48 protein-coding genes and 1 tRNA gene (2 of these 49 cut by a window edge) are annotated in these 57,671 nt (G+C 44.3%); 33 read left to right on the top strand and 16 right to left on the bottom strand.

The annotated features are described in order from the left end of the window. The 4 genes from HDC91_RS07340 to HDC91_RS07325 all read left to right on the top strand — a co-directional run. Window positions 1-201, top strand: partial view of a RagB/SusD family nutrient uptake outer membrane protein gene (locus HDC91_RS07340; RefSeq protein WP_183549960.1) — the end only. It extends 1,635 nt beyond the left edge of the window; only the last 201 of its 1,836 coding nucleotides appear in the window; its start codon lies off the left edge, out of view; the stop codon is at window positions 199-201. A gap of 81 nt (window positions 202-282) precedes the next feature. Further along, on the top strand, window positions 283-3,858 hold the full coding sequence (locus HDC91_RS07335) for a VCBS repeat-containing protein (protein ID WP_183549957.1): 3,576 nt from the start codon (window positions 283-285) through the stop codon (window positions 3,856-3,858). 18 nt (window positions 3,859-3,876) lie between these two features. Continuing rightward, window positions 3,877-5,196, top strand: a complete 1,320-nt coding sequence (locus HDC91_RS07330; RefSeq protein WP_183549954.1) for a vanadium-dependent haloperoxidase — start codon at window positions 3,877-3,879, stop codon at window positions 5,194-5,196. Between the two features lie 12 nt (window positions 5,197-5,208). After that, a complete protein-coding gene (locus HDC91_RS07325) occupies window positions 5,209-6,759 on the top strand; it encodes a VCBS repeat-containing protein (protein WP_183549951.1) in 1,551 nt (516 codons plus the stop codon). A gap of 51 nt (window positions 6,760-6,810) precedes the next feature. On the opposite strand, the gene HDC91_RS07320 is transcribed toward HDC91_RS07325, so the two are convergent. After that, window positions 6,811-8,025 carry a hypothetical protein gene (locus tag HDC91_RS07320; protein WP_183549948.1) on the bottom strand — a complete coding sequence of 405 codons (1,215 nt, stop codon included), beginning with the start codon at window positions 8,023-8,025 and terminating at the stop codon, window positions 6,811-6,813. A gap of 310 nt (window positions 8,026-8,335) precedes the next feature. Between HDC91_RS07320 and HDC91_RS07315 the strand changes: the two genes are divergently transcribed. Together HDC91_RS07315 and HDC91_RS07310 are read left to right on the top strand one after the other, a co-directional pair. After that, window positions 8,336-10,747 (top strand): ABC transporter permease, encoded by a 2,412-nt coding sequence (locus tag HDC91_RS07315; protein WP_183549945.1) that lies wholly within the window; start codon window positions 8,336-8,338, stop codon window positions 10,745-10,747. Window positions 10,748-10,863: 116 nt separating this feature from the next. Further along, window positions 10,864-11,238, top strand: coding sequence for a hypothetical protein (locus HDC91_RS07310; RefSeq protein ID WP_183549941.1), 375 nt, complete (start codon window positions 10,864-10,866; stop codon window positions 11,236-11,238). Here the strand turns inward: HDC91_RS07310 and bla are convergent, their stop codons facing one another. Further along, a complete protein-coding gene (bla, locus tag HDC91_RS07305) occupies window positions 11,239-11,964 on the bottom strand; it encodes a subclass B1 metallo-beta-lactamase (protein ID WP_183549938.1) in 726 nt (241 codons plus the stop codon). A gap of 118 nt (window positions 11,965-12,082) precedes the next feature. On the opposite strand from bla, the gene HDC91_RS07300 reads away from it, so the two are divergent. After that, on the top strand, window positions 12,083-12,451 hold the full coding sequence (locus HDC91_RS07300; protein WP_183549935.1) for a hypothetical protein: 369 nt from the start codon (window positions 12,083-12,085) through the stop codon (window positions 12,449-12,451). A gap of 125 nt (window positions 12,452-12,576) precedes the next feature. After that, a complete protein-coding gene (locus HDC91_RS07295) occupies window positions 12,577-13,107 on the top strand; it encodes a ferritin (protein WP_162431501.1) in 531 nt (176 codons plus the stop codon). On the opposite strand, the gene HDC91_RS07290 is transcribed toward HDC91_RS07295, so the two are convergent. Further along, on the bottom strand, window positions 13,104-13,358 hold the full coding sequence (locus tag HDC91_RS07290) for a (2Fe-2S) ferredoxin domain-containing protein (protein ID WP_162431502.1): 255 nt from the start codon (window positions 13,356-13,358) through the stop codon (window positions 13,104-13,106). The genes HDC91_RS07295 and HDC91_RS07290 overlap by 4 nt on opposite strands. A gap of 94 nt (window positions 13,359-13,452) precedes the next feature. On the opposite strand from HDC91_RS07290, the gene HDC91_RS07285 reads away from it, so the two are divergent. Genes HDC91_RS07285 through HDC91_RS07270 form a run of 4 tightly spaced genes read left to right on the top strand, consistent with a single transcriptional unit; the run spans window position 13,453 to window position 17,261 of the window. Next, the gene (locus HDC91_RS07285) at window positions 13,453-13,809 is read left to right on the top strand and encodes a VOC family protein (protein ID WP_183549932.1); all 357 of its coding nucleotides are present in this window, start codon (window positions 13,453-13,455) and stop codon (window positions 13,807-13,809) included. Between the two features lie 58 nt (window positions 13,810-13,867). After that, complete coding sequence (locus HDC91_RS07280) at window positions 13,868-14,431, top strand: thermonuclease family protein (RefSeq protein ID WP_183549928.1); 564 nt, start codon at window positions 13,868-13,870, stop codon at window positions 14,429-14,431. Window positions 14,432-14,477: 46 nt separating this feature from the next. Further along, a complete protein-coding gene (locus HDC91_RS07275; protein ID WP_183549926.1) occupies window positions 14,478-16,913 on the top strand; it encodes a penicillin acylase family protein in 2,436 nt (811 codons plus the stop codon). Between the two features lie 3 nt (window positions 16,914-16,916). Continuing rightward, window positions 16,917-17,261 carry a hypothetical protein gene (locus HDC91_RS07270; protein ID WP_183549924.1) on the top strand — a complete coding sequence of 115 codons (345 nt, stop codon included), beginning with the start codon at window positions 16,917-16,919 and terminating at the stop codon, window positions 17,259-17,261. Window positions 17,262-17,625: 364 nt separating this feature from the next. Here the strand turns inward: HDC91_RS07270 and HDC91_RS07265 are convergent, their stop codons facing one another. Then, window positions 17,626-18,300 carry a lipid-binding SYLF domain-containing protein gene (locus HDC91_RS07265; RefSeq protein WP_183549921.1) on the bottom strand — a complete coding sequence of 225 codons (675 nt, stop codon included), beginning with the start codon at window positions 18,298-18,300 and terminating at the stop codon, window positions 17,626-17,628. A 145-nt stretch (window positions 18,301-18,445) separates the two neighbouring features. Between HDC91_RS07265 and HDC91_RS07260 the strand changes: the two genes are divergently transcribed. Next, complete coding sequence (locus tag HDC91_RS07260; protein WP_183550983.1) at window positions 18,446-19,432, top strand: acyl transferase; 987 nt, start codon at window positions 18,446-18,448, stop codon at window positions 19,430-19,432. Window positions 19,433-19,488: 56 nt separating this feature from the next. Continuing rightward, window positions 19,489-20,142 carry a PH domain-containing protein gene (locus HDC91_RS07255; RefSeq protein ID WP_183549917.1) on the top strand — a complete coding sequence of 218 codons (654 nt, stop codon included), beginning with the start codon at window positions 19,489-19,491 and terminating at the stop codon, window positions 20,140-20,142. Window positions 20,143-20,169: 27 nt separating this feature from the next. On the opposite strand, the gene HDC91_RS07250 is transcribed toward HDC91_RS07255, so the two are convergent. Together HDC91_RS07250 and tyrS are read right to left on the bottom strand one after the other, a co-directional pair. Next, on the bottom strand, window positions 20,170-21,045 hold the full coding sequence (locus tag HDC91_RS07250; protein ID WP_183549914.1) for a GLPGLI family protein: 876 nt from the start codon (window positions 21,043-21,045) through the stop codon (window positions 20,170-20,172). Between the two features lie 87 nt (window positions 21,046-21,132). After that, the gene (gene tyrS, locus HDC91_RS07245; RefSeq protein WP_183549911.1) at window positions 21,133-22,416 is read right to left on the bottom strand and encodes a tyrosine--tRNA ligase; all 1,284 of its coding nucleotides are present in this window, start codon (window positions 22,414-22,416) and stop codon (window positions 21,133-21,135) included. Between the two features lie 171 nt (window positions 22,417-22,587). On the opposite strand from tyrS, the gene HDC91_RS07240 reads away from it, so the two are divergent. From HDC91_RS07240 to HDC91_RS07230, 3 genes are all read left to right on the top strand, one after another. Next, window positions 22,588-23,268 (top strand): hypothetical protein, encoded by a 681-nt coding sequence (locus tag HDC91_RS07240; protein ID WP_183549908.1) that lies wholly within the window; start codon window positions 22,588-22,590, stop codon window positions 23,266-23,268. 190 nt (window positions 23,269-23,458) lie between these two features. Continuing rightward, complete coding sequence (gene rpsA, locus HDC91_RS07235) at window positions 23,459-25,459, top strand: 30S ribosomal protein S1 (protein ID WP_162431515.1); 2,001 nt, start codon at window positions 23,459-23,461, stop codon at window positions 25,457-25,459. A 96-nt stretch (window positions 25,460-25,555) separates the two neighbouring features. Further along, entirely contained in the window at window positions 25,556-26,461 is a 906-nt protein-coding gene (locus HDC91_RS07230) for a glycosyltransferase family 8 protein (protein ID WP_183549905.1), read from the top strand. A gap of 19 nt (window positions 26,462-26,480) precedes the next feature. On the opposite strand, the gene HDC91_RS07225 is transcribed toward HDC91_RS07230, so the two are convergent. Beyond that, window positions 26,481-29,264: a hypothetical protein gene (locus HDC91_RS07225; protein ID WP_183549902.1), complete on the bottom strand. Its 2,784-nt coding sequence runs from the start codon at window positions 29,262-29,264 to the stop codon at window positions 26,481-26,483. 12 nt (window positions 29,265-29,276) lie between these two features. Then, window positions 29,277-32,087, bottom strand: a complete 2,811-nt coding sequence (locus HDC91_RS07220) for a hypothetical protein (protein ID WP_183549899.1) — start codon at window positions 32,085-32,087, stop codon at window positions 29,277-29,279. Between the two features lie 125 nt (window positions 32,088-32,212). Here HDC91_RS07220 and pyrR point away from each other — a divergent pair, with 125 nt between their 5' ends. The 4 genes from pyrR to HDC91_RS07200 all read left to right on the top strand — a co-directional run bounded on the left by pyrR (window position 32,213) and on the right by HDC91_RS07200 (window position 34,983). Next, window positions 32,213-32,758, top strand: a complete 546-nt coding sequence (pyrR, locus tag HDC91_RS07215) for a bifunctional pyr operon transcriptional regulator/uracil phosphoribosyltransferase PyrR (RefSeq protein WP_183549896.1) — start codon at window positions 32,213-32,215, stop codon at window positions 32,756-32,758. A 163-nt stretch (window positions 32,759-32,921) separates the two neighbouring features. Continuing rightward, on the top strand, window positions 32,922-33,845 hold the full coding sequence (locus HDC91_RS07210; protein WP_162431521.1) for an aspartate carbamoyltransferase catalytic subunit: 924 nt from the start codon (window positions 32,922-32,924) through the stop codon (window positions 33,843-33,845). After that, window positions 33,842-34,504: a DUF3885 domain-containing protein gene (locus HDC91_RS20165; protein WP_183549894.1), complete on the top strand. Its 663-nt coding sequence runs from the start codon at window positions 33,842-33,844 to the stop codon at window positions 34,502-34,504. The genes HDC91_RS07210 and HDC91_RS20165 overlap by 4 nt, the downstream gene beginning before the upstream one ends. A gap of 23 nt (window positions 34,505-34,527) precedes the next feature. Beyond that, window positions 34,528-34,983, top strand: coding sequence for a hypothetical protein (locus HDC91_RS07200; protein WP_183549892.1), 456 nt, complete (start codon window positions 34,528-34,530; stop codon window positions 34,981-34,983). A 270-nt stretch (window positions 34,984-35,253) separates the two neighbouring features. On the opposite strand, the gene HDC91_RS07195 is transcribed toward HDC91_RS07200, so the two are convergent. After that, complete coding sequence (locus HDC91_RS07195) at window positions 35,254-36,558, bottom strand: NAD(P)/FAD-dependent oxidoreductase (protein WP_183549890.1); 1,305 nt, start codon at window positions 36,556-36,558, stop codon at window positions 35,254-35,256. A gap of 155 nt (window positions 36,559-36,713) precedes the next feature. On the opposite strand from HDC91_RS07195, the gene HDC91_RS07190 reads away from it, so the two are divergent. From HDC91_RS07190 to HDC91_RS07165, 6 genes are all read left to right on the top strand, one after another. Then, window positions 36,714-38,423 (top strand): alpha-amylase family glycosyl hydrolase, encoded by a 1,710-nt coding sequence (locus HDC91_RS07190; protein ID WP_183549888.1) that lies wholly within the window; start codon window positions 36,714-36,716, stop codon window positions 38,421-38,423. A gap of 201 nt (window positions 38,424-38,624) precedes the next feature. After that, window positions 38,625-41,039, top strand: coding sequence for a glycoside hydrolase family 31 protein (locus HDC91_RS07185; protein WP_255476693.1), 2,415 nt, complete (start codon window positions 38,625-38,627; stop codon window positions 41,037-41,039). 224 nt (window positions 41,040-41,263) lie between these two features. Then, a complete protein-coding gene (gene glgB / locus HDC91_RS07180; RefSeq protein ID WP_183549886.1) occupies window positions 41,264-43,444 on the top strand; it encodes a 1,4-alpha-glucan branching protein GlgB in 2,181 nt (726 codons plus the stop codon). Between the two features lies 1 nt (window position 43,445). Then, window positions 43,446-43,637, top strand: a complete 192-nt coding sequence (locus HDC91_RS07175; RefSeq protein ID WP_162431527.1) for a hypothetical protein — start codon at window positions 43,446-43,448, stop codon at window positions 43,635-43,637. Window positions 43,638-43,744: 107 nt separating this feature from the next. Further along, window positions 43,745-44,644, top strand: coding sequence for a helix-turn-helix domain-containing protein (locus tag HDC91_RS07170; RefSeq protein ID WP_183549885.1), 900 nt, complete (start codon window positions 43,745-43,747; stop codon window positions 44,642-44,644). 51 nt (window positions 44,645-44,695) lie between these two features. After that, window positions 44,696-45,418 carry an SDR family oxidoreductase gene (locus tag HDC91_RS07165; protein WP_183549882.1) on the top strand — a complete coding sequence of 241 codons (723 nt, stop codon included), beginning with the start codon at window positions 44,696-44,698 and terminating at the stop codon, window positions 45,416-45,418. Between the two features lie 105 nt (window positions 45,419-45,523). Here the strand turns inward: HDC91_RS07165 and gap are convergent, their stop codons facing one another. From gap to pfkA, 3 genes are read right to left on the bottom strand one after another with little or no spacing between them, the layout of a single operon-like run. Then, window positions 45,524-46,519 carry a type I glyceraldehyde-3-phosphate dehydrogenase gene (gene gap / locus HDC91_RS07160; RefSeq protein WP_162431530.1) on the bottom strand — a complete coding sequence of 332 codons (996 nt, stop codon included), beginning with the start codon at window positions 46,517-46,519 and terminating at the stop codon, window positions 45,524-45,526. 7 nt (window positions 46,520-46,526) lie between these two features. Further along, entirely contained in the window at window positions 46,527-47,375 is an 849-nt protein-coding gene (locus HDC91_RS07155) for a hypothetical protein (RefSeq protein WP_183549879.1), read from the bottom strand. Further along, complete coding sequence (pfkA, locus tag HDC91_RS07150) at window positions 47,375-48,361, bottom strand: 6-phosphofructokinase (RefSeq protein WP_162431532.1); 987 nt, start codon at window positions 48,359-48,361, stop codon at window positions 47,375-47,377. Before pfkA ends, HDC91_RS07155 begins: the two co-directional genes overlap by 1 nt. A gap of 128 nt (window positions 48,362-48,489) precedes the next feature. Here pfkA and HDC91_RS07145 point away from each other — a divergent pair, with 128 nt between their 5' ends. Continuing rightward, window positions 48,490-49,185, top strand: coding sequence for an NUDIX domain-containing protein (locus HDC91_RS07145; protein WP_162431533.1), 696 nt, complete (start codon window positions 48,490-48,492; stop codon window positions 49,183-49,185). Between the two features lie 135 nt (window positions 49,186-49,320). Here HDC91_RS07145 and HDC91_RS07140 read toward each other — a convergent pair whose 3' ends face one another. Further along, window positions 49,321-50,181 (bottom strand): N-acetylglucosamine kinase, encoded by an 861-nt coding sequence (locus HDC91_RS07140; protein ID WP_162431534.1) that lies wholly within the window; start codon window positions 50,179-50,181, stop codon window positions 49,321-49,323. 380 nt (window positions 50,182-50,561) lie between these two features. Between HDC91_RS07140 and HDC91_RS07135 the strand changes: the two genes are divergently transcribed. Beyond that, window positions 50,562-50,635, top strand: a tRNA-Arg gene (locus HDC91_RS07135). A gap of 34 nt (window positions 50,636-50,669) precedes the next feature. On the opposite strand, the gene HDC91_RS07130 is transcribed toward HDC91_RS07135, so the two are convergent. Then, window positions 50,670-51,650: a GlxA family transcriptional regulator gene (locus HDC91_RS07130; RefSeq protein ID WP_183549876.1), complete on the bottom strand. Its 981-nt coding sequence runs from the start codon at window positions 51,648-51,650 to the stop codon at window positions 50,670-50,672. A gap of 125 nt (window positions 51,651-51,775) precedes the next feature. Between HDC91_RS07130 and HDC91_RS07125 the strand changes: the two genes are divergently transcribed. Continuing rightward, window positions 51,776-52,219, top strand: coding sequence for an SRPBCC domain-containing protein (locus tag HDC91_RS07125; RefSeq protein WP_183549873.1), 444 nt, complete (start codon window positions 51,776-51,778; stop codon window positions 52,217-52,219). Window positions 52,220-52,371: 152 nt separating this feature from the next. On the opposite strand, the gene HDC91_RS07120 is transcribed toward HDC91_RS07125, so the two are convergent. Then, window positions 52,372-52,533 carry a hypothetical protein gene (locus tag HDC91_RS07120; protein ID WP_183549870.1) on the bottom strand — a complete coding sequence of 54 codons (162 nt, stop codon included), beginning with the start codon at window positions 52,531-52,533 and terminating at the stop codon, window positions 52,372-52,374. A gap of 80 nt (window positions 52,534-52,613) precedes the next feature. On the opposite strand from HDC91_RS07120, the gene HDC91_RS07115 reads away from it, so the two are divergent. Continuing rightward, window positions 52,614-53,456, top strand: coding sequence for a glycoside hydrolase family 25 protein (locus HDC91_RS07115; RefSeq protein WP_370576796.1), 843 nt, complete (start codon window positions 52,614-52,616; stop codon window positions 53,454-53,456). Window positions 53,457-53,514: 58 nt separating this feature from the next. Further along, window positions 53,515-53,811, top strand: coding sequence for a hypothetical protein (locus HDC91_RS07110; RefSeq protein WP_183549864.1), 297 nt, complete (start codon window positions 53,515-53,517; stop codon window positions 53,809-53,811). Window positions 53,812-53,849: 38 nt separating this feature from the next. On the opposite strand, the gene HDC91_RS07105 is transcribed toward HDC91_RS07110, so the two are convergent. Further along, on the bottom strand, window positions 53,850-55,967 hold the full coding sequence (locus HDC91_RS07105) for a tetratricopeptide repeat protein (RefSeq protein ID WP_183549861.1): 2,118 nt from the start codon (window positions 55,965-55,967) through the stop codon (window positions 53,850-53,852). Window positions 55,968-56,360: 393 nt separating this feature from the next. On the opposite strand from HDC91_RS07105, the gene HDC91_RS07100 reads away from it, so the two are divergent. Next, window positions 56,361-57,671, top strand: partial view of a polyketide synthase gene (locus HDC91_RS07100; RefSeq protein WP_183549858.1) — the beginning only. 5,322 nt of this gene lie beyond the right edge of the window; the window shows 1,311 of its 6,633 coding nt (coding positions 1-1,311); its start codon is at window positions 56,361-56,363; the stop codon falls past the right edge of the window.

The following is a 57,671-nucleotide window of genomic DNA, read 5'->3' as shown; positions in this document are numbered from 1 at the left end:
GTAAATGGCGGCCCTGCAGGTTCGATCATGTCAACAGAGATCGAAAAATTCCTGAAAAATACCCGTGATTTTGGTGATAAATTTGCCTCAGCGGTAATGAAAGTTGCTAAATTCACGTCTAACAAGAATGAGCTTTACCCGATCCCTCAATTCCAAATTGATATTTCTAAAGGCACATTGAAACAAAATCCTGGCTATTAATAAGTTAATAGCTTTTAGAAGAGGGGAAGGTAATCTTATCTTCCCCTCTTTTTTTATTGATAAATTTCTTAATATCGTTGAATGAAACCCCTTAAATACCTGCTGTTGATCGTTCTGCCGCTTTTTATATTCTCGTGTAAAAAGGCCACCATGTTCGAGAAAATTTCCTCTTCGCACTCCCGCATAAAATTCAATAACGAAATAGTAGAAAACGATACCATTAACCCGCTTGATAAGCTTAATATTTATAATGGTGGCGGGGTTGGTATAGGCGATTTTAACAACGATGGATTGCAGGATATTTATTTTGTTGGTAATGCCGTATCAAACCGGCTTTATATAAATAAAGGCGATTTTAAATTTGATGATGTAACCGAAAAAGCCGGTGTTGGCGGCAAGGGCGGATGGGGCCGTGGGGTAGCTGTAGTTGATATTAATAATGACGGATTAAAGGATATTTACGTTTGTAACACTTTGCTTAACGATTCGGTTAAGCGGTTAAACCTGCTTTACATAAACCAGGGTGTTGATAAAAATGGCGTACCGGTTTTTAAAGAATCGTCAAAAGAATACGGCCTCGATATAAACATACACTCTACCATGGCATCGTTTTTTGATTATGATAACGATGGCGACCTGGATATGTATCTTACCGTTAACGAGGCACAATCAACCGATAATACAAGTTCGTTCAGGCCGATTCTGAAGGATGGATCAAGCCGCAGTACAGGCAGGCTTTACCGCAACGATTACGACCCCAAATTAAAGCATGGTGTTTACACTAATGTATCAAAACAGGCCGGCATACTCATAGAGGGTTACGGCCACGCCGCCAGTATTGTAGATATAAATCGTGACGGCTGGAAAGATATTTACGTCACCAACGATTTTTTACCAAGCAATATCCTGTATATCAATAATCACGACGGTACGTTTACCGATCGTACCCAGGAGTATTTTAAACATACCGCAACCAGCGCAATGGGTCAGGATATACAGGATATTAATAACGATGGCCTGGCGGACGTTTTCGAACTGGATATGGACCCGGAAGATAACTACCGCAAAAAGATGTTCATGCCCGGTACCGCATATCAGTTATATCAAAATTTCGACACTTACGGATATCAATACCAATATAATCATAATACCTTGCAGCTAAACCAGGGCCCGCGTTTGGGTCAGAACGATTCTATTGGCGCGCCGGCATTTAGCGAAGTTGCCTTTTTAAGCGGGGTAGCCCAAACCGACTGGAGCTGGGGGCCTATGATAACCGATTTTGATAACGATGGCTTCAGGGATATTGTAGTAACAAACGGTTACCCGCGCGATGTTACAGACCATGATTTTATTGTTTTCAGGAACGAATCTTATATTGTAGCAAGCAAAAAACAGATACTGCAGCAAATACCTATCGTTAAAATATCAAACTATGCCTTCAGAAATAACGGCAGGCTGCAATTTGAAGATGTCACTAAAAACTGGGGGATTGATATCCCTTCATTTTCTAATGGTGCCGCCTATGCGGATCTGGACAACGATGGCGCCATGGATATGATCATTAATAATATCGATGATGAAGCTTTTATTTATAAAAACACCTCACGCGAAAAGGATAAAAACAGTAATCATTATCTGCAGATACAGTTTAAGGGCAATCCTCAAAACAAGGATGGGATAGGCGCCTGGGCCGATATTTATTACGACCACGGTAAACACCAGGTGTATGAAAATACCCCCTTCCGCGGTTATTTGTCAACTATTCAGGATATCGCGCATTTCGGGTTGGGGAAGGTCGCTAATATCGATTCTGTTGTCATAAAATGGACAAACGGTAAACAGCAGACCCTGACAAACGTAAAAGCTGACCAGTTGCTTAAAGTTGACATCAGCAATGCTAAAACGCCGTATAATTTCAACTTTTTACCCGTTAACAGCCGGTCGCTGTTTGCCGAGGTAACCAAGTCCGTAGGTATAAACTATAAACACAACGATGTCGATTTTTCGGACTTTAATGTACAAAAGCTATTGCCACATAAATTATCGGAGTATGCGCCGGCAGTAGCAGTAGGCGATGTAGACGGCAACGGGTTTGATGATATGGTTGTGGGCGGTACTTCAAAGTACCCGGCCCAGCTTTTTTTACAGCAGGCAAGTGGTAAATTTATTCAGCGCAACCTGGTAACAACCACACAGCAGCCCGCAGATAAGTATAAGGATGAAGGATTGTTATTATTTGATGCAGACGGCGACGGCGACCTCGACCTGTATGTGGCGAGCGGCGGATACGAAGCCGAACCAAACTCAAAGCAATATCAGGACAGGGTGTATGCAAACGATGGTAAGGGCAACTTTACATTGCAGGCCGATGCCTTACCCGCCAATTTTACAAGTAAACTATGCGTAAAAGCAGTAGATTATAATAAAGACGGAACGCTTGACCTGTTTGTATCGGGCAGGGTTGACCCATGGAACTATCCTAAGCCAGTGTCCAGTTTTATCTTACGTAACGACAGCAAAAAAGGGCATATTAAATTTTCAGATGTAACCTCAACGGTTGCAAAAGGGTTAAAAAACTTAGGCCTGGTATGCGATGCATCCTTCACAGATTATGATAACGATGGCTGGCCCGACCTGGTTATAACAGGCGAATGGATGCCGGTTACCTTTATGAAAAACGACCACGGCATATTTAAAAATGTAACCCCTAATACTGGTGTTGCAAATAAACTTGGCTGGTGGAATACGATAGCCGGCGGCGATTTTGACCATGACGGGGATATCGATTATATAGTTGGTAACACCGGTTTAAATACATTTTACAAGGGGACCGATGAATACCCCGCATACATTACCGCCAAAGATTTTGATAACAACGATAGCTATGACGCCATACCCTCGCTGTTTCTGAAAGACAAGCAAGGGGTGATGAAAGAATTTCCGGCGCATACCCGCGATGATATCGTGAAGCAGATCATTGGCATGAGGGTGAAATTTCAAAATTATAAATCGTACGCTGTAGCTACGATGGATAGCGTAATTACCCCCGACATGCGTAAAGGCGCTGTAAGGTTAAAGGCAAACGAACTGCGGTCGTGCTATATGCGTAATGACGGGCATGGTAAATTTACCATGATACCATTGCCGATAGAAGCGCAAATGTCGCAGCTTGCAGGGATAATTGTTGATGATTTTGATGGCGACGGCAACCTTGATGTAGCCCTTAACGGTAACGATTATGGTACCGAGGTTAGCACCGGCCGGTATGATGCCTTTAACGGTTTATTATTAAAAGGTGATGGTAAAGGTGGGTTTAAGCCTTTAAGCATTATGCAAAGCGGTATTTACATACCCGGCGATGGTAAAGCGCTTGTAAAATTACGAAGCGCGAAGGGTAATTACTTACTGGCTGCCACACAGTATAAGGATGCTTTAAAAGTTTTTGAATTAAAAAAGCCGGTAACTACAGTTAGTTTGCAGCCATTGGATATGTTTGCTATTATTAAATACAAGAACGGCAAAACTGCTAAGCAGGAATTCTATAACGGCGGATCGTTTCTGTCGCAATCCGGCCGTTTTTTTAACATAGATTCATCAATGGCGTCTGTTAGCATAACAGATAACGCCGGCCATACCCGAAATATACCTTTAAAATAATATATATAGCCGATGACCATGAGATACTTTAAGGTTTTTATTGCAGCCATATTTTGCCTGTTGGCAGTAAGCTGCAGGCAAAAACCAAAGATAGCCCGCATAAGTGATGCCGAGGTTTTGCACCAAAACGTTGACGAGTTAACACAGGTCATAATCTACGATGTGTTTAGTCCGCCGGTGGCCAGCCGTATATATGGTTATACTACGCTTGCCGCGTACGAGGCAATGCGTTTTGAAGATCCAAAATATGCTTCCATTGCCGCCCAGCTCAAAGGTTTTAAAAATTTACCGCAGCCACAAAAAGGCGTAAAGTATAATTATGCGCTGGCCGCAACAAAAGCGTTTTTTACCGTTGCGCATAAGGTTACCTTTTCGGTAGATACCCTAAAGCGGTATGAGAATAAAGTTTTTGCCATGTACCAGGATAACCTGGACGATTCGGTTTATGCCCGTTCTGTTGCCTTTGGCGAAAAGGTTGGCGACGCTATATTGGCACGATCTAAATTTGACAATTATGCCAAAACAAGGGGCAAACCCAGGTTTTTGGGCAGCAGCGATAATGGTAAGTGGCGCCCAACCGCCCCCGATTACCTGGATGGGGTGGAATTTTGCTGGGGCACCATGGAAACCTTTGTTGTAAAATCATCAACAGATTTTGCCTTACCGCCGCCGCCACCATTTAGCGAAGACAAAAACAGCGAATACTACAAGCAAAACGTTGTGGTTTATGAGCAAAGCAAAAAGCTTACGCCCGAACAGATTGCCATAGCCAGGTTTTGGGATGATAACCCATTTGTGATACAGCATAACGGGCACATGATGTTTGTGAACAAGAAAATTACGCCGGGCGGCCATTGGATAGGTATTACGGCTATCGCCTGTAAAAAAACAAAAGCTAATGCCGTTAAAACCGCGCAGGCCTACGCTTTAACCTCAATTGCCTTATATGATGCCTTTATATGCGGCTGGCAGGTTAAATACACTACAGAGTACATAAGGCCGGTTACCGTTATAAACGATAAAATGGACCCTAAATGGCTGCCGCTTCTGCAAACGCCGCCGTTCCCCGAGTACCCAAGCGGTCATAGCGATATAAGCGGAGCAGCCGCCGTAGTGCTAACGCATTTATTTGGAGATAACTTTGAGTATGACGATACCAGCGACCTGCGCTACATTGGCATGCAGCGTCATTTCAAATCTTTTTTAAAAGCATCAGACGAGACCTCTATCAGCAGGTTTTACGGCGGCATACACTATAAGAACAGCGTTGACCAGGGCGCTATACAGGGCCGTAAAATAGGCGAATTTATTTGGAATACCTTAAAGCTGCATAACTAAGCAATACTAATTATGAAATTAAAGCATACCTTTTTATTTACTTCTGTTATATTTTCGGGGGTTGCGTTATTATCATTAAGTACCGTGCTGGACGGTTGTAAAAGCAAAACCAATGCACCTTACAAGCTTACCGGTGATACCATTGCCGATGGTAAGTACCTTGTAGAAAAGCATTGCACAAAATGCCACGCGCTGGTTCCTGCTAATACCCTTACAAAGGATGTTTGGCGGATGCACGTACTCCCCGGGATGGCCAAATACTTAGGTATATCTACCTATGGCCCCGATTTTTTTAAGGATCCCAAGGATACCGGCGGGATATCAATAGTAAACTGGCAGGCCATTGTTGATTATTATAAAAAACTGGCCCCTGATACCCTGTTACCGGCTAAACGGCCTGTTGCCTTAGTTAACGATTGGGCCGGCTTTACCCTGAAAAAGCCTGCACGGGTTAATGATATATGCTTTACCACTATGGTAGCCGCCAGCCCGGCAACCGGTAAAATTTACACCAGCGACGTTATGTCAGCGCAGTTAACAGAGTGGGATGAACAGTTTACATCCACAAAAGTTGCTGATATGCCATCGCCGGCCGTTGATGCCAGTTTTATTAAAGATGAACATGGTATTGATAAAGCCATAATTGCGTGCATCGGGCGCATGGACCTTGTAGATTTCCCTAACGGGAGAGTGTTTAGTGTAAACTTATCAGGTGGAAAACAAACGCCCGAACAAATTGCGTTAGACCTGCCGCGCCCTGTACAAACCGTTAGCGCCGATTTTGACAAGGACGGTAAAATGGAAACAGTGATATGCGGCCAGGGAAATTTTAAAGGAGGTGTTTTTCTGCTTAAACAGGGGGCGGATAAAGCTTACAAACAATTCACCATATCTGAGCGGCCAGGCGCGGTGCAGGCAGTGGCTCAGGACTTCAATAACGACGGTTACCCGGATATCATGGTGCTGTTTGGCAGCGGCGACGAAGGTTTGACCTTGTTTTTAAACGATAAAAAGGGCGGCTTTACCGACAGAGAACTGCTGCGTTTCCCGCCGGTGTACGGTTCAACCAGCTTTCAGCTGGCGGATATCGACCACGATGGCAACCTTGATCTGTTATATACCTGCGGTTATAATTTCCGCGATTCCAGGATCCTGAAACCGTACCATGGCCTCTATATTTACAAGAACACCGGCGATTTTAATTTTAAACAAACCTGGTTTTACCCTATCAATGGCGCGACAAAAGTTATAGCTGCTGATTTTGATAAAGACGGCGATCTGGATATTGCCACCATCGCTTTCTTTGCCGATATGAAGAATAACCCTGCTGAAGAATTTATATATTTTGAGCAGGAAAAACCAATGCAGTTTAAACCGCATGCTGTGCCGGTGAGCAAGTACGGCCGCTGGATGACAATGGATGTAAGCGACCTTAACAAAGACGGCAAGCCGGATATTATATTGGGCAACTACGCCAGCGGGTTTTTATTCCAGCCGAATTTCTCGCCATCGTGGGACGAGCGCCAGCCGTTTATTGTATTGGAGAATCATATAAAAGAGTAGGTACAACGTTTTTATGCCGTATTGCTGAATTGGGTGGCAAACCTAACGCTATTATTTCTTCTTCAAATAATTGGTAACCCTGGTTATTTCGTCAGGATAAACCGCAATGTGGTGAGTATGTATCAGTACCGATTCGTTTTCGTTTATAATGGCTTTGGTGCCGAGGGCGGGCATGTGGCAGGCGATACATTTTGCCTGTAGTATGGTCGCGTCTATTTTCCCGGTCATTTTACAAACGTTATGGCTTTCGGCCTTATGGCAGGTTTGGCATCGCTGTGCAAAAAGCAGTGCGTTCCCGCGCTCGTTTTTATGCGTATTGTGGCAGGTATTGCAGTCCATTTTACTGCTGATGTAGCACTTGCTGGTTTTTAACATATCCAGCTGGTCGCCATGCACATCAAGGTGGGCAAGGTCTGTTGGCCCGGCAGAGGGGGCGTGTTTCTTAAAATCGGTAAGTTTATCGCCCGGCTTAAAGTCAAATATCGATCTGAAGTTCTCGGTTTTGGTACCCGAGTGACAGGTGCCGCAAAGGTCAACCTTTTGCTCGCGTGTGAGGTCGCTTATTTTAGTGATGTACTTTGCCGTTTTAACGCCGGGGTTTGCTGTCTGGAAATCTACATGCTGCCTTGCCCCGCCGTGGCATCGTTCGCAATCGATGCTTAAGATCACGGAGTTTTTTTGAAAGCCAATGGTTTCGCCCCCAAAGCTTGGTACACGTCCCGGTTCGGTTTTGGCGTACGAAGCATGGCACTCCATGCAACGAATATTTATCATCCTGTCGAAACTCGCCATAACGGTATCATAGCCAGGGCTCATTATCCAGTGATTTTTGGTATTATCAAATGAAACAGGAAGCTGAAATAATTCGTTATCGTTCCAATACAAATAACTTTCGCCCTTAACGCCGCCCATGGCAATATCCATGCGTGCAGCTTCAGTTTTTTTTCCGTTTACATAGTAGCTTTGATAAAGCCCGCTATCCGTTTTAGTCATTAACACCTCAGAGTGACCGTTGTAAGGAAAAACATTCTCACCGTCTGCAAAGCTACCGCTTACGGTTTTGGCAGATGCCGGCGAAGATGCGATGTAATGTGCCATGTGCAGGTAGCTTTTGCTGATATCCGCGTGGCAGCTTATACAGGTTTCGGGCCCGGCATAGGCTTGGCCGCGAGGATCGTGCGCTTCACTTTTGCTGAAACACTGCGATAAAATAACTGCCATCGGGAACAGGAAAACAGGTAGCAACAGGAATTTCCTTTTTAGCATTAGCGGTAGATGTGCATTGTTGCGCTAATGTTAACCAATAATCATGAAAATTACCGTTGCTTTTAGATAACCTTTTTGTTACAAAGGAAATATTTATTTAATAGTTGAATAGTCCGGGTGAACTGGTAAACCTGTCCCTGAGCGATCAGATGGTTAATAATTAATGTACGAAACCGTACGTAGAACTGTCCGTTATCGTACACCTCTCGGCCAAAAAGTGCCCGGAAATGAATAGGGAGGCGCTTTTTCGACTGGCATCTGCTTTGTCCGATCGCGATAGAACATTCATAAACTATTAAAACTCATCGGTATGTTTAAAAATCTATTTAAAACAGCATGGCGCAATGTGTTGCGTAACAAATCGTACACGTTTATAAATATCGTTGGTCTTGGCTCGGGCATATCTGTTTGCCTGGTCATTTTTGTACTGATACAGTTCCATTTAAGCTTTGATAATTTTCATACCAAAAAGGATAGGATATACCGGATGCTGACGGAGTATCACCATGCCGATTCGAAAGACATTTTTTACGGAGCAGGAATAGCGCGCGGCATACCGCAAACCCTGAAAACAGATATACCCGAGCTTGAAGCTTACGCTCCTATATTTCACGGTTATAACGAGCAGATACAGGTATTAAATGCTGCCGGGCAAATTGAAAAGAAGTTTAAAGAGGACGGAGTATTTGCAACTACGCCGTCTTTCTTTAAGATTTTCGATTTTCCGCTGCTGTTGGGCGATGCCAATACAGCACTGAGCAACCCAAATTCGGTATTATTAACAAAAGAAACCGCCGAAAGATACTTTGGTGACTGGCGGCAGGCCATGGGTAAAACCATACGCTGGGCTAATAAGGACGTTTTAAAAGTAACCGGTATTATGGCGCCTATTCCCCGGAATACCGATTTTCAGTTTAAGGTGCTGTTTTCGTTAGGCACGGGCCGCACCGCCAGCATGCTTACATCAAACGATTATGACAGTACCGGCGGATTTTATGGCTGCTATGTATTGGCGCCCGCCGGCATGACAGGAGCCCAGCTAACCGGCAAGCTGCAAGCGCTGATGAAAAAATACCGCTCGCCCGAAAATAAAGACAGCGAAGTGGCCCAGCCATTAAGTGAAGTGCATTTTGATAGTAAGGTTGATAATTACTCCAATATTGCTATCACACGGCAAATGATAAATATGCTTTGGATGATAGGGGCGTTCATACTGATAATTGCCTGCGTAAACTTTGTTAACCTGGCTACCGCCCAGGCAGTAAACCGGGCTAAAGAGGTTGGGATCCGAAAAGTGCTTGGTGGTAACCGCAGCCAGCTGCAAATCCAGTTTTTAACCGAAACGTTTGTTATCGTGCTTATATCGCTTGTACTAAGCGCGGGTATAAGCACGCTTGCTATCCCTATGGTTGGTAAAATAATGGAACTGCCATTACAGGCAGATATGTTATTACAGGTAAAAGTGGCGGCGTTTACCCTGGTACTTATAGTAATGGTAACCTTAATAGCCGGTTTTTATCCATCTATGGTATTATCGGGCTTTAACCCCATAAATGCTTTAAAAAGCAAGCTGGCATTTAAAACGCCTAAAGGCATATCCTTAAGGCACGCGCTTGTTGTCTTCCAGTTTGTAATAGCGCAGGGGCTTATCATTTGCACCATCATCATTGTAAAGCAAATGAACTTTTTTACACACGAAAGCATGGGTTTTGAAAAGGATGCGATTGTAAACGTTCATTTTCCGTCAGATAGCGCATCCATCACCAAACTCGATTATCTTAAAAATAAACTTAGGGGCATCAACGGTATACAGCAGGTGAGCCTGAGCTCGGACCTGCCTGCGGGTGAGGATGATAACTGGACGATGTTTACTTATGACAACGCCATTAAACAGGTCGATTTTTATTCTATTATTCAAATGGCCGACGAGCAATACGTGCCAACATATAAGTTAAAGCTTGTGGCAGGGCGAAACGTTGCGGCTTCGGATACCGTAAGGGAGTTTTTAGTGAACGAGGCGGTTATTCAAAAGCTGGGCCTTAAAAAACCCGAAGACGCCTTAAACAAGCAAATAGCTTTAGGCACCTTTGCAAAAGGGAAGATAGTAGGGGTTTTGAAGAACTTTCATAACCGGTCGTTTAAGGACGAGTACGCGCCTATGCTGATCAGCACCTTAAAAAATCAATACGGGGTCAGCAATATCAAGCTATCATCGGCCAACATGAGCGCTTCTATAAAGGGCATTGAAAAGTTGTGGAATGAAGTTTACCCCGATTATGCCTTTGAATATAAATTTATGGACGAACGCATAGCGGCATATTACAAACAGGAGAGCCAGCTATCAAAAATATATCAAAGCTTTGCCGCCATTGCTATTTTGCTAAGCTGCCTTGGGCTATACGGGCTGGCATCATTTATGGCTGTTCAGCGTATAAAGGAGGTGGGTATACGAAAGGTTTTAGGATCATCAATATCGGCTATAGTGTACCTGTTCTCTAAAGAGTTTGTTGTGTTAATTGGGATAGGCTTTGCCGTAGCCGCGCCAATAACATGGTATTTGATGAATAGATGGCTGCAGGATTACACTTACCGGATTCAAATACATTGGGGGATATTTGTATTGGCAGGGATAATAGCTGTAGGTATAGCTTTAGCTACCGTAAGCTATCAATTGATAAAAGCCGCGCTGGTTAACCCGGTTAAAAGTTTGAGGAGCGAATAATATAAAAAATTATTTTACTGACTATCAGTATTTTATAAATTTAAATAGTACTATGTATTGCATAATACCATGTAATGTTTATTTTTGATTCATTAATTCAAACAAACAGGAGAACGATGAACAAAAAAATACAGATTATTGCACTGGTATTGGTAATGCTTAGTGCTATTACAGCCTGCCTGCCCGGCAAATCAACAACCATAGTTAACAAAACTGATAACCTTACACAAAAGATAAAATACTCGGGTAAGATCGTTTTTACATTAGACAAGACCGCCATTGAGCATATCTCGGATGGGGGATACCTGGAATTTGAGGAAAACGGTGAGGGCTTTACAGCCAGCAGCGATAGTCACGGCAAGGTGGCTTACGAGTTTAACAACGATGGTAAAGTAAATGAGCTGAACGAAGGTCAAAAGCAATTTTTAGCCCACGCGGTAAACATTATTGTGAAAGAACAGCAAAAACTAAAACCAGAAAATAACCAATAGTTATTGCTTACCAATGATCTGCTGCGTGTGCCTTAATTGTTTTGTGCTGCCCTGCCACCCCTGGTGGCCGGGTATAACATAACGCGCATCAGCGAATTTGCGGCCAACATTATCGATAGTTAGGGGCCATTGCTTAAGGTTGGCATCGCCGGTAAAGCCTTTTGTAGTGGCCTCTAAACTTTTAACCAGGCACCCGCCAAACAGGATCTTATCCTGCGGGAACCATACTACAATATTATCCCGCGTATGCCCCTCGCCCGGGAACCAGGTTTGCAGGGTTACGCCGTCAAAGGTAAAAGTGGTGTCGCGGGTAAAGGTGTACTGCGGCAGTTCGTTGTTTTCCTTTTTGGCAAGCGCGTAAGTTTGTTTGCTGGTGTAGGTTTTAGTACCCTGCTTTTTCAGTACATCAAAACCGGCTACACAATCGTCATGGAAATGGGTGGCGATGCACAACACTATCTTTTTGTTAAAACGCCGTTGAACGCTATCAACCAACTGCTGCGTTTGTTCATCACCCCAGGGGGTATTGATCAGGATTATACCCTTATCGGTAACCGCGAACAAACAGTTGGCCGGGAAGGGCTCGTCGCCATCCGGGTAACCATATGATACGCACACATAAAAGTTTTTGGTGAGGTGTGAGATGTTGATCTTTTGAATAGGATGTTGCTGGCCAAACGCGGTAACAGCGATCAGCAAAAAAAGGGTTGTGAAAAAGTATTTCATATAATTTTCAACGGTATTAAATGCTGCAAAGTTATCATGCCGGTGTTTATATGTATTATAAATAATTATTAACATTATTTGGAATAATTATAAATAGTGCGTTCTTTTGTGACGTCGAATGATTAAAACTCTAACAGATCCACAAATTAATACCTGGGCAGATGTGTTCAGCACAAATGCGGGCGCTGTTTATCAGTGCGATGCCGAACGTTGCTGGTATATCGACTTTGCCGGAAAAGTTGCCCGCTTTGATTACCGTTGTTTACTGAAACTAAAGAAAGCGGTTTACAATGTAGATATAGAAGCTAAGTTGTTAGAAACCACAAAAGACCCCGATGTAGAGATCATTTTTATCTGCGCCTGCGACCACTGTTACATACTTTCCCTGTTACAGATCATCGCTTTAAAGGATCTGCTTGAAGGCACCTTTGTAATGCTGCAACTCAACAGCATACTGCAAGATCGGCTGTATCGTGTTGTTGGTTAGTAATTTAGACTGAATTCATATTGCCTTTATTTTCGTTTCCTGCTGATCTATAGGTGTAATATTGTGTTAACTAATGAAGTCGGCACGTTTGTTGCCTTGTTTAAGTAGTTCTAAATATTATCAACATGAAAGATCTTATCCGCGTACGAAGCCTTATTTCTGCAGATGTAGAAATGCTTTTAAACCAGCAAGTTAAAAAGGAAGCTTATTCATCGGCTGTTTACCTGTCAATGGCATCGTGGTGTAACCGCAATGGGTTCGACTACTCGTCTGAATATTTTTTTAAACAGGCCGAAGAGGAACGACAGCATCAGCTTAAATTTTACAAATACATACTGGATATGGGCGGTAATGCTATATCTCCAGAGATAACCGGCATCAAGCAAGAATATAATTCGTTCCGCGAGGTGTTTGAAGAAGCCCTTGACCAGGAGATCAGCGTTACGCAATCTATAAAAAACATTTACGCCCGTTGCTTAAAAGAGCAGGATTTTGTAACAAACGAATTTTTGAACTGGTTTCTGAAAGAGCAGCGCGAAGAAGAGTATAAAGCCCGCCGTGCTTTAGAATTGTTTGATGTTATTGGCGAAGAAGGCACCGGCAGGTGGCAGATTGATAAGCACGTGGGCGACATAAAGTACGATAGCGAGGCTTAATCTTTAGCTAACAAAAGCTTTAAAACATCCTTCTCCGAATATTCTTTTAACCAGATATTGCCGGGAGACATAGTACAGACCGGTGCGTAATCACACCGGTCTGTACATTCTATACGTATCACTTCAATATCCTGGTCACTGTGTTTGGCAAACTTACGGGCCGTTTTATACATATCCTTGCCGCCCCGTTTACCGCATTTACTGCCTGTACACACAAACAGCACTTTATCCGGTACAGTGAATTTTCCCATCGCCAAACATCTTTTGATTAGTAAATACAAATATCAGCTTTATTTTTGATACATATTGTTATTACACAACCGTTAACAACCAACCTTATAAGTGATGAGATCGATCGAAGTTATTTCTATCCCGGTAACCGACCAGCAGGCTGCTAAACAGTTTTATCTGAAATTTGGGTTCAACTTAATGATCGAGGCGCCCTTTCAGGGCGGTGCTAACTGGATCCAGCTGAGCCTGCCCGATGGGGGCACAACCATTACGCTGGTAAACTGGTTTCCCGATTTAAAGCCCGGCAGCATACAGGGCTTTGTGATCAAATGCGACGATCTGGATGGAACCATCAAGGAGCTTGCCGCTAAAGGCATTGACGTTGGTAATGCCGATAACACCCCTTGGGGTCGTTTTGCTACCGTAAAAGACCCGGATGGTAATGCGTGGAGCTTACATGGGAGTAAATAGTGCATGTAGATAGACACCATACTTCGCGTCTTTTTGCGTAATGTATTATCTTCGCCCCATGCTCAAAAAGTCTTTATTCCTTTGTCTTTTCGTTCTTACGCTAACAATTGGTTGTAATAAAAACGAAACCCTGTACAAAGTAGTAGGGGTAAAGGATGGCGATACCATGGTACTGCTTTCGCCCGATAACCAAAGCATCACCGTACGCCTCGCCGAGATAGACGCCCCGGAAAAAAGCCAGGCATTTGGTCAGGCCGCCAAGCAATTTACATCAAACCTGTGCTTTGGTAAAATGGTGAAACTCATTGGTAACCAACACGACCGCTACGGCCGCACAGTAGGGAAGGTGGAACTGGAAAACGGCACTAACGTAAACTACGAGATAGTGAAACAGGGCTATGCCTGGCAATACCGGGCGTATTCAAAAAATATGGAACTGGCAAGTCTGGAAGAACACGCCCGCGAAGCACACCTGGGCCTATGGCAGGATGCAAACCCAACCCCGCCCTGGATTTTCAGAAAGGAAGGCAAAACCCGGCGTGTTGAGCAGAAAACTACCAAACCCAAAAAGCATTATAAAAAACGAAAATCGCGCAAGCACCGCGATACGGTATCTTTTTAAATCGGCATACAATAACTATATTGCCTTAAATACCCGGAATGCATATATGAAAGTATTTAAGGCTGTCCTTTCCTTAGTGATCACACTGGCGCTTATTTGGGCGCTGCAGACCAAATTTGGCGACATACCGCCGCTTGGCGCGTTCCTTAACCCATCAACCGGGTTTTGGCAGAATGCCGAAAGCAAAAACATCATCCCAACCCAAAATTTAAAGCTTAACGGCTTGCAGGGCAAGGTTACCGTAAAGTTTGACGAAGACATGGTGCCGCATATTTTTGCAGAGAACGATCACGATCTTTACTACGTGCAGGGTTATCTGACTGCAAAGGCCCGCCTATGGCAAATGGATATCCAAACCCGCAGCGCGGCGGGCAGGCTATCAGAAGTGGTGGGCCCCAAAGCCCTTGAACTGGACCGTTACCACCGCCGCATGGGCATGACCTACGGTGCCGAACGCACCCTGCAGGGCATCATGAAAGACCCGGTAATGAGCAAGGTGATAACGGCTTACAGCGATGGCGTTAACGCTTATATCAAAAGCCTTAAACCTGCCGGATACCCCATAGAGTTTAAACTGCTAAACTATGCACCCGAGGAGTGGAAGCCCATAAACTCCGCCTACCTGTTAAAGCTGATGTCAGAAACCCTGGCGGGCGGTTCAGACGAACTTGCGATGACCAACGTACTAAATAAGTTTGGCGCTAAAATAACCAACGACCTGTTCCCGGATTATCCCACACGCGAAGATCCTGTTATCCCGGCAGGTACAAAATGGGATTTTAAGCCCTTGCCCATACCTGAGCCGCCTGCAGCCTTTAAGGCGCAAATGCTGGCAGGTATGAAAAATATGGATAGGATAGAAGGTATAGGCAGCAACAACTGGGCGGTAAGCGGCGCTAAAACCGCTTCGGGCTACCCCATTTTAGCGAACGATCCGCATCTTAACCTCACCCTGCCATCCATCTGGTATCAGATGCAAATGACGGCGCCGGGTGTAAACGTTTATGGTGTTACGTTGCCCGGGGCTCCGTGCGTAGTAATTGGTTACAACCAAAAGGTAAGCTGGGGCGTAACCAATGTTGATGCCGATATACTGGATTGGTACCAGGTGAAATTTAAGGACGCCAGCCGCACCCAATACTGGTATAATAACAAATGGAACAACGTAACCCGTAAGGTTGAGGTAATAAACATACGCGGCGAGAAACCGCTGATGGATACCATTTTGTATACCCACCACGGCCCTGTAGTTTACGATAATGCCGCCATGGCCAAAAAGGGCCGTGGTAACATACCGGTAGGGAATTCCCTGCGCTGGATAGCACACGACGAAAGCGACGAGTTTAAAACCTTTTACCTGCTTAACCGGGCAAAAAACTACGACGACTATCGTGAAGCCTTAAAGTATTTTACCGCACCTGCGCAGAACTTTATTTTTGCATCGGCAGATAATGATATTGCTATTACACCAAACGGTAAACTGCCGTTAAAATATCACGATCAGGGTAAATTTATTATGGATGGCAGCGACCCGGCCAACGACTGGCATGGCTGGATACCCTACGAGCAAAACCCAACCGTTAAAAACCCGCCGCGTGGCTTTGTAAGCTCGGCCAACCAGTCATCTACCGATAAAAGCTATCCGTATTATATTAACTGGCGGTTTGAGAGTTATGAACGCGGTAAACGCATTAACGACCGCCTTGCTGCCATGAGCAAAGCAACCGTGGATAGCATGCGTATTTTGCAAATGGACGATTACAGCATCCGCGCGCAGGATATTTTACCCACCATGCTCAAATACCTTGATGCCAGCAAACTTGACGACACGCAGCTTGCGGCTTTAGACAGCGTAAAGAAATGGGACAAGCACTTTAGCGCTAACTCGGTCGGTGCAAGTATAGTAAACACGTGGTTTGCCAAATTCTACCAGTTTACCTGGAACGATGATTTTGGAGATAAAAAGACAATTATGCAGTTTCCGGGGGTAGATCGTACGGAAACACTACTCATAAACGAGCCCAATTCGGCTTGGTTTGATAATAAGCGCACACCCGTTAAAGAAACCGCGGCAGACGTACTTAGCAGCTCTTTTAACGCGGCTGTTAACGAACTGGTAAAAAACCATGGCCCTGCCATAGGCAAGGCCTGGCAATGGGGCAATGTAAAACCGTTTGAGGTAACCCACCTGGGCCATGTACCGGGCCTTGGCTCCGGTAATTTTGCATCAGGCGGAAACAGCTCGGTAGTGAACGCGCTGGTAGACGGTCACGGCCCTTCGTGGCGCATGGTGGTACAGCTTGGTCCGCAGGTTAAGGGCTATGGCATCATCCCCGGCGGGCAATCCGGCAACCCCGGCAGCTTTTTTTATGATGACATGCTAAAGACGTGGCAGGACGGCAGACTAAAAGAACTGCTCTACCTGCGATCGGCTACCGAAACATCCTCACGGATAAAACAAACATTAACCTTAAGCAAATAAACTATGCTGTTCCCTGTAATACTGTTATTGGCATTTATAAGCGGTTACCTTTTCCCCTGGTGGGTAGGTTGTATACTGGCTTTTGGCGCTGCGCTTGTTTTTGGTAAAAGATCAAGCTGGGCATTCTGGTGTGGTTTTGCCGGCGTATCGTTAGCATGGATAGCGCTTGCCTTGCTAAAAAGTTTCCCTAACGATCATATACTGGCTACCCGTGTGGCGCACGTTTTTCATTTACCAAACTGGTTGTTGCTGCTGGCTGTTATGGCTGTAATTGGCGGCCTGGCCGGAGGGATGTCGGCATTATCCGGGTTTTTGATGAAGCGGGTGTTTGAGAAGGAAAAGGCATAGACATAGGTTATCGTCTCTTTGATCTTGCACAATACAATGTTTTGAATAAATTCCCTCCCATGGGAGGGGTGTGGTTGGAATGTGAAGGGCAGGGAGGGGTTTGTACACTCCGTTAAACCCCTCCCTGCGCCCTCCCGGTGGGAGGGAATCGCACAGGCTACCACTTTTTTATACTCCCGCAATCGCCCGGGTCCAGCCGAGTGTCAGTCATTGAGCGGCGTCCCGCCGCAATATGGGAGCAGGCCAGAGGCCTTATAATATTGATCACCCGGCAAGAGCCGGGCGATTGCGATTAGGAAAAATTTCAACCTAAACAAAAACGCCCGGACTATCAGCCCCGGCGTTCTTATAATAAATAGCGATTTTATAACGCGTTCAGCGTTGCCTTCAGTCGCGTAACCGCTTCAGATTTATCGGTAGCCCTGGCAAATATATCTTCCGATGCGGTAGCTTCACCATAGTAGGCTTCGTTGGCGCTTTTGTTGATAGCCAGGTTACTGCCGTTTATGCTGATACCGGCAAACAAGCCTTTGCTGCGCGAGTAGGAGTAAACCTCGGCCTGTAGCTTATAATCGGTGCTGGCGGTGCTACTGCGACCAACCGGGCCAGCCGCTGCCGAAACATCGCCGCCTATGGTAAAATCGCCGCTCTCCACTTTGGCCAAAACGCCTTTGTTACGAAAAACCAACACCATATCAACCGATTGCACACCTATCTGAAAGCCTATGCTGCCACCGGTAAGCGTTATAAAAACAGGATCGCTCCATTTACCATCGGCCAGCTTTACCATAGCAACACCTTGTCCGCGTTTGCCGCCAATTCCAAAACCGGCGTTAATTAACTTAGGGATAATAACCACACCCTCATATTCTTCGAGCAACTGATGGGGGATGCTCTCCTTCATTTTGCTGAAGTCCTTCAAAACCTTGGTAGCGTCGTTTATTTTGGCGGTTCCCTTATCGTCGGCGGGCTTTGCCGAGGCAAGTATGAAAAATGTGCTTAGCAGTATCGGCAGGCTAAATAATTTTAATGTTTTCATAGCTATATCTGTTGTGGATTTATGTTCCTATAACTCTAATTCAGAATATTTGTTGTACTAAATTACGCTATAATAAGCTAATAATTACATTCACCTGCATATACGCACATTTGCATATCTGCACATCTTTTTATCTTTGCTGTACATGATAAAGCCGGGTAAACAGCAGGTATTCGCTATTGACAGTGCAGATAGTTTCAACGAGCTTGCTTTGCAGGTATTTAACTACCAGGCTGCCAACTGCGACGTTTATGGTCGTTTTGTGGCCGGTTTAAGGTCAAAAAAAGTCGAAATAAAGTCGGTTGAGCAAATACCTTTTATGCCCGTAGAGTTTTTTAAGTCGCACCGGGTAGTTACCTCAGGCGACGTAGATGAGGCGGTTTTCACCAGTTCGGGCACTACCGGCGTCATTACCAGCCGTCATCACGTTACGGATGTAAGTTGGTATGAGGAAAGTTTCCGTAAGGCTTTTGATCTGTTTTACGGCGATATAAAGGGGTATACTGTGCTGGCGCTGCTGCCATCATACCTGGAAAGGGAAGGCTCATCGCTTATTTATATGGCGCGGGATCTGATCAGCCAATCGGCGAATGCCGACAGTGGGTTCTATCTGTACAATCACGAAGAACTTCACCAAAAGCTGCAACAGCAAAAAGCCGCAAATAAGCCAACCTTGCTGATAGGCGTAACTTTCGCCCTGTTGGATTTTGTAGATACTTATCAAATTGATTTTCCGGAACTGATTGTGATGGAAACCGGCGGTATGAAAGGTCGGCGGAAAGAGATGATACGCGAGGAGCTGCACAGCGCCTTGTGCGCCGGGTTTGGGGTAGACGCCATTCACTCTGAATATGGTATGACCGAGCTTTTGTCGCAAGCCTATTCAAAGGGCGAAGGTATATTTTATTGCCCGCCCTGGATGAAGATCATCACCCGCGATACAAACGATCCGTTCACACTAACCGATACGGGTAAAACAGGCGGTATAAATATCATTGACCTGGCCAATCTCAATTCCTGCTCGTTCATCGCGACGCAGGACCTGGGTAAGGTTTATGCCGACGGCTCTTTTGAGGTGATAGGCCGTTTCGATAATTCTGACATCAGGGGATGTAATTTGCTCATCGCCTAATAATTACCTAATTGGCATAATATTATTATTTTTGCGCCGTTAACGACATCAACATCATGATCGAAAAATTCTTACGTGACGAACAAGACCCTAAGGCGGTTGAAAAAGTATACAGCCGCTTGGTTGACCTGCTTACCACGGGCGAGGAAATTATATATATAGCTGTACAAAAAAAACCTATTGTAAACCTTTTCCCGGATTGTATTGCCATTACCAATAAACGTATCCTGTTTTTTACCCCGGCAAACCTTGGCCTGTCAATAAAGTTTGTTGATTTTGTGTGGAAGGATATTGTTGATGTGTACACCAAGGAAGAAATAATAGGCGCCGTGTTCAGCGCCAAAACTACCATAGGCACCGAAATGGGGGTTGACTACCTGCCCAAAGTGCAAGCCCGTAAATTATACCAATATGCACAGGAACGTAAGGAAGCGGAGCGCGAAGCCCGCCGCCTGCGCGAACTGGAAGAAAAACGTGCCGAATCGGGCGCGCTAAACATCGACCCGGCAGCTCATGCCCAGTTCCAGTCGCCGGCAGCACCGCAGCCCGCAGCGGTTCCAATCCCAACCCCTGCGCCGATTGTGCCCGAGGAACCTAAAAAGGATGAGCTTACTGAGAAATTAAAAAGATTAAAAACGCTTTTTGAAAGTGGCCTGATATCTCAAGAAGAATATAACCATAAAAAACTGGAGCTGCTAAGCGACTTCTAAATCATATTTAAACCCGCCATGGCGGGTTTACTTTTTTTCGGGCAGTTCTATAGGGTTATTGTTTATCCTGTTGTTATCCGATGTTGACTTTACAATATTAATACTCGCTATTTTATTAGGGTCGATACTGCTCATGAAAGCGTTTGAAGACCGTCGCTGCTGGCCACCGCCATGGGCCGCCTTACTAAACCCGGCCGGGTCTTTAACCCTCGCTTCTTTTAGCCTTGCAAGGTCTTGCGGTGTAGTTTTAATATCATCGGCGGGCGGCAAAATAGTTTGGTTCAGTTTACTTACATCTTCAAACCCCATAAATTTAAATACTACTTCTTTTTTAACATCAGATGCTTCCACTATCAGCCCGGGCAGGCCGTTTAATTTCCACGGGCCATTATGAAAAGGCAGATCGGTGCAAAACCAGGCGATGTAATCGCGACCTTTGAAATGAGCTGTCGCCTTTTGCGCGTGCAAGGTACCAAAACTCATCGTATCCGGTTGTATGGTCCATTTAATTGCGGGCAAAGGTTCTTCTGTCAGGTAGTAATTAATAACCTGTTCTTCTATGTATAATTTTTTGTTGTTTATGTATTGATAGTATTCGTCTGTTGATACCGGCCCCGGCCCGGTGATAGTAAGCGCCAGGTGGTTAGGGTCGGGTGCGCTTTTTACCTGGCTGGCTACCTGGTTAGCCATTTCTTCTTCCTGCTGCTGTTTGGTAACGCTGCGGTAAACGCTGGCGTTACGGCCAAGCAACAAGGCCATTGTTTCCTTATAGGGCTTATCCCGGTTGGTTGTATCCCTGATGTGGATGTACTGGTAAGTAGCTTTACCCACCGCCATATCAGGTTTTTGGGCAAAACATGCAACAGGAGACAGCATTACGGCAAATAAAAGCAGCTTTTTCATAACGGTTACAAATTGTACCGTAAAACTAAATATTTAGTTTTAATTAGTTGCTAATATTTAGAATATATGTTACTAACCGCATTTAAATTATTCAGCCACAATTAAGAAGTAGTTCCTTTTTCCTTTTTGTGCTACCAGGTATTTGTTATTGATCAGATCGCCGGTGGTATATACATCTTCCGGCGTATTTACCTTCGCTTTATTTATAGCTACACCACCGCCCTGAATCATCTTTTTTGCCTCGCCCTTTGACGGGAACACAGCCGTTTTGGCAGCAAGAAGATCAGATACGTTTATACCTGCTTCCACTTCGCTCTTGGCTACAGTAAAGTTTGGTACGCCGCTAAATATGGCCAATACTTCTTCATCGTTCAGCTCGCTTAAAAACTCGATGCCGGTGTTGCCGAATAAAAACTCGGTGGATTTGATGGCTTTTTCAAAACCAGCTTCGCCATGCACACGCAGTGTAATGTCTTTTGCCAGGGCTTTTTGTAAAACGCGGGTATGGGGCGCTGCATCGTGCTCAGTTTCCATCGCTTCTATAATTTCGCGGTCAAACAGGGTAAATATGCGTATATAAGCCTTGGCGTCTACATCTGTAGTGTTAAGCCAAAATTGGTAAAACTGGTATGGCGAGGTGCGGGCTGCGTCGAGCCATACCGCGCCGCTTTCGGTTTTGCCAAATTTGGTGCCATCAGCTTTTTTGATCAATTGGGTGGTTAATGCATAAGCTTCGCCCTGGTCCTTACGGCGGATCAGTTCGGTACCGGTAACAATATTGCCCCACTGGTCGCTGCCGCCCATCTGCAGCACGCAGTTGTTATGTTTCCATAAGTAGTAAAAGTCGTAACCCTGCACCAACTGGTAAGTGAACTCCGTAAACGACATGCCGGTATCGCCTTCCAGCCGTTTCTTAACCGAGTCTTTAGCCATCATGTAATTTACCGTGAGGTGCTTGCCTACATCCCTTATAAAATCCAAAAAGGTGAAGTTTTTAAACCAGTCGTAATTATTTACCATTTGGGCGCTGTTGGCGCCGCTGTTAAAATCCAGAAATTTCTCCAGCTGTGCCTGTACCGACTTTAAGTTATGGTTAAGCACATCTTCGGATAGTAAATTACGCTCGGCCGATTTACCCGACGGATCGCCTACCATGCCGGTAGCGCCGCCCACCAGCGCATAAGGTTTGTGGCCCGCGCGCTGAAAGTGTATCAGCGTCATGATCTGGGTTAAATGCCCAACGTGCAGCGAATCGGCAGTGGGGTCAAAACCAATATATCCCGAAGCCATACCTTTGTTTAGCAGTTCTTCGGTGCCGGGCATAATATCGTGCAGCATGCCTCTCCAGCGTAATTCTTCAACAAAATTCATCTTGTAAACTTTAAGCCCGTTTTATCCGGGATGGCAAAGATAACAGAATAATTATTTGGTGGCATAGTTCTGCAAAACCGTCATTGGTTTATAATATATGTAATATTGCTTTCCTGCTTTAGCCCGATTTTTGTACTTTGTTCAAAAACAGACGTATCAACGCCGCCTCCTATGAATTTTCTTTCGCACTATTATTTTGACAGGGATACAACCGACTGCTACTTTACATTAGGCACCGTATTGCCCGATCTGTTAAAGAACGCCGATAAAACCATTGTGCTGCACCCCGAAAAATTGATACATAAAGATGCAAAAGTAAATTCCATAATAGCCGGCTGGAACAAACATTTACTGGTAGATAAACACTTTCACTCGGCAGACTTTTTTCTGACGCATTCGCATAACCTTAAAAACCTGCTGGCACCGGTAATTGCCGGGTCACCGGTCAAGCCTTTCTTTTTGGGGCATATCGCTATAGAACTGATACTGGATAACCTGCTTATCACCACAAATGAAATAAGCGTTAACGATTTTTACGGCCATTTAGACAACTGCGAGGAAGATGTGATCCGTGAGTTTTTATCTTTTGCAAAACTGGAAAATCCCCAAATTTTCTTTAATTTTTTCGAGGAATTTAAACGAAGCCGCTACTTGAACACGTATATCAATATCGGGCAAATAACCTACGCCCTGAAGCGCATTTGTATGCGGGTTTGGCGCAACCCGTTTACCCCGCAACAAGAAGAAGAGATGACCGGCCTGCTGCTAAACTATCGCCTTAACCTGATAAGTGGTTTCATGAGCATTTACCACGAAATTGAGGAAAAGATGAAATCTGCTGACGGATTATAGCCATTTTTTGATCAATAAAACCAGTAAGCTTGGTACTTATTTGCGTTAAATTTTTCAATAATGCGTTTGTATTACAATAAAAGTGCTTAAAACTCAATAATTAACATTAAATATATTTTTATCTATAAAAATTATATCCGTACCTTTGCAGTCCCAATTAAGTGTTGGGAAAAAGGAGTAAAATTTATTAATGGCAAAAAAACAAGAAGCAGAAAAAGAATTAAAAGCAAAGCAGGCTGAACTGGATACAGTTGCGGCAACTGCTGAGAAGGAAACAATTGAATCAGAAGCTGATTCAATATCAATTGAAGACATCAAATCGCAGATCGCGGCAACACCAGATCAGGATTTTGACTGGGATGCAGACGATAAAAAATTTGGTAACTACAGCGACAGCGACCGTGAGAAATTAGAAAAACTTTATGACGGAACATTCAGTTCTATCACTAAAGGCGAAATCATCACCGGTACAGTTGTAAATATCAACAACAAAGATGTGGTATTGAACATCGGGTTTAAATCTGACGGTTTGGTATCTGTTTCTGAGTTCCGTGATACACCAGACCTGAAGGTTGGTGACACAGTTGAGGTGTTTGTAGAATCGCAGGAAGATGCTAACGGTCAGTTAGTGCTTTCACGCAAACGTGCAAAAACTCAAAAATCATGGGAGCGTATTAATTCGGCTCTGGATAACGATGAGATCATCACAGGTTTTGTAAAAAGCCGTACTAAAGGTGGTTTAATTGTAGATATAATGGGCGTTGAAGCCTTTTTACCAGGCTCGCAAATTGATATCAAACCTATCAGGGATTACGATATCTATGTGGGCAAAACAATGGAATTTAAAGTTGTTAAGATAAACCACGAGTTTAAAAACGTAGTGGTATCGCACAAAGTGCTTATTGAAGACGACCTGGAAAACCAAAAAACCGAAATTGTGGCCAAACTTGAAAAAGGCCAGGTATTGGAAGGTACCGTTAAAAACATTACCGACTTTGGTGTATTTATTGACCTTGGTGGTGTTGACGGCTTACTGCACATTACAGATATATCTTGGGGCCGTATCGAGCATCCGAGAGAAGTTCTTTCATTGGATCAGAAGATCAACGTTGTTGTTCTGGATTTTGATGACGAGAAAAAACGTATCGCTTTAGGTTTAAAACAACTTACCCCGCATCCTTGGCAGTCGCTTGACGAAAACCTGCAGATAGGTTCGAAGGTTAAAGGTAAAATTGTAACTGTTGCTGATTACGGCGCGTTCCTGGAAATTATCCCGGGTGTTGAAGGTTTGATCCACGTATCAGAAATGTCATGGTCTCAAAACCTGCGCAACCCTCAGGAATTCCTGAAAGTTGGCGACGAAGTTGAAGCTCAGGTATTGACCTTAGACCGCGACGAACGCAAAATGAGCTTAGGTATCAAACAACTTACACCTGACCCATGGCAAAATGCCGGCGCTAAATACGCCGTAGGTACCCAGCACGTTGCTACAGTTAAAAACATGACCAACTTTGGTGTGTTTGTTGAACTGGAAGACGGAATTGACGGCCTTATCCACATCTCTGACCTTTCGTGGTCTAAAAAAGTAAACCACCCTAACGAATTTACTAAGGTTGGCGAAAAATTAGACGTGGTTGTTCTGGAGCTTGACATCGAGAACCGTAAACTGAGCTTAGGCCACAAACAGCTTGAAGAAAACCCTTGGGATACTTTTGAAACCATCTTTACTATCGATTCGATACACGAAGGTACCGTATTGAAAGTAACTGACAAAGGCGCTATCGTAGCTTTACCTTACGGTGTTGAAGGCTTCTGCCCAACCAAACACCTGGTTAAAGAAGATGGTAAAGCAATAAAGGCTGAAGAAACTGCTGAATTCAAAATTATCGAGTTCAACAAAGAGAATAAGCGTATTGTAATTTCACATTCACGTATATGGGAAGAAGCTCGTACTGATGCCCGTGTTCAGGAGTTCGAAAACCGTAAAAAGGAAGCAAAATCTGCTAACAACGCGGTTAAGAAAGTGAAAGAATCAGTAGAGAAATCGACTTTAGGCGACCTTAGCGTTCTTGCTCAGTTAAAAGAGCAAATGGAAGGTGCAGAAAGCAAAGCTGCCAAAAAAGCCCCTGCCGCTAAAAAAGCAGAGCCTGAAGCTGATGCTCCTGCTGCTGAAGAAACCGAAGAAGTTTAATCTTTATAAAGGTTTAATATACAAAGCCCTCCTGAATTATCGGGAGGGCTTTTTTTGTGAGATTATTTTAAAACAGCACAACTACGTTTTGCCACGGTGGTACAATATAATACCTTTGAATATCCTATGTTTTTAAATGCCATTGCAATAACTATTGATAATAACTATATACAGCATGCCTGTGTGATGTTAAGATCGCTGGACGTAAATGTTCAATCGCAGGTTGATGTATATTGTATTTTTGATGACCTGAGCCAGCAAAACATCCACCGGATGGGCAGGGAGTTTAATAGCAGCCGGGTAAACCTGCACTTTATACCTTTTGATAAAAGTGTGCTTCCAGCACTGCCTATAAAGGCTAATGATCATGTTACTTCGGCCACTTTTTTCAGGATATGGCTGCCCCATCTGCTGCCAAACCTGGATCAGGTGCTTTTTATGGACACCGATATAGTTATTAATGGCGACATAAGCGAAATGCTGAACCTCGATGTCAGCAACTACCCGCTGGCAGCTGTACCAGACCTGGGCATGTCTGCCGAAAAAAAGCGTGGCCTGGGTATTGCCGATGGGCACATGTACATGAACTGTGGCGTATTGTTGCTTAACCTTAAATATTTCAGGGCAAACAACCTGACCACACAGATAGCGAACTTTATTACCACTAATCCTGCCCTTTGCGAATTTTGGGACCAGGATGCCATTAATGCCACAATAAAAGGAAACTTTTACCAATTAGATTATAAGTACAACGTACAAAGCGGTTTCTATGAAAAGCCCGCGCAGGATGTTGCCTTGCGTAACGCCATCCAAAACCCCGTAGTAGTGCATTACACCGGTGGCGGCAGTTGCAAGCCCTGGTATTATCAAAACAAACACCCCGAACGCCATCTGTATTATAAGTATCTTAAACTTACTTCATTCCGATTTTATTACCCGCCGGATCTTCCCCGCAGCTGGCGCCTGTTCAGAAAGTTACGTTTTATGCTCTTCTACAAATAAGCTTATAGCAATTAATTAATTACTTACTTGCCGTGGGTTTGGCATCAACCTTAATTTTCAACGTCTGCGCACCAAAATGCCCAAGCATATCTGTCCCTTCAATATTCAGGGTATATGTTGATTGTTTATCTGCGGTGTAAAAAGATAGGGTGGCTTTTCCGTTTTCGTCGGTAATTAAGTTTGGTTCCCAGTGTATGGTTGAGCGGTTAATGCTGTAGTCGTAGGTGTTATCTACAGCATAGCGCGGCTTGTAAAACTGGCGCGCATTATACAGGGGTAATGGGCGGTAAACATAAATTCCGGGTGTAGAACGCGTTAAAGGGCCATGGCCACCGCGGGTTTTTATAATAATGATGGCATAAAAGTCGCCCCTTTTTAAAAAACCAAGGTACTTATGGTAAATAACCAATTGTTTAACATCGGCCGCAGTAATATTGGTTAAAACACCTCTCAAATAACTAAAGTATCCACCGGGCGAACCGGGGGTATAAAACACACCCGCGTTAACGCCGTCAATTATTAGTGCTGCCACTTTATTGCCATTATGTTTAAAAACGCCTATTGCTGTCCTAAAACCCTTTACATCCTTTTCAAGATAATCGAGCAGCGTTTTGCTCCGTGCTTTCAGCATATCCTTTTCTTCAAGGTTTACGTCATAATAGTAAAGGTCTTCGTTATCCATCCCCTTTACATTAAGTATTTTTTTTGCTTTTATGGTTACCGGGTCAAGCAACTGGCCTTTTACATCCCCCGCCGAAATAACTGCATTGGTTTTGATATTGGCCGTATTGTTTTTTAGATACCTAACCAGCGTGCTGTCGGTATTTACAAACCAGGGCATAATTGCATGCGGATTTACTGGCATAGCAACAGCAGGTTTAAATTCATCAACCATGATGCTGCCGCCAAAGGCGTCGCCGTTTTTTTTGTGCACTTTGATGGTGTAGGCTATCGAATCGGATACCGGCAGATCGGGAAACATAAATTTGCCTTCCTTATCGCTTAAGGTATCCAGTATCATCAGGTTGTTTTTGTCCGACGACAGTAATGTAACCTTTGCGCCGCCTACGGGTTTTTTAAAGAAGTTGATCAGCCGGCCGTACAGGTCATTATTCATTTCGGCCCGAAAAACCGGTTGCATTATAGGTGCAGCAAGCTTATCCCAGTTAAAGCCTGTCCATCCCTGCGTAAGCATCAGGTCGTCGAGCGCTTTTGAGGCATTAGCGTTGGTCGCATTAAAGTACCAACCCGGTTCTTCTATATAACCTTTGATCTCAGATGCCAGCAGCATACCGGTAAGTATAGTAGGCGCGTATTGTGGCAGTTTTACCTGCCCGTCGTCGGTTACTGCAATAGCAAAACTGCCATTTTTAACCGGTGAGCCGTCTGATCTTAACACTTCGATCTGTATGGCAACACTATCCTTTGGCTGATATTCGATCTTGTGCGGCATTAGTTTAAAAACCAGGTTATCGTTGTTATTGATAAACACCCTGCGTTCGCTTAAAGGTTTACCCGCTTCGTTCAATATACTAAAGCTGATTACACCGGTGGCAAATTTACCGGCAGGTATATTAAGGTTAAAGTAACCTTTGTTTAAGTCAAAAGCATAACCCAGGTAAACGCTGTCCTTACCCTGTGCTATCAGCATATAAGTTTTACTCAATCCGGCCAGGTCTGGCGTGGCAGTAACAAACAGTTTTACGTCGCTGGGGTTTGTAACGTTATCTACACGCAAAGTAATGCCGCTTGCTTTTACCGCAGGCAGGGGGATCTCCTTCACATCGCCATTGTAATTAATGCGTGCTTTATAAACTACGTTTGGCAAGGGCACCAGCCTGAAGTTTCCCATCCCATTGTGTGTTGATTTAAAGGTGGCCACCTCTGCGCCTTTACCGTCTACTACCACTCCACTTATATTTATACCGAGGCCATCATCGCCAATAGCTTTAAACGCTATTTTATTAAGCAGGCCGGCAACTATTTCGCCCCCTTCGGGCATAAACTGCACATCAACAGACTGCGCAGTTGCCCCGGGATAAAAAGGAAATACCTGGGTTTTCTTTTTGTCGCTACCGTCCCTAACCACCATTTTTAAATTGCGGGTATTCACATCGGCAGGTAAATTGAAGTTTGCCGCTATGTCACCCTGGTCAGAAGTTAAAAAGGCTTGTTTATAAACAGTTTTGCCGCCGTTTATTAAAAACACCTGCATATCCTTATAAGGCAATGGCATATTGTGCATATCAGTAAACTGCATGGTTAGTGCAACGCTTTTACCTTCGGGTGTTGTTTTTATGGTATGCTGCTCCTTAATAAGCCACGGGTTTTTCCCGTCGTCGCCAATGTAAAAGCGCTTATGAAAAAAAGCTTCTTCTCCAAAATTTTGCATCCAGTTGGTATAAGCGCGTATGGTATAAGCACCATCGGTAAGACCCTGCGGAGGCAGTTTAAAATTGCCGTTGCCGGTGCCATTGGTAAGGGGTATCACCAATCGCTCTACCAGCCGGCTGCTATCATTCAGTAATTCTACATAAACCTTGTTGCTTAACGCAGAAGGCAGCCTGTTCGAGGCGTTTATCAATACAGTTTTAAACCAAATGGTATCGCCTGCAAAATAGTGCGGCTTATCTAACTTAACCGATAGTTTTTCTGAAGGGTAAAATTTATAATAGTTATCAATACCGGCAGTTACTTTATTAACTGAAGTTACTTTATCCTGGCTATAGGCACAGGTTACACAAAGCGCCAAAAGTATTATAATAACCTTGCTGCTTTTTAAAAGTGTATTTTTTACCCGCATACTTTAAACTGGTTAATTGATGGTTTTTGCTTCGATATTGATCTTAAACGTTTGCGAAGCAACGTGGCCCTGCAGGTCAGTACCTTCCAGCTTTAAAGTGTAGGTGTCCGGCTTATCGGCAGCATAAAACCAAATTTTAGCCTTGCCTTCGTCGTCAGTTATAATGTTAGGCTCCCAGTTAACGGTTGTTCTTGTATCAATAATTGGCGAAGTGGTAACTGTGTACTTTGGTTTATAAAAGTCGCGTGGCAGGGTTATGGGCAAAGGCCTGTAGGCCAGGGTACCGGGCGCGCTAATTGCAAAAGGGCCCGCACCGCTGCGGGTGGTAATGGTCATAAATGTATGCAACCCTTCCAGTATTTTAACCTCTTTAACATCGTCGGCACCCATTGTTTCTAAAAAATAGATTATAAACTTGCGATAAGTTGTCGAGTCGCCGGTGAGCCTGTTCCCATAAATAGATTGCACGCTGCGATCATCTATATAAACGTCGTAAATATACCGGGTGCCCAAAACAAAATTGGTCATTACAAACGGCTTTTTTAACTCATCTATGCCGCGATGAATGTAAGCCCTGTTCATCGCATCATCAGCATAGTAGGATGCTTCACGGAAATTTTTAAATTTCTCCCTGACGAGGGATAGCAAACTGCGTTTTTTGGCTTTTATAAGCTCGGCTTCATTTAACTCGCGTATGGGGTGGCCATATTCAAAATTGTTTACAAACCCCATATTAACGGGCTCTTTTTTTGCCCTGATGGTTACCTCTTTAAGTTGCCTGTTCTTAAAACTTAATGGTTGCTGGTTAAGCGGTGCATCGGGGGCCGGTTTATTAAAATATTTAACCATAAGGCTATCGCTGCTGCCTGCAAACCATGGTTTGCTTACGGGCACATTATCAGACAAGGCTACATTGGCGGGGGTAAACTCATCTACAATGATACCGGCACCCATTTCTTTACCTTTTTTATTGTGCACTTTAATGGTGTAGGCAATAGTATCAAAAAAGGGCAGGTCATTAAATACAAAACGACCCAACTCATTGCTGGTGGTATCAATGGCTACCAGGCCGTTTTTTTTGCTGGATGCAAACAAGGTAACCTTTGCCCCTTTTATAGGTTTTTTAAACAAGTTTTCCAGTTTACCAGCCACGTGGTTATCGGTCTCGGCCTCAAATTTAGGTTTGGATGGAGCAGGGGACAGGGCCCAGTCATATCCCGTCCAGCCCTGGGTTAATAGCAGGTTATCCAATGCCTTGCGTGCCGAAGCCTCTGCCGTGTTGAAATACCAGCCCGGGCTTTCAATGTACCCGGTCATTTCGGATGTCAGCAGCATCTGGCTCCTGATATCGTTATCATTAATGTCGGTTTTTATATAATCATCGGCAGTTACTGTGGCCGAAAAAAAGCCCTTAACCGGCTCACCGAGCTCATTTGTTACCGTAAACGCAAGGGCCACACTATCTTTTGGATTAAATGCCGGTTTGTTTGTATTTAAGCTGACGCTTAAATTGTTGTGCCGGTCAATAAATATTCTGCGCTGGTTAAGCGGCTTGTCGTTTTCGTCAAGCAGGGTAAAGGCGGCAATTCCGGTACCGAATTTGTTCGCAGGTATCTTAAGGTTAAAAAAGCCGCGGCTTATATCTACAGGCGTAGCGAAAACCACCTGATCCTTTATTTCGGCTATCAATGTGTAATGCCTTTTTAGCAAAGCCGTATCAAGCATGGCTGTAATATATAAACTTATGGAATCGGGTTTGCTCAGGTTGTCAATTCTGAGGGCGGTGCCTGCCGGTCTTACCGCCGGCAGCTCTGCTTTGAAGGTTTTGCCCGATGCGGTGCGTAAAGCCGCATAGTATTTATTGCCGGGTTGAGGCAATAACATAAAGCTGCCCATGCCGTTATGTAACGATGTTATCCGGGCGACTACTTCATTTTTGCTGTTTTTTACCTCTCCGCTTATATCCTCGCCATAGCCTGTTGTGTTAATGGCCTTAAAAGCCACCTTGTTATATATCCCCGCTACCATGTTGCCGCCCTCCGGGAAAAATTGCAGGTCGATGTTCGCGTCGGCGTCAATTATTATTGGCAGCGTTTGCCTTATGCGGGTGTTTTTATCAGTTACCGTTAATTGCAAGCCGCCTTTCAAAACGGCGTTGTCGATAGTAAAGGATGTGTTAAGTTTGCCTGCATCGGTAGTGGTAAATTTTTTATTGAGGATACGTTTTCCCGCTGCGGTAATCACCACCTCGACATCATGAAAGGGCAGCGCCATCTTTTTAGCATTGCTGAGGTTTAGAGACAGGTTTACCTGTGCATCGTTCGCCGTTTGCTTTATTTCGTGCTGCTCGTTTATCAAAATCATATTATTAGCCCCGGCGCCGCCTATGTACAGCAATTTTGAGAAAAAAAGCCCGGTGCCGAAATTCTGCATCCAATTGGTGTAGGCGCGCATGGTGTAAGTACCGGGGGGGATTGTTTTATCCAGCAGTATATCGCCATTGCCAAGCCCGTCCTGCACGGGTATAATAACACGTTTTACCAATTTACTGCTATCATTTATCAGCTCAACATATACCTTGGCGCTTTGACGCGAAGGGAAAAGGGCAGCGTTTAAAGCATATGCTTTAAACCAAATGGTATCGGTAACATTATAATAAGGTTTATCCGTATGCAGGTAAAGCTTTTCTGAGGGCATCACACTAAAAAAAGTGTCGGCCCGGTTAATTAGTTTCTTTCCACCACTTTGGGGTGATTGTGCCCGGCCAATCATAGCATACGATAGTAAAATGATAAGCAGGAAAAATGAAAATGAGTTTTTCATTAGCGCAGGTATTAGGTAATAGAGCAATTTAACAATATTTCGGCTTAATAAAAAATGCGAAGCTTAAGTAGAGGTTAATCAAAACTCAAAACTATTTTTTACCTTTGCCCAAATCCACCCACACGATGCAAAACCTAACGCTGCTCGACGGTCAAAAATTCCAAATCACAATTCAGCGTTTATGTCGTCAGTTAATAGAAAATCATAACGATTTTTCAGGTTCGGTTTTAATTGGCATACAGCCAAGGGGTATTTACCTGGCCAAGCGCGTAGCCGAAGAACTCAGAAAGATATTACCGGATAGCACGATAGAACAGGGCGACCTCGACATCACCTTTTACCGCGATGATTTTCGCCGGCAGGGGTCGCCGCTGGTGCCTAATCAAACTAAAATAGATTTTATTATTGAAGGTAAAAAAGTAGTTATGCTGGATGATGTACTTTGGACAGGCCGCACCATCCGTGCCGCTATGGATGCTATGCAGGCATTCGGCAGGCCCGAAAAGGTGGAGCTGCTGGCGCTGGTTGACAGGAGGTACTCGAGGCACATACCTGTATCGGCAGATTATGTTGGGATAGAGGTTGACTCCATCGCATCGCAAAAGGTTGTGGTAAGCTGGAAAGAAACCGATGGCGAGGATAGGATAGTGCTGGTATCAGAAGCGAAATGATTTTAGATTTACGATTTTAGATTACGATATAACAAAAAAACGATATGTCATTGCGAGGAGGTACGGCGAAGCAAACTCGTAGCAATGCATGAACGCTAAACAATGCGAAGAGATTGCCACGCTATCGCTCGCAATGACATCGCGTAATTATTAATAAAAGAACATGGCGCTGAGCACAAGGCATTTGTTAGGAATTAAGGATTTGAACCGATCGGATATCGAACTGATATTTGAGACCGCCGATAATTTTAAAACGGTACTGAACAGGCCGATAAAAAAGGTGCCCTCGCTGCGCGATGTAACCATAGCCAATATCTTTTTCGAGAACTCTACCCGTACCCGTCTGTCATTTGAACTGGCCGAAAAAAGGCTCTCGGCAGATGTGGTAAACTTTGCTGCCTCTTCATCATCGGTAAGTAAGGGCGAAACCCTGATAGATACTGTTAACAACATACTGGCCATGAAGGTTGATATGGTGGTTATGCGCCACCCGTATGCCGGTGCCGGCATCTTCCTGAGTAAGCATGTAAAGGCCCAGATAGTAAATGCGGGCGACGGCGCGCACGAGCACCCCACCCAGGCGCTGCTTGATGCCTTTTCTATCCGCGAGCGCTACGGTGACGTAGCCGGGAAAAAAGTGGTGATAGTGGGGGATATCCTGCACTCGCGCGTGGCGCTGTCAAACATACTTTGCCTTAAACAATTAGGGGCAGAGGTAATGGTTTGCGGGCCAACAACGCTTATCCCTAAATACATTGGTTCGCTTGGTGTAAAGGTTGAGCACAACCTGGTAAAAGCGCTAAACTGGTGCGATGTGGCCAATATGCTGCGCATTCAATTGGAACGTCAGGATATCAAATACTTCCCATCACTGCGCGAATACACGATGATGTTTGGGCTTAACAAGCAGATACTTGACGGGCTTGATAAAGAGATAACCGTGATGCACCCCGGCCCCATAAACCGCGGCGTGGAAATTACCAGCGACGTAGCCGACAGCAAGCAATCCATCATCCTTGACCAGGTAGAGAACGGCGTGGCCATACGCATGGCGGTGCTGTACCTGCTGGCGGGGCAAACAGCGTGAAGGCTATAGTTAAAAAAACTCATGAGTTTTTAAATGAAAACTTCCCAGGTTTAGATTTTCGAATACCTTTATTTTATAACTGGGATAACGCCCTACGCTTTGATCTGGAACATGATATTGATGATGATCCAGATTCGGTATGCTACTTCAACGAAGTAATTAAACGGGCTATTACTCTTTTTGAGGAATCTTTTGCGCCTGACGACCAAGCTTTTTTTATTTTAAGGCAGTACAAATTGAAAAGGCGTAAAATAAGGGTAGGGAATTACTTTTTTAAACAGTTATCGGATTTTAAAAAAGACGATGTTAATTATTACACCACAAAATCGTTTAGTCACCCCAACGAGGACTTGATTGACGCATCTAACGTAGCATTAGGGAAGATTAAAGTTAGCCAACTCAATTACAGTAATGTGTTATCCGCAATCGCTTTATCGTACCAACCTACTGTAAAGTCTTTTGAAAGATTTTCTGACATAAATTTACCTTTTCAGATATTTTTTATCAATATCGGAAAAAAGCTTATTTTTCATATGTACGATAATCGGGGGTTGGATATTTTAAGCAGTAATATCGACTATATTAAACCGCATTATACTAAATTTAATGATTGGATATTAGACTACGACAGAGTGAAGATCAATCATATATTTGAATAACGTTATTACTGACCGGAAACATCATGATAGTAGCTTTATACGGCAAACGAGTCCATGCGTGGTTGATGTCCTTAAGCAAGTTTCAAGCCGGTATATTATATTTTTTAATGACAGCCATCCCCGTCATCGCAGTTTATTTAATTGCAGGGGTTTTGTTTTACCACAATTATGAGGGAGCTTTTAAAGATGCTGGCTTTTTACTCGTGATGTTATCTATGGATGCCATTTATGGAGCGATCTTTTTTAAAGAAAAAGCCTTTAAAAAATCAAAAAAGGAGCAGGAATTATCAACCGGGGAATCACCATCCGGTAATATAAGTGACTCGGAATTTATAGCACATTGGGGGAAGAAACGTAAAGCGGGCATATTAAAATATGTAATTGCCAACGGCCTTTTTGCCGCCTTTGTATTGATTTTCCCGGTTTCGTTTTATTATTTCCCCATGCACAATCAACAGTCAACCCTTTCACGGATCTAAGCGAGATGTTAGCTTTTATTTTGAAATGCTTTTGCATTGGTTTTTTTGCAGGTGCTTCTTATTATGTGCTATCGTGGTATTTAAACGAGCGGCATTTTAAACGCCTTATTTAACCAACCACGAATATATACACTTAGTTTTTGACGCCTAATTCTTTTAAAAAGAACCGTGTATGTTATATCAAGGCGATTTTTCAAAATGCAAACTGCTGTATATCAAGGGTTCAAGAATGTTCACGGTGTTCACGTGGCGCGAACGTGAACACTTTTGTTAGTTTTTAAGCATCCGCCCGGCTACCTCCAATCCACTGCTTAAGGCGGCTTCAACTGTGCCCATTGCTGCGCCCTCGTATAGGTATTCGCCGGTAAAATATATCGTATCTTCCACAGGACTGTTCAAGATCTTGCGCGCTGCCGGTGCGTTAATGGTGTCGTAAGCGTAAGAGCCACGGGCAAAGGGGTCGGCCGTCCAGTTCATAACCCTGTAAGCGATCAGTTTGCTTTTCAGTTCTTCAAAATCCCGCTTAAAAATATTGGCTAACGATTGCATGCCTTGCATCATTATCTCTTTATCAGGTGTATCGGTTTTCCCGGCAGCAGCGGGGCCACCTATCCAGCCGGTAAGCACGTTCGACTCATCAGGCACCTGCGTCCACCAGGTGGGTATTTCCTCATCGCTAAAAAGGTAACCCATTTCATCAATGTTTTTGCCTGCCATTTCGCGCGTTTTAACATCCAGCCAAAAAGCGCTGTCAAACTCAAACAAAAGCTTTATTACCGCGCCAAAGCCCATTTGCATTATGGCGTTTTTATGTGCGGATAAGGGGGGATCAAAAGTTATTGCGCCTGCTTCGCCTGTTTTAACTTGCAAAACACCTAAGGGCATTGCTATCAGCAATTGAGCGGCGGTGTATTTTGCACCGTCATCGGTTATAACGTCTACACTTTTCTTCTGCCAGATTATCTTTTTAGCCACAGTATTCAAAAATATCTCGCCGCCGTTTGCTTTGCACTCATTGGCCAGGTAATTTATCATGGCGCAATAACCGCCAACAACGCGGTGCTGGGCGTTTTCATCCTCATGCTGCCACTCGTTGCGCAGGGCAAAAGCGCTGGCCTCGCGTGGGTCGGCGGTATCATAGCCCGATACGTAACTCCAAACCGAATCACGAAGTTCTTTGTATCTATCCCCCGCAAACTCTTTTAGCAAAAAGTCGTAGATATTTGTATCGTGTTCCAGTTGGTTGAGGCCCTCCATAAGCAGGTCCCAATCCTTCACTACAATGCTGTTCTCTTCAAATTTGCCATTATCAAACCGCCACATTTCTGCGTTAGCGCTTCGCAAATCTATGCCTGCTTCGTTTAAAAGAGCAAGTGTAACCGGCAGGTCGCCATGAACAAATTCGGCGCCTAACTCCGTATCCTTGAAAAAATATACATTGTTTACACCGTAAATGCGCCCGCCGATACGGTCGCGGGCCTCCAGTATGGTAACTTGCCTGCCTGCTTTGCTCAAAGTACGCGCAGCCATTAAGCCCGCGGCGCCGGCCCCTATTATTAAGATATTGTTTTTCATACGATAGGCGCGCAAATTAAAAGGAATAGCCTGAAGATGCAAAAAATCGTTCTTCCTTCCATTCAAAGCCAACATAAGTTACTGTAAAAAACAAGTATTTACAAAGGCTATCAATGATTGTATTATTTTAGCCAACTCAAAAACGTGTCAATTACATGCCCGATCATAAACTAATCATATACCAACTACTGCCGCGTTTATTTGGCAATAAAGTAACCACCAATAAGTTTTACGGCTCGGCGGAAGAAAATGGTGTTGGTAAACTAAATGACATCACCGACAGGGCCCTCGCCGAAATAAAGGCGATGGGTTTTACCCACGTTTGGTATACGGGCGTTATAGAGCACGCCACCATGACAGACCACTCCGCCCATGGTATCAAGCCCGACGACCCGGATGTGGTTAAAGGCCGCGCCGGTTCGCCCTATGCTATAAAAGATTATTACGACATTGCCACCGACCTGGCTGTTGACGTGGAGTTCCGCATCTCGGAGTTTAAAGAGCTGGTTGGCCGTACGCATAAAAGCGGGATGAAGGTAATTATCGATTTTGTGCCTAACCATGTGGCCCGCACGTATGCCTCGGACGTTAAGCCGAATGGCGTGCGCGATTTTGGTGAAGATGATGATAGCACCGTAGATTTTTCGCCTGATAACGACTTTTACTATATCCCGGGGCAGCCTTTTGTGGTGCCGGGCGGATATAACCCGGGTGGCGACGATTTTAAATCGCCCCTAAAGGATGGGAAGTTTGACGAGTACCCCGCTAAAGCTACGGGCAATGATGTTTTTAGTCCCGCGCCGGGCATAAACGACTGGTTCGAAACCGTTAAGCTGAACTACGGGGTTTACTACCTGGATGGTAAAAAATCATACTTTGATCGTATGCCACCGCTTTGGCATAAAATGTACCATATACTAACCTACTGGTGCAAGATGGGCGTTGACGGTTTCCGTTGTGATATGATCGAGATTGTACCCGTTGAATTCTGGGCATGGCTTATCCCGAATATCAAGGCAAACTACCCTGATGTTATTTTTATTGGCGAGGCGTACGATAAAGATCAGTATTACAATTACATCCATAATGGCGGGTTCAATTACCTGTACGATAAAGTGGGCTTATACGATGCCATCCGCAGGCTTACCTGTAACGAGCCGGGCGCATCTGCATGGGAGATAAACGCCGTGTGGAACAACCACTGCAAAGGTATTGACCACAACATGCTCCGCTTTATGGAAAATCATGACGAGCAGCGCATAGCCAGCCGGTTTTTTGCTGGCGACGCCATGCTGGCTGTTCCCGGAATGATTGTAAGTGCTACTTTGGCTACCGGGCCGGTAATGATATACTCGGGCCAGGAAGTAGGTGAACCCGCTACAGGTGCATGTGGGTTTAGCGGCGACGATGGACGAACTACTATATTTGACTACTGGGGGATGCCCGAACATCAAAAATGGATGAACAACGGCGCGTTTGATGGAAAGCACTTGACGGTGGGGCAACAGCAGCTGCGCAACTTTTATGGTAAACTGTTAAACATTACAAAAGATAACGAGGCGTTAAACAGTGGGAGCTTCTATGAACTAATGATAGCTAATGAGCACCAGCAGGGGTTTGATACTAAATTGTACATGTACCTGCGTTATACGGCACACCAAAGGGTGCTGATAATAGTTAACTTTAACCGCGAAGCGCGAGCTATAAACATTAAACTCCCCGTAGAAATACTTACACAATTTGACCTGAGCGGTGAAGCCAGTTTTTCGGATATGTTAAGCGGTGAAACATTTAGCACAACTGATATTGGGGATGGTATACCAGTTATTGTTAATGGCAGCAGCGGTTTATTGCTAAATTTATAATTCTTTCGAAAAATCAAATAATCACGGGTAATTTGGCTTAATTATAGCGGGAAAATTCGTTTATTAGTAGTTATCAATAATTTGCAGATATAAATACGCTTTTTAGTAAAGCTGAAAAAGCCCTTTAATTTAAACATGACTGAACACATGCCTGACCCCAACCCGGAGCTAATAACAGCCCGTTTGCTTCAGGTGGAGGATATGATACTGGAGGATGAAGAGTTTCACCATTTAAATAACCCCGCCGATGGCATTAAACCCATTGTAAAAAAATACCTGGGCGTACCCAATCACGCAGAGCAACTTGGCAATAAAATTTTCTTTACTGATGGCGATGCCAAAGTAGAGGTTTTAATAGTTACCAATGATATCATCCGCGTACGCCTTGCGCCTCACAGCGTTTTCCTGGAGGAGTTTTCGTACGCCGTGCCCCAACTGCCGCAAACACCCGTTGAGTTTACGTTGCTGGAAAACGACCAGGAGTTTCGTGTGGCAACACCGGCCATCAACTGCCATATACGCAAGAAGGACTTTCTTATTTCGTTTTCCGATAAAAACGACCATGTTACCAGCGCAGATGCTGTACCCATGCACTGGGAAGAAAATACCCAATTTGGCGGTTACTATGTATTCTGCACCAAAACCTGTGCAGATCAGGAAAGCTTTTTTGGCCTGGGCGATAAGGCGACCGAGTTTAACCTGCGTGGTAAACGCTTAAAAAACTGGAACACCGATGCTTATTCCTTCGGGTTTAACCAGGACCCGCTTTACCGGGCTATTCCGTTTTATATCAGTTTGAATGATAATATCGCACACGGAATATTTTTTGATAACACCTTTAAAGCTCACTTTGATTTTGGTGCAGAAGACCGCACTAAAACCAGCTTTTGGGCCGATGGCGGCGAGCTGCAATACTACTACATCCACGGCCCGCATATGATGGATGTGGTGAAAAATTATCACCTGTTAACCGGTACGCACCCTATGCCGCCGCTTTGGGCGCTGGGATATCATCAATGCCGCTGGAGCTATTATCCCGAAAATAAGGTAAGGGTTATTGCCAACGGCTTTAGGCAAAACAAGATCCCCTGCGATGGCATTTACCTGGATATAGACTATATGGATGGCTACCGCTGCTTTACCTGGAGCCCCAAATATTTCCCTAATCCTAAAAAGATGATAGCAGACCTGGCTGCCAACGGGTTCAAAACCGTGGTGATCATAGACCCGGGCATCAGGGTAGACGATAATTATTGGGTTTTTAAAGAGGGAAAAGAAAAGAGATATTTTTGCCGCCGTTGCGACGATTACTTTATGGAGGGCCATGTTTGGCCGGGCCGCTGCCAGTTTCCCGACTTTACTAACCCAGAGGTACGCGCCTGGTGGGGCGATCTGTTCGACGACCTGGTTGAAACAGGCGTGGCCGGTGTTTGGAACGATATGAACGAACCGGCTGTTTTTGGAGCCGGTACCTTCCCCGACGATGTTCGCCACCAGTACGATGGCTATCGTGGGTCGCACCGTAAGGCACACAATATTTATGGCATGCAAATGGTACGCGCCACTTACGAGGGTTTGCGTAAACAAATGAAAAACAAACGGCCGTTTACCATTACCCGCGCAGGGTACTCGGGTGTTCAGCGATACTCATCCGTTTGGACGGGTGATAACGTGGCATCATGGGAGCATTTAAAGTTAGGTAATATTCAGCTGCAAAGGCTTTCGGTATCGGGTATTTCTTTCTGCGGAACGGATATTGGTGGCTTTAGCGGCGAACCTGACGGCGAGTTATTTACCCGCTGGATACAAATGGGCAGCTTTTCGCCATTTATGCGGGCGCACTCGGCCGGCGATACCAAAGAACGTGAACCATGGAGCTTTGGCGAACCTTACACATCCATAAACCGTAAGTTTATCGAGTTGCGTTACAGGCTGATACCTTATCTGTATTCAGCATTTTGGGAACATCACCGTTATGGTTTCCCGATCTTGAGACCGGTGGTGATGCACGAACAGGCAGAGCCATCTAACCATTTCCGCCAGGATGAATTTACCTACGGCGATAAAATACTGATTTGCCCCGTTTTGGAGCCAGGCCAAAAAAGCCGTAAAGTTTATTTACCAAAAGGAAGCTGGTACGATTTCTGGACCCTGGAGATGATTGCAGGGGGCAAAGAGGTTGTTGTGCCAACGCCATTAGATATCATGCCGATATTTGTTAAAGCGGGCTCGGTTATTCCCGAATACCCGGTTATGCAATACACCGGCGAAAAAGAAATAGAGGAAGTAAAGCTGAATATCTACTATAGCGATTATGAGGTAAACTCGTTCCTGTTTGAGGATTACGGCGAAACCTTTGCCTACGAACAGGATATTTACCTGGAAAAGAAGTTTGTAGTAAACGGAGACGCTGATAAGTTAACCATTAAACAAAGCATGGAAGGTTTGTATACACCGCGGTACGAAGGGTATCACTTTAAGATAAATGGCCTGCCGTTTAAGCCTGCCAGGATACTTGCCGACGGTAAAGAGATAGATAGCATAAGCGCCAATAACGATAAAACCTACGAATTTAAGTTTACTAAAAACTTTAAACGGATAGAGATATATAAATAGCCGGTAAGTCAAATTATAAGCCACAAAGCGCACAGAGCCTTTCCTGAGTAAGGTACCTGTGTCCTTTGTGGTTTTTATTTGCTTGTACAGGTTAAAAGCTAAGCTAAAGTCGCTTTTATATAAACATCTTGGCTATATTGTATGTTCAATAATGATATATTTGATATATCAGGGTATCGTATCCTTAAAAGCAACTAACCTATGCGCATCGTCGCTCCCTAACTATGGCAAAGCAAATAAAAAAAACCGACCCTGGATTAACAGAATCGGCACCTATAAAAACAAAAAAGGAAACCAAACCCAAAGGCGCTGCCAAAGAAATATGGCCCGAGGCTGATGAAATAACGGTTTCCAAAAAAGAATTACCAAAAAAAGATACAGAAAAACCAACCGCCGCCAGAAAGACCGCGGCGCCAAAAAAAGGAAAAGCCCTTGAAATTGTAGATAATACAACTGACCTGAAAGCGGTTGAGCCATATAGCCGCTTTACCGATTACGATATCGATCTGTTTAAGTCTGGCAAGCACTTTAAACTGTACGAAAAGCTTGGCTCGCACGTAACTGAGCATAAAGGTGTGGTGGGTACTTACTTTGCTGTTTGGGCGCCAAACGCTCAGTTTGTATCAGTTATTGGCAATTTTAACGGTTGGAATAAAGGGGCGCACTCGTTAAACTACAGGTGGGATGCTTCAGGCATATGGGAAGGGTTTATCCCGAACGTTGGCGTAGGCGAAACTTATAAATATTTTATTAAGGCATCTACCGGCGAAGACCTGGAAAAAAGCGACCCTTTTGCACTGCGCTGGGAATTGCCGCCACGTACGGCATCCATCGTTGCCGATACTTATTATGAGTGGGACGACAAGGACTGGATGACCAATCGCCATCAGCATAATGCCCTGGATAAGCCGTATTCGGTTTATGAGATGCACCTTGGTTCGTGGGCGCGCAGCCCCGAAAGTCCGGATGAGTTTTTAAGTTACCGGCAAGTAGCCGAATCGCTGGTGCCATATGTAAAGGAAATGGGCTTTACGCATGTAGAGTTTATGCCTTTGATGGAGCACCCTTATTATCCAAGCTGGGGGTACCAAATCACCGGTTTCTTTGCGGCATCGTGCCGTTACGGTACCCCGCAGGACCTGATGTATTTGGTAGAGCAATTCCACAAGGCCGGCATTGGCGTTATACTGGATTGGGTACCCTCGCATTTCCCGGGCGATGCGCATGGCTTGTATAATTTTGACGGCACGCACCTTTATGAGCATGCCGACGTTCGAAAAGGCTTTCATCCCGATTGGAAATCATATATCTTTAATTATGGCCGTAACGAAGTGCGGGCTTTTTTGATCAGCAACGCTTTGTTTTGGTTAGACAGGTACCATGTTGACGGCTTACGCGTGGATGCCGTAGCTTCAATGCTTTATCTTGATTACTCGCGCAACCATGGCGAGTGGGAACCCAATGTTTTTGGCGGCAACGAGAACCTGGAAGCAATATCTTTCTTAAAAGAGTTTAATGCCACAGTTTACAGCAATTTTCCCGATGTGCAAACTATCGCCGAAGAATCAACCTCATTTGCCGGGGTAAGTCGCCCGGTTTATACCGGCGGGTTAGGTTTTGGCATGAAATGGATGATGGGCTGGATGCACGATACGCTCAACTATTTTGCGCATGACCCTATCCATCGTAAATATCATCAAAACCAGCTTACTTTTAGTATGGTTTATGCGTTTACCGAAAATTTTATGCTGCCCTTTTCGCACGATGAAGTGGTTTACGGCAAAGGCTCGATGCTGAACAAAATGCCCGGCGACGAATGGCAAAAGTTTGCCAACCTGCGCTTGCTTTACAGCTTTATGTTTACCCATCCGGGCACCAAGCTATTGTTTATGGGCAGCGAGTTTGGCCAAAGCGCCGAATGGAGCTTTGAAAGATCGTTAGACTGGCACCTGCTGCAATATGATAGCCATAATGGTATCAAAGAAACGGTAAAAGCCATTAACCGGTTGTACCGATCTGAGCCTGCGCTGTACGAAAAAGCGTTTGAATGGACCGGCTTTGAATGGATAGATGCGGGCAACCTTGATGATTCTGTTATAGTTTATACCCGAAAGGGCAAAGAAAGGGAAAACGACCTGGTTATTGTATTGAACATGACACCCGTTGTACATGCCAATTACCGTATAGGGGTTCCTGCTGCAGGGCAATGGCAGGAGATATTTAACTCTGACAGCGATAAATTCTGGGGAAGTGGTATCATCAATTTCGACCCGATAACCACCGAATCATCGGGCTGGCACGGGCGCGATAACTCTATGACCATTAAAACACCGCCCCTGGGCGCCGCGATATTTAAAAAAGTATCCGGCAAAACCGAAAAGATAAAATCAAAAAAACTTAAGTAATATGGCCGGTAAGTTCTTCTATTTGTATCTGGTAGGGGGCACAGTAGCCCTTGCGTTACTTATATATAGTATTATTGCGGCTTATCCCGCGGTAAATGCGAGCGGTGCATTGTTTTATGTAATACCAACCTTGCTGCTTTATTATATGGCATACAAAACCTGGCATGTGAAAAATGACAGCGAGTTGATGTAAAGAATTGAGATACGATCTGCGCTTTAAAGAAGCAGCGTAAAAAGGTTAATAAACACTGCTTAAATATGAACCGCGCCGGCATGTTATAAATTGAATACTTTTGCACCATGTCTGTGTTAACTGCTACCGAAAACCATACTATTCCAAGTTATCCATTAGTCACTATTGATGGCGGCAAGCCCGCTATGATAGTTGTGCGCGAAGCCAATGGGGTCGACATCATTATAGATGATGCCTTTTTACTGCCCCACCGTAAAGATTATTACTTTTTTGCCTTTATAGAACAAGGCGGCAGCCGCCATTGGATTGACTTTGTGCCCTACACAGTTAAACCGGGTCATTTTTATTTTACCGTTCCGCAGCAGGTGCATTTAAAGGAAGAGAGCACACCGGTGAAAGGTTACATAGCTGGCTTTACGGAAGAGTTTTTAGCGCTTGAGGAAAACCGGATGCTGCGCCGCCTGCCCATTATACAAAACCCCGCCGGTGCGCATGAACTGGTGTTAAGTGAAGATGATATAAGCTACATTGAGGACGCAATGCGCAAAATGACCATTGAGTTTGAGGCCGGTGGCACGTGGCAAAATCAAATGCTTACTTCGTGGCTGCGAGTGCTGGTGATATACCTCAGCCGGCTGTATAATGAGCAATATGGCGAGCATTGCATCACAAAAAGTTATTGCCTGCTAAAAAGTTTCCAGGAATTAATAGGCGAGCATTACGCCAGCCAGCATGTGGTTGCGGCCTACGCTAACCTTTTAAATATTACGCCCGGCTACCTAAACGATGTCATTAAACAGCAAAGTGGTAAAACCGCCATAAGCCACATCCATAACCGGTTGGTAGTAGAGGCCAAGCGCAAACTGTTGCACACCGATCTATCAGTTAAGCAAATAGCCGATGAGCTTGGGTTTGAAGATGCGGCTTACTTCAACAGGTTCTTTAAACGGATTACCAACACCACGCCGATGGCCTATCGGCAGCAAATCCGTGAAATGTACAGTTAATGCCCTGCTATGTGCAGCTATAATGTGTTTTTGGTGCTGTAGTTTTGCCACATGGAAAAACAAACTGTATTAATAACCGGAGCCAATAAAGGTATTGGCCTTGAAACCGCCCGCCAACTGGCAAACGCAGGCTACCATGTGTTTTTGGGCTGCCGTGATAAACAGCGCGGCGACGAAGCTGTACAATTACTGCATAATGAGGGTTTAAATAATGTTGAGCTATTATTAATAGATGTAGTGAGCGACCAATCGGTGCAGCAGGCTTACGAGGATCTTTCAAAACGCATTGACCATTTGGACGTGCTTATAAACAATGCCGGCATCCCGGGCAGTATACCGCAACCGGTGTTGAGCACCCCTATAGAAACATACAAAGACGTATATGAGGTTAACGTATTTGGCGTTGCCCGGGTAACAAAAGCTTTCGTACCGTTGATGCAGGCTTCGGCCAACCCCAGGATAGTGAACGTAACATCAGACCTTGGCTCGCTTGGCCTGCATACCGACCCTACCTGGAGACATTACGAAGTTAAAACCGCAGCGTACGGTCCGTCAAAAAGCGCGTTGAACGGCTACACCATAGCATTAGCTTATGAGCTGAAAAACTTTAGGGTAAATGCTGTAAATCCGGGGTACACCGCTACCGATTTCAATAACAACCAGGGTTATAAAACGGTACAGGAAGGCGCTGCGCCCATTGTAAAATACGCTATGATAGATAACGACGGCCCTACAGCCGGCTACTTTAGCGATTACGGTGTTACACCGTGGTAAAAATTACAGGCTGCACGGTTGTTTTAAAAAGATCGCAGTTACGGTAAAAAAAACAGCCCCGCTTATTAGGCGGGGCTGTTTTTTTTTTTACGAGGTAAACTAAACTTACAGTTTGCCAACTTCCTGTACCAGGTCGATCAGTTTGTTTGAGTAGCCCCATTCGTTATCGTACCATGATACCACCTTAACAAAGTTGTTGTTAAGCGCGATACCAGCTTTAGCATCAAATATTGAGGTACGTGCATCACCTTTAAAATCTTCTGATACTACCTCATCTTCTGTATAGCCCAAAATGCCTTTAAGGTCACCTTCAGAGGCTTCTTTCATTGCGGCTTTAACTTCTTCATAAGTAGCAGAAGTTTTTAAGCGCACGGTTAAGTCAACCACAGATACATCAGCAACCGGTACACGGAACGACATACCGGTTAATTTCCCCTTTAGTTCCGGAAGAACCAGGCCAACCGCTTTTGCAGCGCCGGTTGATGATGGTATAATGTTCTGATAAGCGCCACGGCCGCCTCTCCAGTCTTTAGCCGATGGGCCGTCAACTGTTTTTTGAGTAGCAGTAACTGCGTGTATGGTGCTCATCAAACCTTCTTCGATACCAAATTTATCATTTAATACTTTAGCTATAGGCGCTAAACAGTTGGTTGTACATGATGCATTTGAAACAATGTGTTGATCTGCCTTTAACAGTTTGTGGTTTACACCCATTACAAATGTAGGGGTGTCGTCCTTAGCGGGTGCGCTCATTACCACTTTTTTAGCGCCGGCATCAATATGTTTTTGTGCAGTTTCCTGAGTTAAAAATAAACCGGTAGATTCAATAATAACCTCTGCACCTACTTCGTTCCATTTAAGGTTTGCAGGATCTTTTTCGGCAGTAACACGTATGGTTTTGCCGTTAACTACCAAGTGGCCGCCTTCTACGGCGATGGTACCTTTGAAAGGGCCGTGAGTTGAATCGTATTTTAACATGTAAGCCATGTAATCCGGCTCAACAAGGTCATTAATACCTACAACTTCAACATCTTGTCTTTCAATTGCGGCCCTAAAAGCTAAGCGACCGATACGGCCAAAGCCGTTGATTCCTATTTTCATGATTTTTCTAATTTTTATTTGAATAGTACGTCAATAAATGGTTTATGGGTTCTTTAATAATATCCGCTATTTTAATTTCGGTACCTTCGGCTGCCTCGTACAGGTAGTCCTGAAAGTTGGCCGCCACAGTACCCGCAAAATGCACTGATGAATCGGGGTGCTGTTTATGCAGCGGTACCAGGTATGTTTTTATCAGTTTGCCAAAGCCCGTGGTTATAACGTTCTTTATAAAAGCGTCCTGTTTGTTTTCGAGGAAGAAATCGGCAAACGAACTAAGAAACAATGCCGGCTGCTTTTGACGATAAACTTTTTCTAACAGGGTTTTGCGGTCGGCATCATAACGCTGCACAAACTTTTTGCGAATGTTTAGCGGCAGTGTTTCGTTCATAAAACTTTTTATGAGTTGCCTGCCCAGCCAATTGCCCGACCCCTCATCAGCTAATATATAACCCAAACCATAGTTGTTTGGTTTCACTTTTTTGCCATCGTACCAGGCAGCGTTACTTCCGCTTCCGCAAATACTAACTATGCCCGGCTGGTTGCGGCAACAAGCAATAGCGGCAGCTTCAATATCGTGGCCAACGCTTATTTTGGCAAATTTAAAAAACGCAGCAAGCGCATTATACACAACTCTTTGCAGATCATCTGAAGATGAGCCCGCACCAAAAAAATAAATGCGCTTTATTTCTTCGGCGTGGTGTATAAGGTTTATATTTTTATTAAGTAGTTGTAAAATATATTTTTCGTCGTTAAAATAGGGATTAATAGCATTGGTGTTGAACGATGCAACCGTCCTTCCCTTATCAGCTAACCGCCAGCTGGCATTATTTGATCCACTATAAACAACTGCAATCATTAAATTGATAATATATCTGCCATTTGCATCAGGTCGTCTTCTAATTTAAACTGATGCTGGGTTAAAGCTTCTTCAAGGCTTGTTAGTTTGATGTGATTAGCTTCAAGGCCAACCATCATTTGCGTTTTGCCATCTATCATGGCATTAACGGCTGCAAACCCTAAACGGCTACCCAATATCCTGTCGAAAGCCGACGGGCTGCCGCCGCGTTGCAAGTGGCCCAATATAGTAACTTTTATATCGTAAAACTTCACTTGTTTTCTAACAGCTTCGGCAAGGTCATAAGCACCGCCGCTTTTATCGCCTTCGGCCACAATAACAATACTTGATGATTTTTTATTGTACTGCCCCGCTTTCAGGTTTTCTATCAGCTTATCAATAGCGGTATCGCGTTCGGGTAATAGTATGGCCTCGGCACCACATGATATACCGGCGCGCAAGGCAATAGCGCCCGAGTCGCGGCCCATAACTTCGATGAAGAATAAGCGGTCGTGCGCGTCGGCGGTATCGCGTATCTTATCAATGGCCTCTATCACCGTGTTGGTTGCGGTATCAAAACCCAATGTATAGGTAGAGCCGTAAAGGTCGTTATCTATGGTGCCCGGTACGCCAATAACAGCAATATCAGGATATTTTTTTGAAAAACGCAAAGCGCCGGTAAAGGTACCATCGCCGCCTATAACTACAATCCCGTCTATGCCGGCTGCTTTAACATTTTGATAAGCTTGTTCCATTCCCTCATCGGTACGGAACGGGAGGCACCTGGCGGTTTTTAAAACTGTGCCGCCAAGATTTAAGATATTGCTTACCGACCGGGTGTTCATATCAAACATATTGTTATCGATAAGCCCCTGGTAGCCCTGGCGTACGCCTGCAACTTGCAGGCCGTTATATATAGCGGTACGTACTACAGCCCTTATGCAGGGGTTCATGCCGGGGGCATCGCCGCCTGAGGTAAGAACTGCTATTTTTGAAATTTTATGCATCTTTACACAAGTAAATTTGTAGGTGCGAATATAGTGTGTCAAATTTACACCATTAAATTTATTTATATTATTTTTACATTAAAAATTAAGGATATATCTTTAAACCATTAACCTAAAAGCCCAATCCCTTGGAAGTAAAGTTACCTACATTTAACTCAGTTTTTTCTATAGACTGTGTCATATTTGGTTTTGAAGCCGGAGAACTGAAAATATTACTTATAGAACGTAATGAAGAGCCTTATAAGGATTGGCTTGCCTTACCCGGATATATTGTAGAGCAGGATGAGAGTATTGATAACGCTGCTGAACGTATTTTATATGAATTAACCGGCCTGCGCGACCTGCACATGCAGCAGTTTCATACTTTTGGCGAGGTTAACCGGCACCCTCAGGGGCGTGTTATTACAGTTGCTTATTATGCTTTGATACGTATAAACGGCCAAAAAGAGGTTAAACCGGTTACCCAATATGCAAAGAGTGCGTTTTGGCATCCGGTGAACGATTTGCCTAAACTGGCGTTTGACCACAGCGAGATATTTGAAACAGGCTTCAACAAAATTCGCCGCAGGTTAAATTATCAGCCTATTGCTTTTGAGTTACTGCCCGAAAAATTTACACTAACTCAACTACAGTCGTTATACGAGGCTGTGCTGAATAAGAAGCTTGATAAACGCAACTTCCGCAAAAAAATGCTGAGCTACGGCTTTTTAAAGGAACTTGATGAAAAACAGAAAGGGGTATCTTACCGCGCTGCCAAACTGTATAAATTCGACAGACGCAAATACACTAAAATATTTCAGAACGACCTTAACCTTGATAAATAGTTTGCAGCAGGCGGTTGCCCGTTTGCAGTTATAAGCTGGCAGTTTACATCCCCACAAATAATATAAAAGAGAAAGCCGGTAATTAATTACCGGCTTTCTCTTTTATACTTCCTGCAAACTGGCAACCGCCAACGGTTACAACTGGCTTGGCGCTAATTCTAAATGGTATTTAACCAGGTTATCTATAGGCGACCGGATGATGTTGCCTACCGTCATGCCATTTTCGGTACAAACCTCTTCAAGCACATTGCGGAAGTTGTAACCAACAGATCCGATGCAGTTGAAGGTGTACTTTTGATAATCGGGGTAATGGGTAACCAGGTTGCGGAAAAAATCCTCGAACGAGGTGCGAACCAGGTTGCGCGAGTATTCTATATTTACAATGTTGTCATAAACAAACTTGCTAAAGCTGGCGCAAAAGCGGTTTGCCCTCGGCTGCGTGTAAACAATTTCGTTTATATCATCCGGAGTAAGTTTAAAGGTTTCCCAAAAATTCTTACGTACGGCTTCGGGCATGTATCCGCGCAAATAATCTATCAATAATTTTTTACCAATGTGGCAGCCGCTGCCTTCATCACCAAGAATGTAAGCGCCCGAGTCGATGTTGTTTATGATCTCTTTGCCATTGTACAGGCAGGTGTTGGTACCTGTACCTAAAATGGCGGCAAAGCCCTCGTTGTTGCCTAAAAGGGCACGTGCTGCGGCAAGCAGGTCATGACCAATGTACACTTTGGATTTTGTAAAAACCGCCGTCATGGCATCCTCAACAACCTTTCGCATTTCCGGGGTTGAACAGCCTGCGCCGTAATAATTAACCTCGGTAATGTTATCTTTCTCAAGATCGGTAGGGAGGCTGTCTCTTAAAGATTGAATAATGTACTCAGTGCCCGAAAAATAAGGATTGTAACCCTCGGTGTTAAAATACACCTTTTTACCATCTTCGGTAACTAAACACCAGTTTGTTTTGGTGGAGCCACCGTCAGCAATTATGATCATAAATAAGTTTATTAAAAAAAAATTGGGTTAAAAGTATGATTAACTTATTGTAAAAAAAACACTTCGTACTTTTAAAAAGTAAAAATGCACTATTTAACAAGGTAAAACTTAATGTATGTGTGTAAATTTTAACTTTTTTGCCAAAAATAAATTTTTAGCAAATCCGCACATTAAAAAGTTAAACCGTTAAATAATAATTGTTTTATTTACATATATGCATTTAGGTTAACTATTAACACCGGTTTATAACAGAATACAATTATATGTATATTTTAACAAATATTTATAGGGGGAGTTTTTTGTGCCGATAAATTTTTGAATGTTGTTGCTATTGTCTGTTTAAACCAAAATTAGCATATTTGCACTGCAAAATTTGCGATGGTCTCATAGCTCAGCTGGATAGAGCAACAGATTTCTAATCTGTCGGTCTCAGGTTCGAATCCTGATGAGATCACGGGTAGCCCCTTTAACCATTTAGAGGGGCTTTTTTATGCGGCAAGTACTTTATTGTACTTTGCACGGTATTCTTGCGGCGACATGCCGGTTATTTTTCGAAAAACCTCGCGAAAGGCTTTCAGATCGGTATAGCCAACATCATACATCACTTCGTTAATAGTTTTTGCACTGCTCTCAAAAGCTCGTTTTGCAGCTTCTGTTTTTACCCTTTGGGCATATTCCACCGGCGTATTACCTGTTGCCTTAATAAACCTCCTGTCGAAGCTGCGCCTGCCCACTGCAAACTTGGCTGATAAGTGCTCTATCGAAAGCTTTTCCTGCGGATTGCATTCAATGTAAGTTTGCGCTTGCTTTACCATCTCGTCACCATGCAGTTTTTGCCCTTTAAAAATAATAAACTCCGACTGGCTTAGCCTGTCAACTTCTACCTGGAAAACCTTTGAACAATAAATGGCTGTTGCCCGGTCAAAATATTTTTCAACCAGGTATATAAGCAAGTTTAGAAAAGAAAAAGCTCCACCGTTGGTATAAATGCCGTGCTCATCGGTGATCAATTTATCAGCTTGCAGGTCTATTTTCGGGAACATCGTTTTAAAGTCATCAGCAACAGCCCAGTGGGTCGAGCACATTTTGCCATCTAATAAACCTGTGGCAGCCAGCAGGTAAGCCCCGGTACAAACACTGGCTATCTCGGCACCCCTGGCATATTGCTTTGCTATCCAATCTATCATTTCAAGGTTATCTTTCACGGCGTTGTGATAGTTATGATTCAGCGAGGGGATGATAACCAGGTTGGTTTTGCTTATAGCCGACACATGAGTATGTGGCTTGGCAGCGAATAAACCGCCATAATAATCAACTTGCTCTGATAACCCTGCCAGCTCAATTTTGTAAGGTGTCCGCTTACCGGCGGCGACAAAATATTCGTTTGCGCGGGTAAGTATTTTATAAGCCCCAACAATGCTGGTTAAGTTGTTAGGCCCGTTGGGTACTAATATGGTGATGTGTTTCATTGCTCGTCTTGAACGATAAAAATAACGAATAGATTTGTCCAAATCAACCCGTCATAATGTCTATTTGGCGCCCTGCGCCGAATTGTTTAATGCACTAATATTGTTTAAAAAAACAGACAGAAATCATGCAAGATCAGAATTTTACAACCACGTTTTTAGTAGATAAATCGCCCGCAGAAGTGTTTGACGCCATAAACGATGTGCGCGCCTGGTGGTGCGAAAATTTTACGGGAGCCTCTCAGCAATTAAATGACGAGTTCGCGGTTAAGTTTGCCGATATACATTACTCCAAACACAAATTGACAGAGGTTATACCCGGCCAAAAAGTAGTGTGGCATGTTACCGATAGCAAACTGAATTTTTTAAAGGATAAAGAGGAGTGGAACGGCACTGCAAACATTTTTGAAATTAGCGCCGCCGGTAACCAAACCCAGCTCCGCTTTACACATGATGGCCTTACCCCGCAAATTGAATGTTTTAAAGATTGCTCCAACGGCTGGTCGTATTATTTAAACAGCCTGGTAAATTTTATAAACACCGGCGAAGGTCAGCCTTATCACGAAGAATAATTGAGTAAGCCCCGCCGAATAACAAGCGGGGCTTTGCTTTTATTAACGTAATTGAATATGCGAGTTTCGGGTTTTTCCACCGCAGGATATCGTTTACTGGGTAAAGAATTTGTTGCGCTATTACTGGCTGATCTAACAACAGCCTCATCAACTTATTTATTTTCCTCCGGCGGCATCTCGTCCGGTAACTCATCGGGACTTTCGTCAGGCACTTCAGGCGCTTTCGGATCAACGGGCTGCTCTATTTCCGGGCGGTCTTTTTTAACCGGCATCTCTTCAGGCTCGTTGGGGATAGTTTGATGCTTTTTGCTCATGTGTAAACAACATTACCGCTGATGAGATTGTTTTTACTGCAAGCTGCTGTTCCGCATTTTACAATTAGCTATTTTTGCATGTGCCTGTCAAGAAAAAAAACGTCCGCAGAAAAAAGAAAGCTAAAACCCCGTCCCGGTTAAAATACTATCTCGCCCTTGCTGCTGTGCTGTTGCTGTTATCTCCATTTTACTACGGGTACGTTATTAAAACGGCGTCGTATACCTGGCGGTGGATAAAAGATATCGGTAAAAATACTGATTACCGCACCTATAAAAGCTTCGGTATCCGGATCCCGTCAAATTACCAGGTGCATGGCATCGACGTATCCTATGCCCAGGGAAAGATAAACTGGACTAAGGTAGCCGAAATGGAAGAGGACGGCGTACGCATCCGCTTCGCGTTTATCAAAGCTACCGAAGGGCTTGTAATTGCCGACCCATATTTTAAGCGTAACTGGAAAGAGGCCCGGAAGGCCGGTATTGCCTGCGGGGCGTACCATTTCTTCAGGCCGCGGAAGAGCGGTTTGTGGCAGGCCCGGTTTTTTGTACAAAACGCATCGCTGCAAAAGGGAGGGCTGCCACCGGTTGCAGATGTTGAGCGGCTGGACGGAAAAGCACCCGCTGCTATGCGGAAGGAGCTGAAGGAGTTTTTGCGGTTTGTAGCGAATAAAACGGGCGAAACCCCTATAATTTATACGGGCATCAGCTTTTATCGCGATTACCTTGCCGGCTATTTTGATGAATACCCCTTATGGATAGCCCATTACAACCGCGATAGGTTAAATGTAAGCGCCGACACCAACTGGATGTTTTGGCAGCACGCTGAAACGGGCCGTGTTAATGGCATTGGGCACAAGGTTGATTTTGATGTTTTTAAAGGAGACAGCCTTGCGTTTGAGCGATTTATTGCAAAAAGTAAGTAACGCATCGTATACTAATATCATATATTGCGCCGTATTAAGCTTTAAAAAAAACCATACAATGAAATACGTAGCATCACGCCTGTCTGAAGGGAACAAGATCTTCCCTGCAGAGATAATAACCGAAGAGAATGGCATCACCATAAAAATCCCCGGCTTGTTTAGTGGCGACACTACAACCATAGCGTACGATAGTATATCTGCTGTAGAGATAGATACTCCCTTAATTGGCTACTCCACCATCAGGTTTTACCATAACGGTAACAAGGTACAGGCACATGGCTTCTCAAAAAGCGATGTAAAACAAATCAAAGCTTTTATTGAAGAAGGCCGTAGCAGGGCGCGGAGTAATATTTAATCGTGTAGGATACCGCTTAAGGTCCTTATGCTTTTGTGTTATTTCCGGTTTGGCAGGTCGAACCAGAAAGTGGTGCCCTTACCAGGTTCAGTTTCAAACCATATATTCCCCTTGTTCTGGGTTATCATATCCTTGCAAAGTATCAGCCCCAGGTGGTTGCCCTTTTCGCCCTGTGTGCCGGTACTAAGGGTATGTTCAAGGCTAAATAATTTATCGGCCTCGTCGCGGCTTATGCCCGGGCCGGTGTCGCTTATTGATATAATGGTACGATTGCCATTTACTTCGGCGTTAAAAACTATGGAGTCGCTGGCCTTGCAAAATTTTATACTGTTTGACAGCAGGTTACGTATCACCAGGTTTATCATGTCCTGATCGGCAAAAGCCATGGTATCTGCTTTGGCCGCGTTGCTCACCCGCAGGTTTTTTAACCCTATTTTGGTTTCAAACAAATGGATGTTTTCATCAATAGTGCTCCTGATGTCAACATCAACAGGGTTTATTTTCATACCCTCTAACTGATTTTTTGACCACTCCAGCAGGTTATCTAAAAAAGTGCCGGTACTTAGTATGGTATCTTCCAGTTTTACCAGCAGGTCTCCAAGTTCTTTTTCGTCCATATCGCCTTCGCGATAAACTGCCAGCAGGGTTTGCAACGTGCTTAACGGACTCCGCAGATCATGTGATACGATGGAAAAAAACTTGTTTTTTACATCGTTCAGTCGTTCCAGCTCGATGTTTTGCGCCGTCGATAACTCCATCTGGGCGTTGATCTCCTCGTTGAGCATGGCCAGTTCGTTATTGATCGCCGCAATTTCTTCTTTCTGCTTTACCAGCAGTTTATTAGTAGCCTGCTTTGTTTGGTTGCGGCGGTATAAAACACCCAAAAGCAAAATAGCCGACGCCAGTACAATTGAGGTGGCAATAATTACCGTACTGTATTTGTTGATCTTATCCAGGTAATCAGAGTTTTTTGCGGCAATATCCTGGTTGTTCTTTTCCAAGCCCGCGTTTTCGCTTCTTACCCTGTTCATTTCAATCAGGGTGATGTCTTTCAGCATTTTTTCTTCCTGCATGCTGTCTTTTGATAGCAGGTATTGGGTTTGGTAATAAAACGCATTTTTAAGGTCACCTTTATTTTTATACGCGGTAACCAACTTGTCCATCGATTCGTTACCTACACCTTTAGCCTTTATGGCGCGGCTTATGTTTAAAGCCTGTGTGCCGTATTCAATCGCCTTACCGTAATCTTTGCTATCGTTGTAAACATCGGCAATTGAGTTAAGCACATTTGCTTCAACATATTTATCGCCCAGTGTGCGCATATTTTTCAGGGCGCTATCTAAACTTGTTAAGGCGGCAGTATATTTCTTTTGATGCGTATATGCCCTGCCTAAACCCATGCGGGTCAGGCCAATGCCGTTCAGGTCGCCCAGCTTTTGGCGTATGGCCAGGCTTCGGTTATAGTATTCAATGGCCTGTTCATCCTGGTGGTCGGCGAGGTAACAGTTCCCTACCGAGTACAAGGCACTGGCAATACCCATATCGTTTTTACTTTTGGTGTAACCGGCCAATGCTTGCTTAAAATAGCTTCGTGCTATTTCATTTTTATCCATGTCATAGTAAATAGCGCCAATATTGGTGTAGCATTGGTTGGCGCCTAGCTCATAGCCTATCTTTTTATAAATAGCCAGCGCCTGGAAGTAGTTGGTAATGGCTTCGCGGTTATCATCAAGCCTGTTGTAAGCAAAGCCTATATTAGCCAGGGCCCTGCCGGCTGTTAATTCAAAACCATATTTTTTGGCGTGGTTATACCCTACATTGAAGTAAAAAAGCGCGCTGTCTATTTTGCTGCGGATGCCATAGGATATGCCCATTTGCACGTAGGAGTCGGCAACGGCTTCGTGGTTATTCAGCTTTTGGGCAAGGCTCTTATAAACGTTGGCGTAATAGAACTTTTTTTCAGGGTCGACAGATGAGTATGCGGTAGACAACTGTTTAAGGAGGCTCAGCCTTGCCGTATCGGGCATGGTTTGCTTAAGCCGGGGCAGTAGTTCATTCACTTTAGTAATTTGGGCAAAGCAGGGATCAAAAGCGAATAAAAATACCAGTAAATATGGGTTGATGAACCGTTTTATGCTCCAAATGGGGTTTAACATAGGGTGTAAATTAAATAAGGCAGGTAAACAAGGCCGCAATGCGCGGCGTTATTTTTCTGTAGGTAAATATAACTATTGTCCGGCCTATTTTAAACTTATTTTACCATTGATGCCCGCATTAGCCGCTGGTTAAAGGTATGCGCAGGCGGTCTTAACCACCCCTTACGAAGGCTGGTTTCATGGTAAATTGCTTTTAAAGAATTTGCTTAATTTAAAGTTATGCCTGCAGGGCGGATAATTAAATTTTAAACTTTGATTTAATGAAAATTAAATGAATTTTTTTGTTCACCCTACAAGTACCTAAGTTTAAATTTTTATATCTTAATCCCGATTTAAACAGCGCTAAAGTAACCTGCGGTTTATACCGGCACGTTACCCCACTTACTCAGGTTAATGAATATTCTTACCGATAATAAGTACACTGATATTTTTACGGATGATGTGTTTATTCATCATTTGTTTGAGCAGCAGGCCCTGGAAACTCCTGACGTAACGGCAGTGCAGTTTGGCGTTGATAAAATAAGCTATAATGAACTAAACAGCAGGGCCGGCAAACTGGCTGATGTTATCAATAAGGTGTCGCCTGCATCGCTTATCATCGGGGTAAGCGCAACCCGGTCAATCGAAACCATCATTAGCCTGCTGGCTGTTTTAAAAGCAGGCAAAGCCTATCTTCCGTTAGACCCAACCTTCCCTGCCGAAAGGCTGCAGGACATGGTGGCCGACTGCGGTATCGACACCATTATTGTGCCCGGAATAGATAAAAACGTTTTTAGCGTGCTCGCGAAAAACGTAATTGTTGCTGATGAGGCTATAACTGCGGGTGCCGCATTAATTAACGGTGCCAAAACTAAGGTTGCTTATATCATTTACACATCGGGGTCAACAGGCAAACCTAAAGGGGTTTGCGTAGGCCACGCGGGCGTTGTAAATCTGATAAACTGGCACAAGCGCATTTCGCCATATTTAGGGGTAGGGCATAAAACAATGCAATTTTCTCCGCTGATATTTGATGCATCGGTAATGGAGATCTTTTGTACCCTGTGTATAGGCGGTACACTGGTTTTGGTCGACGATGCCACACGTATAGACCCTTCAAAACTTTTAAACTATATAGATGAACAGCAGGTTAACCGCATAAATATGCCTTTTGTGGCCCTGCAATATTTTACCGAGGCTGCCGATGCCGAACAGCACTTTCCGCAATCGTTAAAGGAAGTGATCAGCGCCGGTGAACAATTAAAAATAACGCCGCAGGTTTTGCGTTTCTTTGAGGCCCTGCCGGGCTGCGTGTTTTACAATATGTATGGCCCTACCGAGGCCAGCGTGTGCAGCACCTCCCTTAAAATGGAAGGCCCTGCCTATAACTGGCCGTTGCTGCCCACCATTGGCAAACCTATTGATAACGTATCCATACACGTGCTGGATGGGCAACTGAAGGAAGTTGCGGACGGCGAAGAGGGCGAACTTTGCATAAGCGGTATAAACCTGGCTTACGGCTACCTGAACCGCGCCAACCTTACAGAAGAAAAATTTATTGATTGGACGGATACCCAAGGCAAACCCACCCGCATTTACCGCAGCGGCGACCTGGGCCGCTACCTGCCCGACGGTAACATAGAATACCTTGGCCGGCTCGATACGCAGGTAAAGATACGGGGTAACAGGGTGGAAGTGGGAGAGATAGAAGTGCTGTTGAACCAA

Origin of the sequence: Mucilaginibacter sp. AK015 (assembly GCF_014200785.1) — a bacterium.
GTDB lineage: Bacteria > Bacteroidota > Bacteroidia > Sphingobacteriales > Sphingobacteriaceae > Mucilaginibacter.
The sequence above is the reverse complement of the archived record's forward strand: the minus strand, read 5'-3'. Positions and strand labels throughout refer to the sequence as shown.

Excerpts from the sequence above, each read along its gene's own strand:
- HDC91_RS07335 (WP_183549957.1), top strand. The coding sequence starts at position 283 with ATGAAACCCCTTAAATACCTGCTGTTGATCGTTCTGCCGCTTTTTATA.
- HDC91_RS07330 (WP_183549954.1), top strand. The coding sequence starts at position 3,877 with ATGAGATACTTTAAGGTTTTTATTGCAGCCATATTTTGCCTGTTGGCA.
- HDC91_RS07325 (WP_183549951.1), top strand. The coding sequence starts at position 5,209 with ATGAAATTAAAGCATACCTTTTTATTTACTTCTGTTATATTTTCGGGG.
- HDC91_RS07320 (WP_183549948.1), bottom strand. The coding sequence starts at position 8,025 with ATGCTAAAAAGGAAATTCCTGTTGCTACCTGTTTTCCTGTTCCCGATG.
- HDC91_RS07315 (WP_183549945.1), top strand. The coding sequence starts at position 8,336 with ATGTTTAAAAATCTATTTAAAACAGCATGGCGCAATGTGTTGCGTAAC.
- HDC91_RS07310 (WP_183549941.1), top strand. The coding sequence starts at position 10,864 with ATGAACAAAAAAATACAGATTATTGCACTGGTATTGGTAATGCTTAGT.
- bla (WP_183549938.1), bottom strand. The coding sequence starts at position 11,964 with ATGAAATACTTTTTCACAACCCTTTTTTTGCTGATCGCTGTTACCGCG.
- HDC91_RS07300 (WP_183549935.1), top strand. The coding sequence starts at position 12,083 with ATGATTAAAACTCTAACAGATCCACAAATTAATACCTGGGCAGATGTG.
- HDC91_RS07295 (WP_162431501.1), top strand. The coding sequence starts at position 12,577 with ATGAAAGATCTTATCCGCGTACGAAGCCTTATTTCTGCAGATGTAGAA.
- HDC91_RS07290 (WP_162431502.1), bottom strand. The coding sequence starts at position 13,358 with ATGGGAAAATTCACTGTACCGGATAAAGTGCTGTTTGTGTGTACAGGC.
- HDC91_RS07285 (WP_183549932.1), top strand. The coding sequence starts at position 13,453 with ATGAGATCGATCGAAGTTATTTCTATCCCGGTAACCGACCAGCAGGCT.
- HDC91_RS07280 (WP_183549928.1), top strand. The coding sequence starts at position 13,868 with ATGCTCAAAAAGTCTTTATTCCTTTGTCTTTTCGTTCTTACGCTAACA.
- HDC91_RS07275 (WP_183549926.1), top strand. The coding sequence starts at position 14,478 with ATGAAAGTATTTAAGGCTGTCCTTTCCTTAGTGATCACACTGGCGCTT.
- HDC91_RS07270 (WP_183549924.1), top strand. The coding sequence starts at position 16,917 with ATGCTGTTCCCTGTAATACTGTTATTGGCATTTATAAGCGGTTACCTT.
- HDC91_RS07265 (WP_183549921.1), bottom strand. The coding sequence starts at position 18,300 with ATGAAAACATTAAAATTATTTAGCCTGCCGATACTGCTAAGCACATTT.
- HDC91_RS07260 (WP_183550983.1), top strand. The coding sequence starts at position 18,446 with ATGATAAAGCCGGGTAAACAGCAGGTATTCGCTATTGACAGTGCAGAT.
- HDC91_RS07255 (WP_183549917.1), top strand. The coding sequence starts at position 19,489 with ATGATCGAAAAATTCTTACGTGACGAACAAGACCCTAAGGCGGTTGAA.
- HDC91_RS07250 (WP_183549914.1), bottom strand. The coding sequence starts at position 21,045 with ATGAAAAAGCTGCTTTTATTTGCCGTAATGCTGTCTCCTGTTGCATGT.
- tyrS (WP_183549911.1), bottom strand. The coding sequence starts at position 22,416 with ATGAATTTTGTTGAAGAATTACGCTGGAGAGGCATGCTGCACGATATT.
- HDC91_RS07240 (WP_183549908.1), top strand. The coding sequence starts at position 22,588 with ATGAATTTTCTTTCGCACTATTATTTTGACAGGGATACAACCGACTGC.
- rpsA (WP_162431515.1), top strand. The coding sequence starts at position 23,459 with ATGGCAAAAAAACAAGAAGCAGAAAAAGAATTAAAAGCAAAGCAGGCT.
- HDC91_RS07225 (WP_183549902.1), bottom strand. The coding sequence starts at position 29,264 with ATGCGGGTAAAAAATACACTTTTAAAAAGCAGCAAGGTTATTATAATA.
- HDC91_RS07220 (WP_183549899.1), bottom strand. The coding sequence starts at position 32,087 with ATGAAAAACTCATTTTCATTTTTCCTGCTTATCATTTTACTATCGTAT.
- pyrR (WP_183549896.1), top strand. The coding sequence starts at position 32,213 with ATGCAAAACCTAACGCTGCTCGACGGTCAAAAATTCCAAATCACAATT.
- HDC91_RS07210 (WP_162431521.1), top strand. The coding sequence starts at position 32,922 with ATGGCGCTGAGCACAAGGCATTTGTTAGGAATTAAGGATTTGAACCGA.
- HDC91_RS07200 (WP_183549892.1), top strand. The coding sequence starts at position 34,528 with ATGATAGTAGCTTTATACGGCAAACGAGTCCATGCGTGGTTGATGTCC.
- HDC91_RS07195 (WP_183549890.1), bottom strand. The coding sequence starts at position 36,558 with ATGAAAAACAATATCTTAATAATAGGGGCCGGCGCCGCGGGCTTAATG.
- HDC91_RS07190 (WP_183549888.1), top strand. The coding sequence starts at position 36,714 with ATGCCCGATCATAAACTAATCATATACCAACTACTGCCGCGTTTATTT.
- HDC91_RS07185 (WP_255476693.1), top strand. The coding sequence starts at position 38,625 with ATGATACTGGAGGATGAAGAGTTTCACCATTTAAATAACCCCGCCGAT.
- glgB (WP_183549886.1), top strand. The coding sequence starts at position 41,264 with ATGGCAAAGCAAATAAAAAAAACCGACCCTGGATTAACAGAATCGGCA.
- HDC91_RS07175 (WP_162431527.1), top strand. The coding sequence starts at position 43,446 with ATGGCCGGTAAGTTCTTCTATTTGTATCTGGTAGGGGGCACAGTAGCC.
- HDC91_RS07170 (WP_183549885.1), top strand. The coding sequence starts at position 43,745 with ATGTCTGTGTTAACTGCTACCGAAAACCATACTATTCCAAGTTATCCA.
- HDC91_RS07165 (WP_183549882.1), top strand. The coding sequence starts at position 44,696 with ATGGAAAAACAAACTGTATTAATAACCGGAGCCAATAAAGGTATTGGC.
- gap (WP_162431530.1), bottom strand. The coding sequence starts at position 46,519 with ATGAAAATAGGAATCAACGGCTTTGGCCGTATCGGTCGCTTAGCTTTT.
- HDC91_RS07155 (WP_183549879.1), bottom strand. The coding sequence starts at position 47,375 with ATGATTGCAGTTGTTTATAGTGGATCAAATAATGCCAGCTGGCGGTTA.
- pfkA (WP_162431532.1), bottom strand. The coding sequence starts at position 48,361 with ATGCATAAAATTTCAAAAATAGCAGTTCTTACCTCAGGCGGCGATGCC.
- HDC91_RS07140 (WP_162431534.1), bottom strand. The coding sequence starts at position 50,181 with ATGATCATAATTGCTGACGGTGGCTCCACCAAAACAAACTGGTGTTTA.
- HDC91_RS07130 (WP_183549876.1), bottom strand. The coding sequence starts at position 51,650 with ATGAAACACATCACCATATTAGTACCCAACGGGCCTAACAACTTAACC.
- HDC91_RS07125 (WP_183549873.1), top strand. The coding sequence starts at position 51,776 with ATGCAAGATCAGAATTTTACAACCACGTTTTTAGTAGATAAATCGCCC.
- HDC91_RS07120 (WP_183549870.1), bottom strand. The coding sequence starts at position 52,533 with ATGAGCAAAAAGCATCAAACTATCCCCAACGAGCCTGAAGAGATGCCG.
- HDC91_RS07110 (WP_183549864.1), top strand. The coding sequence starts at position 53,515 with ATGAAATACGTAGCATCACGCCTGTCTGAAGGGAACAAGATCTTCCCT.
- HDC91_RS07105 (WP_183549861.1), bottom strand. The coding sequence starts at position 55,967 with ATGTTAAACCCCATTTGGAGCATAAAACGGTTCATCAACCCATATTTA.